Consider the following 57,671-nt stretch of genomic DNA (forward strand, 5'->3'; position numbering starts at 1 on the left):
CAGAGAAAGAAGAATAATGAATAAACGATAAAGCGGGAAGCGAATAGCCCCGAAATAAACCAGTCCGCTCAAGGAAGGAGGTATGGAAATAACCAAAACTTCCCTACCCCAGAAGGATTTAACGGTCTCCAGAATAACAAGCATGATCCCCATTGTAAGAAGGAGTTCACCAATATGCCCCTGTAGGTGTACTCTGCGTAGTAAAAACCGCTCTACGAGAATTCCGAGCAAGGCTGTGACAATGGGCGCTATGATCAGAGCCATCCAAAAGTTGCCGGTTACCAATAGAACTGTATAGCAAAAATAGGCAGACAGCATAAAAAGGGAGGCGTGAGCCAAATTCAGGATGCCCATCATCCCGAAAACCAAGGTCAAACCGGAGGCCACCAAAAATAGCAACATTCCGTATGCAAGTCCATGAAGGCCCTGCGTAATATACATTACCACTACAGGACTCATCATGCACCTTACTTTGGGCCTGCTTTAATAAAAGTATAGAATGTCCAATGATAAAATCAGGTTAAAACCTGATGGACATGCCCTTCCCTGCTCTGACAATTTCTGCTTCCAACTAATGTTGAAAACAGGGACGACTTCTATTTTGCAATATTAGATGGGATCATATAATTTGAGCAAATTAAATTGTTCACCGATAGCGTCGTTTCCGTCACCACCCGGCGAACGGTTTCAAGTCGTTGCAATCGCAATATACGGACAACAAGATAATTCAGAGCAAGCATTTTTTCACACTCGAACAGCAGCCACTTACTCGGGAAGCCTGCAGTGTTGTGGACCGCGGACCGATACCACTGCACATGGGGAGTGTCGGAAAACTTTTTCCGCTGTCGAACCAAAAAGTACACCAGCCAGATCGGTACGCCCCTTGGTGCCCATGACCACCATGTCCGCTTTTTCTTTACGCAAAATCCTTATTATTTCCTCAAAAGGGACACCAACCCTTAGCTCAATTTTTGCCGCAACACCTTCCGTTCGGGATAGATACGTTTCTTTGAAGATCCGAATGCGTTCCCGGTTAGTTTTTTGGATGTAGTCTTCCTTGCTGACCGGAAATCCCTGGCTAGCAACAAGATCGAGGGATTGAAGGCCTGAAATGTTTATGATGTTCAAGATGATGAGCTCTGCCTGCAGCGATCTGGCCAATGCAAGCGCGTGCATGAACGTTGTTTCAGCGTATGCGGAAAGATCCAGAGCTGCGACAATTTTTTTTAGATTCACTTCACAATCTTCCATTATTTCCATCCTTTCACTCCAGATCCAAGAAATCAGCAGTGATCAAAGCGAAAATCAAAGCCGAACGGCGCAACTGATCGACTTCCACATATTCGTCGGTTGTATGGGCCTGATTCATATTCCCCGGGCCTAACAGAATGGCCGGTGTTCCTGCCTGCCGCATGTAATACCTGGCATCTGTGAATCCGCTAATTCCAAATATTTCTGGCCGGTTGCCAATGACCCGTTCGATGTTGCTCAGTGATATCGTCACAATTTTTTCGTTAGCGGCTATCTCGCTGGGTTCAGCATACATGAGGCGTTCTTTATATAATTTGATCTCTTCGTTCTTACCAAAATCAGCCAGAATATCTTCCAGCCGCTGTTCGATGACCTCCGTTTGCTCATTAGGAAGGCATCGCCGGTCCACTTCGATAAAACAGCTGTCTGCAACGGTATTGATTTTGCTTCCGCCGCTGATTACTCCGATACTCAATGTGGGCTCACCCAATATTGGATGTCTGGTCTCTCCTATCATATCCTTCAACCGCGGCAGCAATTTTCCCATTTTCTCAATGGCATTGACGCCAAGGTGCGGCACGGCAGCATGTGCCGCCACACCTTTGATCGTGATCCGGTACCACAAGGTACCTTTCTCCGCGGTGGCGATCTTCATTCCGGTAGGCTCAACGACGACCGCTGCGTCTGCCTTGGCCAAACCTTTCGAGGCGAGAAACCCAGTCCCATGACTGCCACCTGATTCTTCATCCGAGACCAGGTGCAGCACCAACTCGGAATGACCAAGATTTAAACCCGCCTGCTTAATAAGCCAGGCACCGTAAATAAAAGCCGCCGTTCCACCCTTTGTATCAGCGGCCCCCCTGCCGTAAAGACGCCCTGATCGAATTTCTGGGGCGTAAGGAGGACTGGTCCACACTCCGGGATCTCCAGCCGGGACAACATCCATGTGGCCGTTGTAAATTAGTCGTTTGCCGCCTCCTTTCGCTCGGAGGGTGGCCACCAGGTTGGGCCGCCCCTGCGGGCTGAGGACCCGGGACACTTCAAATTCTTCAGCCGAAAGCCATTTTTCCAAATACTCGGAAATTTCAGCCTCCATGCCTGGCGGGTTTTCGCTCTGAAAAGCGATCAGTCGTTTAGCCATTTCCAAAGGTTCTTCCGGGGGCAGAAGATCTTCAAATCGACGATAGAGATCATTGAATCGTTTTGTCTCCAATGGGGTCCTTCCTTTCGACAGTGCAGGTTTCTTCAGCTCTTTGCCTCCATCTGTTCGAGCAGCATCTGCACCACGATTCGGGTGGCCGTTCCCACCACATCGGGGCAGTGCGTGTCGTGACCTCCTGCATCCTCGAAAGTGTCCCAGTCATTTTGGTTCAAAAGATTAAAACTTCTCCCCATCTTCTTTTTCTGAATGTCACCACAGATCAAGGATCCGGTCTGTTCAATAAATCTGGACGCGAATTCTTGGCCGAGTCGGTAGGCCAAGAACCTTTTCTTTTCGGGATCGGCAATGTCGCCCAAAGAACGCCCGTAAAGTTGACTGATGATCATTCCCGCACCGACCGCAGCTCCGCATTGCCCGATAGAAGTGAGCCCCATGCCGCCGCCCTGCGCGTTGGCGGCCCGGAATATATCCTCGCTAAGCATTTGCGGGAAAATTTGGTACACCGCACCGATCACGCATTGAGCACAGCCGTGATAGGTGCGCTCGAACTCGTATCCGAGGTCATAGGCCTTTTTTAAAATGGATTCGTCCATATTCGCTCCCTTGAAGGCATGTTATCGGCTACGCCGACAAACAGCCGTCTCCAACGATTAGTAAAGATCAGGGTGGAGGCGGAATTCAAACGATGGCAACTATAGTGTTTCAGGCATTTAAATTCCGACTTCGATAAACATTTCGGGTCAACAGGTTTTCAGAATGCTTGTGATGCGATCAGGCGACGCATGCCGTTTCTTCCCGATCGGAACTAAAACAGCCGGTAGTGGTGCTTGTAAGTGTCTGGGCGACGGTCTTTCAAAATAGTGGCTTCGGACTTTTCTCTTGACTTGGAAAGCAACTCAAGATCCACATCTGCGATGACAATGCACTCTCGGTTTCCGGAGGGCGCTTCCGCCACAACACCATTGTCAATACCTGTTTGGTCATCTATGGGGCACAGAACTGCAGATTTTCCGTAAGCTGTTAAAGGTTTGTCCACCGGAACCGGTATGGCCCCGACCTGATGGGACTCGATAACATATAGCTGGTTTTCAACCGCTCGCGCCGCACAGCATCGACGAACTCTGTAATACCCGCGTTCTGTGTAGGTCGCAGATGGGCAAAGAAGTAGTTGTGCCCCCTCCAGCATTAGATGCCGTCCTACCTCCGGAAACTCGGAGTCATAACAAGTCATAAATCCAATTTTTGCCCATCCAACATCATATATCCCAAGACCATCGAAGGTAGCGGTGCCCCAATCGGTTTCGCCAGGGAAAAGGTGGTTCTTTTTCTGCCTCTCGATCCGACCGTCCGGAAAAAAAACATGAGCGGCGTTGAATCCGGGCGCATGGTCGTTTTCAGTGATCCAGTGGCTGCCTCCTGCGATAACCAGGCCCGATTTACCGGCTTCCTCGGTAAAAACTTGTTCGTAAATGGGAGTGAAAGGAGCTATAATTTCACGTATGGCATGTTCCATATCGGCATAGGAGAGGCTCTCACCCGCCATTGATAATAGGCCGAAGGTGGTAAACTCGGGGAAAACAACCAGGTGCGGTTTATTTTTAATCGCCAGTCTGCATTGCTCCCTTAAATGTGCTGCCATTTGATCGTAGGATTGGGTTTCGCGAAGGCCAAATTGGCAAATCGCAATTCGTATAAAGGCCATGCCAATAAACCTTTCCCTTCCGAACCAGTTTGGTTCAGGAAAAGCGGGAAAGCGGCATCAAACAAATATATGGCCGCATTCCCGCCAACCTCTCCTGTTTACACCTTGCCAGTCATTTTGAGGAACTTATGCATTAGTTCACCAACCCTGCCGCAATATTTTGGATCCTTCTTGGAGTATTCATCTATGACCTCTACAGAGTACTTTCTCATGAGCGCTACGGTTTCGGGTTCCATTTGAACAATTTTGCCATTAAACTTGGTCTTGAATTCCTCCATATCTTGGTAGTCGCGGTAAGCGAACCAAGCATTCGAATCCGCATTAGCTGCGAGACAGCAGTCCGTCAAGACACGTTTGTGATCGGCCGGGAGTGCATCCCAGACTTTTTTATTGACGAACACCTCGCCCAAGGTCTGCTGGGCCAGAAAAGGCGTAATGATGTAATTGGTGACCTCCTGGAGCTTCATCTCCCAACCGGCTGCCACTCCGCCCCAATGCGCACCTTCGCAGACGCCGGTTTGCAGGGACTGATACAGCTCTTCTCCGGGAAAAAAGACCGGTGTGGCGCCCATTTTCTGGAAGACCGCCGCAGGTATTCCGGTACTGCGGACTTTGAATCCTTTAAAATCCTCCGGTTTAATCAGCGACCTTTTCGAATACAAGGCCAGCGGTCCACAGCTTATCGGGCCGACGACGTGGACGCCATGCTCTGCATATGCTTCCCTGATGATATCAAGGGCCCCCATTTCGGTCATGAAAAACCACATTTCTTCGAAACTGTCCCAGGTGAAAAGTTGACCATTAAGATGTCCGGCAACTGGAATTTTGCCGATCCAATAGGCCGGCCAGATCAGTGCGATTTCAAAAATACCGCGACCGACGGCTTGAAGGACTTCCCCGGTGGGCACCATCGACCCTGACGGCATGGGGGTTATCTTTATTTCTCCGTTGCTTGCCTCTTTGACCCGTTTGGCATAGCCTTCATAAACCGGCTTGTAATAACCAACGCCTGTGGGCCAGTGCGTCTGCATGCGCCAGGACACTTTGTCTCCGGCTCTAGCCTGTCCTGGAACCATCGCGGCAGCGCCAATGGCGGCTGCCGAAACGCCGGTCTTGATCATTTCTCTGCGGGTTAAACCATTTTTCATTTTTCGCCTCCTTGTGTCCTTTTCCTAATGGAAATGTTTTTTCCGAGCGGCATTCGATCCCGCGATGTGCCTAAAGCCGCCGTTCTGGGGCATCCCGTCCAATACAAGGCCGGGGAGAAAACATTGCATCAAGAACTTTGGGGAGCGGCCATTTTTTGGAAAAGTTTCTTTCCTCTGGCGGCCTGTTCCTGATTGAGCTGCTCAAAAAGACCATCTTCAGGAGGGCGTACCTGGAAACCGATTTCGTTTTCCAGCCGGCCTCCGTCGACCAGATGGGGATAGGGCCATCTGTTCGCCTCCTCGTTGAAGCTTATCCGAGCATCTGGAACGTAGTTTTTGATGATTTGGGCAAAATCTGCGGGCGTTGCGGTTGTCCCTCCGGAATTGTAGACCCTATGCTCTAGCTTTTCTTTGGTCGCTAACCGCAAGAGCTGCTCGGCCACATCGTCGACATAGATGAAATTGGCCAATTGATCCGAACGCAGTCCGATTTTGACCGGTTCACCTTTAACTGCCGCTGCCACCATCTGGCTGGTCCATGCCGTCACGCCTCTGGCTTCCCGGCCGCTACCGTAAACTGCAGAAATACGAACACTGGGAATCTCCAAACCGTATTTGGCTTCGAATTTAGCTGCCATAAACTCGTTCAGATATTTGGTGGATCCATATATGGATCCGCTTCGCATAAGCAACTCATCCTCTGTCACCGGCCTTTCTCCGTACATGTCAGCTGTGGCGTATGCGGCGATGGAGCTGCAAAATATCAACCTTTTCACTCCATTCAAACGGGCCGCCTCATAAAGATTGTTCGTGCCGAGAACGTTTACCTGGATGGCCCAATGCGGGTTTGCCTCTCCCTCGGCCGTAAGGGCATAAGCCACGTGTACAATGACAGGTGCTCGTGCTTGATGAACGGCTCTGGCTGCATCTGAAAAATCGCGCAAATCGCCTGCAATGGACTCGATTTGACCGTCCAACTCGCTATCGAGCCTTGGCCGCCTCGATAGCACTACGGGCTGATGGCCGGCCTGCAGCAATTTCTGAACCAATCGCGCGCCTATGAAACCAGCCCCCCCGGTAACGAGTACTCTCATGCGAATGCTCCTTTCATTTCACCCTCTATCTTTCCTGATTGTGAATCTAATTGGTTACTAGAATCTTCGGCAGGAAAAGTATGATATCCGGAAAAAGAATCATAATAATCGTACACACAAGCATGATTGCGATAAATGGCAATACACTTTTATAGATCAACTTCATTTCGGCTTCAGGCGCCAGAGATTTGATGTAGAAAAGATTATATCCAAATGGCGGCGTAAGGTAACCCATGCATAAATTGATTTGGAAAATGACGCCGAACCAAATGGGGTCGAATTTTAGCTCAAGGATGATCGGATAAAAAATGGGAAGGCAGAGTAAAATGATTCCCATCGGGTCGAGGAACATGCCCAGAATGAAGACAAAAAGGTTCATCATAATGAAAAGCATCCATGGATTCATTTCCGTGCCGGAAAGAAGATCCTGGACGAAATATACACCACCACCTCCACTGTAAACGGCTACAAATCCGCTTGCGCCGAACATGATCCAAAGAACCATTCCTGTGATTGTCGCGGTCGAATAACTGACTTCCTTTATAAACTTCCAGTTGAATTCCCCTCGTATAATAACAGCAAGCACCACAGCGATTGCCCCCACTGAGGCTGCTTCGGTTGGGGTTGCGATTCCCAGAAATATGGTACCAAGGATGGCTATCATAATCAAAATTGGAAGTATGACCGCGGCCAGCGACCTGATCTTGCGTCGGAAACTTACCGCCTCATCAAGGGCGGGACAGGCTTCTGGCTTTATCCATGCGAGTACCAAAATATACAAGATAAAGCCCAGTAGAATAAACAAGCCGGCAGTCAAACCTCCAGCAAACAACTTGCCGATGCTCTGCCCTGTCATCATTCCGATCACGATGAGTGTGATACTTGGCGGAATCAAAATGCCCAACGTGCCGGCAGAGCCTATCGTTCCGAATATGATGCTGTCTTGGTAACCTTTTTGGCGCATCGGAGGTATGCCCACAAGTCCCGTAGTCACGGTTGAAGCCGAGCAGTTGCCGGTCATGGCGGAAAGAGCGGCAGCAAATCCACAAGAACCAACCGCCAGGCCACCTCGCAGGGACCCCGACCAGAGATAGAACGTCTCGTACATATCTTCCGCTATTTTGGATTTTGATAAGGCGACCCCGATGAAAATAAACAAAGGCACCGCCGCCAGAAGCAGCATCCACATGTAATTAAAAACGCCAGCTACGATCGGCATTAAGCCTCCGGGCCCCCACATGATAAGCGCCGATATCACTGCGATGCCACCCATGGCAAATCCTAAAGAAACCCCCAACATGATGGCCAAAACCAAGCCGCCGAACATTCCAATCGTCAGTAAGACTTCATGGCTCATTCCTGTTCCCCCCTCCTAAACTCGGCAACTGTTTGAATTGCAGATCCGATAGCCTGAAGAAAAATGAGGATGGCGCCAAAAAGAAGCATAAATTTGATCGGATAAACCGGATGGGCCAACACCATTTCATCAACCTCGCGCACGCTCCAGGAATCGAGAAAAAAAAGCCATCCTTCCCTGATTAGGACCCCGGCCCAGAGAATCAGAAAGCTGTAGTTGACCAGATCGAAAACTTTTCGCACCCTGAAGGAAAACTGGCTGGTAATCAAATCCACACGCACATGACCGCCGCGCAGAAGAGTGAAAGCACCAACCATTATAAAATAGGTTCCGAAAATACGCTGAGAATATCCATGCGCCCATACGGTGGGTGCGTTGAACCAATACCGTGCCACGACTTCCCACGACAACATGATCGCGCCTATCCAAACAAGGTAGGAAACAATTTTGCCCGACCATTCGCTGATGCTTTCGATCACATTGAGCAAATTTCTCATCTGATGATTCCATTCAAGGTAAAATGTTTTATTATTATTTTTGTTCTCCGTCCGCCATCAGTTTCATTCAACTTCTGGGAGGATCGCCCGGTGGAACAAGTTCCCTTAGCCGAGCCTTGATTACCTTTCCGCCTGGATTACGGGGCAATTCCTTTACAAAAGAAACAGAAGCAGGCACTTTGTAGTCGGCTATAAGATTCCGGCATGTTCGGATAATTTCTTCCTGTGTGGGATTTCTGCCGGGGGCTGGCACGACGAACGCATGCACTACCTCTCCGAAAATGCTGTGACTTCGTGGAACCACCGCCGTTTCCAAAACGTCAGGATTAGCTAAAATCGCGCTTTCCACTTCTATTGAGTATACGTTTTCGCCTCCCCGGTTAATCATGTCCTTTTTTCGGTCAGCTATGTAAACAAATCCCTCATCATCAATTCTTGCGAAGTCACCGGTGCGCAACCATCCATCGGCCAAATTGGCGGCGGTCGCCTCGGGTTTGTTCCAATAACTGCGAACAACATTGGGACCTTTGATCCAGAGTTCTCCAATTGAACCGCAGGGAAGATCGTTTCCCGAAAAATCAACCACACGAAGCTGAATCCCGCTGACTGGCAACCCTACTGAAGCCCCTTTACGGTCAGTGTCACATGCAGGCATGCAGGTAGCCAGTGAACTGGTTTCTGTAAGGCCATAGGCATTGAACAGATCAACCCCCAGCTTCTTTCGCAGCGCGTTGATTGTTTCCGTATCCATGGGAGCCCCGCCGTAACTCAGATCGCGAAGAGCTGAAAGGTCAGCTTTTTCCACACTTGGATGAACAAGCATGAGTTTATAAACGGTCGGAACCGTGATCATGGTGGTAACTTTGTGACGGGCGAGTAGTTCAATCATTCCGCCGGTATCGTAGGCCCTCATGATTACGGTTGTCCCGCCGGTATAAAAGAAGGCGACCAATTGCGTATTTAAACCAGTGACATGGAATAGAGGAACTACAATCAAAGTGGTATCCCGTTCCCTGTACCCCATGTGTGCCCCAGCATTGCGTGCATTGGTAAAAACGTTGCGATGGCTCATGACCGCGCCTTTGGGAAGACCAGTGGTGCCAGAAGTGTACATGATGCAGGCCGGTTCGTCGGAGCCGAATCGGATCGACTCGGCAGAACTTGCGAGCGGTGCTTCGACAATCTCGGCAAAGAAAAGTGCCCCTTCTTTGGGAGCTTCACCGGCGTAAATGAGATCGGGCGTGATTTTAAGCTCATTTTTAAACTGACGAAAGGTTTCCCAGAACTGATAACCTAGGATTATTGCCCGGGGGGCCGCATCGTTGACAATGTAGACGAACTCTTTAGGAGAAAGACGATTGTTCAAAGGAACCACAATTGCCCCTAACCGGAGAATTGCAAAATAGGCGACGCAAAATTCGATACAGTTGGGTAACAATAGGGCGACTCGGTCGCCACGGTCGATTCCCATTTCGGAGAGCCTGGTGGATAGGTTCGTTACCTGGGACAGGACATGCCCAAAACTCATCTCCTGGTCACCTTCTATGAGCGCTGTCTTATCTGGCAGACGGGCCGCCGTATATTCGAGAATTTCGTGTACCAGCATCGAATATGCCTCCCGATTGTTTGATCCAGATGGGTTTTTTACCTATCTGAAAAACTCGAACTATCAGAATTTTTGTATTTTTTTAAAAACTTCTCTGCATTGGAGAAGGGGCAGAGATTACACAAGGCTCAACCCCATCGTGGGTTCGGCGGACCGAAGTTTGGAATCATTCAAGTGTTCATCGATACCTGCAAGATAACGCGCTAGGTTTTTTTTGTCCTCGAAATCGTAATCCATACCAAGGGAGATGGTTTCCATAATCGGACTGCCGCCACCGTGAACACCGGCGATTTTATACCAGGCCGACATACTGGATGCCCCCAGATCTTCTACAAATTTCCATACCTTAAGGGATTCTTCCGGTGTGAGTTTAGCATTGCGGACAATGAATTTCTTCAATTCATCAACATTTTCACCCCTTTTGAAATCATCGTGGAAAGGCATCGTAACCGAAATGCCTCCGGCAATTTCTGTCAGGATGTTGTATTCATGGTAAATCAGTTCTCCTGTCAGGCGCCTTCCGACATTGGCATAAACTTCGTTAGGGAAAAAAACTCCACTTGCTGTAAGGGTTCCATACAAGGCTGCGGCAATGCCGGCGGAATAGGCCAAAGCCGCTGCACTGGCGAATTCCGTCAATTTTTCCTTTACATGCGAGGCTTTCGCGATGTTGTTGGCCTCGGCCGCCAGCATAGTGGCCCCACAGAGAATGTCGGATACGGCCGGCTTGCATCCACAGTAGCTGTGTCTATGGGAATTCGCAAAGAGCAGGGCCATCCGTCGGCCGAATTCCCACTCTCCGCACATGAAGACTCTCTCCTTCGGTACGAAGACATCATCGAAAATGATGACCGAATCTGAAACACCCAGTCGGCAGAAGGGAGAAGCATCCTGATCGTTGTTGTCCCGAAGCCAAACCGGGCGTGTGATGATCCTAACCCCCTCGGTGTCAGGCGGAATGACGAAAGCTACGGCATAGTCGCGGTCTTCCTCGGTCAAGGCACGTGTTGGGACCACCGCCATCTCTTCAGCATAAGCAACGGTCGTGATCGACATTTTATAGCCACGAACCACGATGCCATCATTTCGTCGTTCCACAACATGCACGTAGTGATCGGGATTATCCTGCTGAGAGGGCCGCTTCAGCCGATCTCCCTTACTATCTGTCTGGGCACAGCAGCCTGCGACATCGTTTTTCTGGTAGTGACGCAGAAATTCTAAAAATCGGGTATGGTAATCGGTTCCTTTGGCTGCATCAATTTCCTTGGTGCAAACCGCCAGGGCGGTGATGCCGTCCTGACCCATGCACCTTTGGATACAGCCCCCGGCCCTTCTCGCGGCCAGGTGAATCAATTTCTGCTTCTGCATCAGCTCATAGGGATTCGACGGGAGCAGGCTGAACCGGTTTACCTCCTCATTGATCAGAGGGGAATGGGCTGTCGCCAGTCCCTTCCACTCCGGGTTCTGCGCCAGGTCGAAGACAAGATCATAAACCCGAACGCCGGGGCGAATCCTCGGATCTTCACGCCCAACTTTTTCGCCGCCTATATAAATATTGGGGCGCATTGCCGATAGTTTTTCATGGTACTGCTCTTTGGTTCTCAGCATAATTCCAAAACTCCTTGTAATGGTTGAATATTTCCGCAGGCGACTTTTATCACTTGATTGGTAAGATTCCTCGATTTGTCTCCGAGCAGGAAAAGAATCGAATTGGTGACATCTGAAAGTTCCCCATAGCTTTCAGGATTGACCTCAGTGTGGTTTGAATTCCACCAATCAAATGGGCGTGGTGCCTTAATGTACCCTGGAATGATACAATTCACGTTCACGCGACTTGAATAAAGTTTTCTGGAAAGACTCCCAGCAAGAGCCACTGTTCCGGCCAAAGCGGAGTAGAAACCTATCTCATTCAGGCTCACATCCCATGCCCAAGGTGCAATATAAATCAAACGGCTCCAAGGCCGTTGAGGCATTAATTTAATCAAATGTTGAGCGATGTCGTGCGCTGATTGGAGGTTCTCTTCAAGGATCCGGAATTTGTTATCGACCTCAGAATCCTTTTCTACCAAGACGGGTTCATGAGGAACTCCTGCCCCTAAATCGTGGATATAGATGTCGAACGGTCCAGACTCTTTCTCTATTCTGGAAAAGAGCGTCTGGCCTAATGGTCCGTATTCACTAGATTTAAAGCACTTTACGTTTCCACCCCAATTTAAATCATGGTGTGGGTCCATGTAACCTTTGTCATTTACAACTGCGAATACCGATGCTCCCGCTGCCGTCACTGCCTGAATCGAGGCTGCACCGATCGCTTTTTCGCCTCCGACTACCAGCGCCCTTTTACCAGAAAGTGGATTCATTTCACTTATGAAGGCGCTCCGCCTATCGAGCTTTTTTGGTAAGAGACCGAAAAGAATCATATCCAGAATGAATTTTTCAGCCTCTTGACTACTGGCGCTTCCACGCAAATCCCATCTTTTCAGCACCCAGCCATCGACTGTAGTTTTGATCAGGTTGGCTGCCAATTTCGGGTTGCACCCTCGCAGGAATCCTTTTTGAACGCATTCGCTAATCACCCTTTCGAACATGGCGATGTGTTCGTGTTCCTTTTTGAGAAAATTTTGCAAAAAAGGTGGACTAAGAATGTGGCCTTCCTGATAAAGGAGAAGAATACCGTCTGACCACCGATCCATAACGTTGAATTCGGCCCGGACCATGCGGCGTAACTTCTCAAGAGGGTCGTCGATGTTTTCCGTAGCTCTTTGGAGTTCCTCGAACACCAAGTCACACAAGTAATTATGGATAAGATAGAAGATGTCTTCTTTTGAACCGACATAGTCGTATATATTGCCGTAACTGAATCCAGCTTCCTCGGAAAGGTCCCTCAGGGTCGTTTTGTGAAAACCGTTGCGGGAAAACAGTTTGATTGCGGAAAGCACAATCTGAACCCGTCTTTTTTCGACCAGTTCTTTGTTTTTGACGGTGGTGGGAATTTCGTCCATCAGGCCTCCGACCGATCAGTCAGAATCTGATTGAGCTATCATGAAAACTACGCTATCTTAGCCAAAATGTGAATGTCAATCATTTTTTAGTTTAAATTTTAAAAATGACGCCATTTAGAAATACATATTATATAGGCAGGTCATGGGAAGGGAGTCAGCAGGGGACTCGACTTCAGCATCAGCGACGGGCAGGATTCAAGCTTGGACACAACTTCTAAACAAGTGTGTTCAGCTTCGGCTGGTTTCAATATACTCAAAAAATCACAAGAACCTAAATTGAAAGGGTAAAACAATGGCAAATCCGATTTTGCTGATTCCAGGCCTTCTATGCTCAGCTAGATTGTATGCCCCCCAGGTTCCGGAATTATGGAGGTGCGGCGCCGTTATGGTTGCAGAGCACACCCGCGATGACACCATGTCGGGTATTGCCAGCCGTATCCTTCGTAATGCACCTCCGCAGTTCATCTTGGTCGGATTGTCGATGGGCGGCTACATTGCATTTGAAATCATGCGAGAAGCCCCGGAACGTGTTATAAAATTAATTTTGATGGATACATCGGCCCGCAGCGACACGTCCGAACAAAGTGAACGCCGCAGCACGCTTATTTCCCGCGCCCAAAACGGTCAATTGGAACAGATCGCAGATCAACTCTTCCCAGTTCTGGTTCACCCTTTACGTAAAAACGACCCTAAGCTTAAAAACTTGGTGCGACTTATGGCTGCGGAGGTCGGGCCCAATGCATTCGTCCGTCAGCAAAACGCTATAATTTCACGCCCGGACTCGCGTTCCGGACTCGGCGCAATCAAGTGCCCAACCCTGATTGTCGTCGGTGACCATGATGAACTTACACCACCGGAGCTATCTGAAGAAATTGCTGATGGCCTTTCCGGCGCACACTTAATTAAGATTCCCGAGTGTGGTCATTTATCCACCCTCGAAAAGCCCGATAAAGTATCGCAAGCTATAGTCAATTGGATCCAGAGTTGAGGATGGATTAAAAACGAATAGAGCGAAGTATTTTGGGAAACTCACTCAGGATGTTGGTTCGGGCAAGCCGATAGGATGACTAAAAACCACGCTCCTAATGGCAAGATTCCCCAACTTACCGGAAATAAAGACGATAAACCCCATTAACACCGGACCAAATCCCTCCGATCTCAAGATCGCTTTCCCGCACTTCAGAGATCAGGAAAGGCGATGGAGCTTCAGGCTTTGAGTGAGTTGGTGTAGATAGGAATGGAAAACCAATGATATCATTTGCATATAGCGATGGTCACCATGCATCTTGCCAAGGGGCTTGAATTCAGGGCTGTGGCGGTCATAGTTTACGACGATGAGGTAATCCCTTCCCAGCAGCGCATTGAAAGAGTCACCAATGATTCGGACCTGGAGGAGGTCTATAACATCGAACGCCACCTTCTTTATTTTAACTCAACTTTCGGGAATGGATTGAGGGAACGAAAACATGGTCTATGATGTTGATTTCATAAAGAAATAACTTGAAGAGCCCTATCTTTTGATTTATGGTGGATTTGCGACAATTCACAATAAATTCAAAGAGAAAGGGCTCAAATGGACCATACCAGCATCGTCTCCCAATCGCAAGACCCTGTTCATGTACAAAGCAAAATAGATGACTTCTTTGGCCATTTTAAAATCGCAACGCTCATGCATCAATGTGGGATGCGTAAACATCACGGTCATAGTGTTCGCTCTTTGACAAAAGCCATATTCACACTGCCCTTTGTTGGCAAGAACTTCTTCCGCGGCATCGTACTCAACAGCGAATTGCCTTTCGGCAAAGACGCCGCCTATGAATTACTCAAGGGCCGGACCTACAATTGGCGTCGGCTGCTGCTTTGTCTGGGCCTGCGACTGTTTGGTGTTTTCAACCGGCTGACCAGCGATGAACGCGAATCGGTGCTCATTATTGACGACAGCACGTATGACCGTTCCCGCTCCAAATGGGTGGAACTGCTCGCGAGAATCTGGGATCATAGCACCGGCCGTTTCTTGAAAGGCTTTCGGATGCTCACCATGTGCTGGTCGGATGGAACCAGCTGTCTTCCGATGGATTTTGCCCTGTTGTCTTCTACGGACGCCGAAAAGCGTTTGTGCGACAGTCAAAAGATCCTGGATAAACGTTGCTGTGCATATCAGCGCCGCAGGGAAGCTACCGAAAAGGCAACCGCGCATCTTGAGATCATGATAAAGCGAATTCTTTCAGCGGATGTTTCCGCCAAATACCTGCTGATGGACAGCTGGTTTACCATGCCGGCAACCGTTGCCAACTTGGCCCAGCACATCAAGATCATCGGAATGGTGAAAAAGTCGTCCCGTATTCACTACGCCTTCAACGGCCAGTCCTTGGATCTGATGGCCATCCACCGAAGGCTTGCAAAGCGCCGTGGTCGCGCCAAGATCCAGGCCAGCACTGTTGTCATGCTCAACAATGAGGTCTCAGCCAAGCTGGTGTTCGTACGCGACAGACGAAAAAAGGACTGGCTGGCGCTGCTTTCAACCGACACTGATTTGGCCGATGAGGATGTCGTGCGCATCTACGGCAAACGCTGGGACATCGAAGTATTTTTCAAAATGTCCAAACAGCACTTGAAACTGGCAAAGGAAATCCAGTGCCGGGACTTTGATGCCTTGATCGCTCATACCACCATCGTCTTTATGCGCTACATGTTCCTGGCATACCAATGCCGCATGGAGACTGATCATCGCACCTTTGGCGAATTGTTTTACGCCTGCTGCGATGAGGTGGCGGATATCTCCTTTTTGGAGGCGCTTTGCCGCATTCTGACGCTGGCTACCGATCGGCTCAAGCAGTTAGGTACTTTCTGCGAAAAAACGGCGGCTTCCTTCTTCGATGCAATCATGAACACCGCGCTGCAGTGTGTTGGCTTTTCAAAGAACAAATTGACGATCGGTTAAACCCGATCCCGAAAGTTGAAATTTTAACCTGTACCAGGGCCCGGGATTACCTTATTGTTACCGGCTTAGAACCGGCTTCTGAGTTCCTTGATGATTTAAATAGGTAGGAAGCTCAACTTTCGGGAATGGATTGAGAGGATGAAAATATAATCTATGCTGTTGATATCATGAAGAATTAACTTGAAGAGCCCCATCTTTTAATTTATAGTGGATTTGCGAATATACACAATAAATTCAAAGAGAAAGGGCTCAAATGAATCATATCAGCATAGCCTCCCAATCGCAAGACCCTGTTCATGTTCAAAACAAAATCGATGACTTCTTTGGTCGTTTTAAAGTCGCCACCCTCATGAATCAATGTGGGGTGGAGACAGATCATCGCACCTTCGGTGACTTGTTTTATGCGTGCTGCGATGAGGTGGCGGACATCACCTTCTTGGAAGCGCTATGCCGTATTCTGACGTTGGCGACCGATCGGCTGAAACAGTTAGGTACCTTCTGCGAAAAGACAGCGGCTGCCTTCTTCGATGCAACCATGAACGCCGCGTTGCAGTGTGTTGGCTTGTCAAAGAACAAATTGGCGATCGCTTAAACCCGATCCCGAAAGTTGAATAGGAAGTTAATGAATAGAATAGACATTAAACTTGAAGCTGAAGCGGCTGAATTCATAGTCCTGACCCACCTGTTCCACAATAGGACCGCCGCATTTAGCAAGGTGTTCTTAGTAGTTCCTAACCCTGCAATAGACAATTGATAACACAGGTGCTGCTAATCCTGTGATACGAGAATAGTCACATATGGACAATTTGCCTTGAGATCGCCCGCGTGGTAGACACACAACGTTTCCGGGGCGGAAATGCCGATAAGCCCCGCGTGGTTAAACCACATTTTCCAAAAACAGGAGATCTCCCATGTCGGACATCCCGTTTTGCTCTGCAAAGCAGCTGGCTTCCATGATTCGTACAAAGAAGATCGGAGCCCTCGAACTGCTGGATCTCTATCTGCAGCGGGTAGAATGCTATTCCGAGATCAACGCCATCATCTTTATGGATGTGGACGCCGCCCGGAAGCGCGCCCGCCAGGCGGACCGGGCCCTTGCACGGGGAAACCTCTGGGGCCCTCTTCACGGGGTGCCCATGACCATTAAGGAATCCTTCGATGTAGTCGGCATGCCGACCACATGGGGCGTCCCGAGATATAAGGAAAATTATCCTTCGAGCAATGCTCTGGTGGTTGACCGCTTTCTCCAAGCCGGTGCCGTGATCTTCGGCAAGACCAACGTTCCCATGTACCTCGCGGACTGGCAGACCTTCAATGACATTTACGGGACCACGAACAACCCTTGGGACCGGAACCGTGTACCCGGCGGCTCCTCGGGGGGATCGGCGGCCGCGCTGGCGGCGGGGTTGACCGGCCTCGAAGCCGGGAGCGATATCGGGGCCTCCATTCGCAATCCCGCCCATTACTGCGGCGTGTACGGGCATAAACCCACTTATGGGATCATATCTCCTCTCGGCCAAGCCTTGCCGGGGACGTTTGGCCTGACGGACATCGCGGTGGTCGGGCCCCTCGCACGGAGCGCCGAGGACCTGGCTTTGGCCATGGATGTCATGGCGGGTCCGGACGATATTGACGGTTCCGGGTGGAAACTGAGCCTGCCGAAGCCGAAGAGGAAGGAGCTCAGGGAATTCAAGGTGGCGGTTGTCTACGATGACCCCGAAGCGGAGGTGGATGAGGAAGTACAGCAAGTACTTCGCGACCTGACCACCTTCTTGAAAAAGATGAAGTTGAAGGTGCGGGTAGACGCGCGACCCAAAATCGATTCTCGCGAAGCCCACCGGAACTACATTCGGCTCCTTCGGGGGGCCACATGCGGACGTCTGACCCCCGAAGATTTCGAGAAGAATTTGGCGGACTATAAATCTTTGAGAGCGGACGACGAAAGCTACCGGGCCCAGATGATCCGGGCGCAGGCCATGTCCCACAAGGAGTGGCTCGCATACGATAATTTGCGGCACCGTATGCGACTTGCCTGGGCAGCGTTTTTTAGCGACTTCGATCTCTTCCTCTGTCCGGCTGCCACCACGACGGCTTTCGAGCATAATCAGAAGGGTGAGCGGTGGGAGCGCATGATCTCCGTTAACGGAAAACCCCAACCATCCACCACCCAGATGTTCTGGGCCGGATATTCCTGTAACTTCTTCCTACCGGCGACTGTTGCACCCATCGGGCTGTCAAGGAAAGGGCTACCGGTAGGTGTCCAGGTCGTGGGCCCGCAATACGGTGATCGCGCCTGTATCCAATTTGCACGGCTCCTGGAACGTGAGTACCATCATTTCATTCCACCAACTGGCTACTAGGGTCAAAAATGAAGAAAAGGATCTTTCTAAAGGCTCCTCGACGACCTGGCGCTGATTTCAGAATTGCCGGGGCTAACTGGAAGCTGCTATTTTTATTGGATATTAAAGGGTCCACCAAACCTGCTATATGAGAATAAACACATTGAATGCGCATGTCGGATGACCACAACATTTGGTAGTGTCCAGAGTTTTTCGCACTTTTTCTTTTAGCTGCCCATCAACCTGATGGTTCGGGGAAGATCCCCGCCTCAGGGGGCATGCCCCCTGAGGCGGGGGGCGACTAAGCTATCGAACACTTTATTTCTTTGAGTCGGTCCATATTCATATATCTTCGTGTGCCCCACTTGGTACCGGCTACATGCCTCAACCTGGCGGCCACCAGCATCAACGCTGACTTACCATCTGGAAAGGCACCCACTACGCGGGTTCTTCGCCTGATCTCGCGCATGAGCCTCTCGAGTGGGTTGTTGGTGCGAATCGATCGCCAATGCTGACTCGGAAAGGCATAATATGACAATGTCTCTGCAGCTCCCTTTTCAACCAGTTGAGCCGCTTCAGATAATTTCATACTTCTTAGCTTTTTCGTTACCGCAATGACTTTCTCTTCGGCTGCCGCTCGATCCTCTTGCGCATGGATTGCTTTGAGCATGGCCGCCACATTCTTAACTTTCGACTTGGGCACCACCGTAAAGACATTGCGGTAAAAATGAACCGTGCAGCGTTGCCATTTTGCTTTAGGATAAAAATCAGCCAATGAATCGACAAGCCCCAGGCATTTATCACTGACAAAAAGCTCCACACCTGTCAGGCCGCGCTCTTTTAAATAACGCATGAAGGCAATCCAGCTCTCTTGATCCTCTTTGGCGCCTTCTTTGATGCCCAGCACCTGACGGTATCCGTATTGATCCACACCGATGGCCACCAATACACTGACATTTTTGACTTCGCCGGCCCAGCAGCGCTTGAGCCAGATACCGTCTAAGAATACATATACGAATTTGCCCTCAATCGGTGCCTTGAGCCATTTATCGATGCGGCCATACACCTTCTTGTTCAAATTGCTCACCGTCGACGGGCTGACCCGAGTGCCCCATAAGGCTTCGGTGATGTCTTCGACACGTCGGACCGATATGCCCGCAAGATACATCTCGATCAGTGCTTCTTCGACCGAACTCTCGCGCCGACGGTATCGTTCGATAATGGCCGTCTCAAAGGTCAAGGTGCGTAGCTTTGGAACCCTGAGTTTGACCGTGCCGGCCTTGGTCTCCAAATTGCGGGTATAATGCCCTGCGCGTGTGTCTTTGCGGGCTTCGGTGCGCTCATAGCGCCCAGCTTGACATAGCCTGTCCGCTTCGGCGTCCAATAGGGAATTTAGGGTGCGTTCCACCGTTCCTCTAACGACCTTGTCCAGGTGCTTGTTCAACTGGTCCTGTTCGATACGGATAATTTGGCCGGCTTTTGCCTCTTTGTTTGAACGCGCGGGTTTGCTATTGTGCATTTGTAGCCCTCCTGATGGTATACGTTTGAGTTGTGGTGACCCAAACCATACCAGATTGAGGGCTACTCTTTCAAAATGTGCGAAAAATATTATACGTTATCCAACATTTAGACGTTGCCGGTGCTTGATTGAAATTTCTAATAATGGGAAGTAATCTGCCGGTTTGGCACTGCATGATATATTGGAATCACGAATTTATTCTCAACCGATCGATCTGAAATTGATTTCTTCCCTGCCGTGGATGTAGGTAGCGCTGCATGCACTGGCGGCCCTGCTAATCAGTTGCTTTCTACCAATAATGGCCTCAAAGCCAGATCGATTATAAATTCAATGATTTTGTTCACATTATATTTCTTATCGAAAGACACTCGCAATGCCATGATCTCAATTAAGCCAGTAAGTGCATAGGCCAGAAGATCGGAATCGATCCTGTGAATGGTTCCTTTTTCAACCTCATTTTCAATATCCTTTATTACTGGACTTGCCAAGCCTTCGTATATTTTTCGGATTTTTCTTTCCGGCCAATTTTCATCACTTGAAAGTTCTGCCCTTAACTGGTTTATTATTTCACTGCATTTGGTGTATTCTTTGTAAAAAACTCTGCCTCTGATTTTCATTCGATCAAGAAAATCAGCCTCTTCTTTAATTGCCTCTGTTGCCTCATTGACTATTTTATTGAATACTTCATCTAAAACAGCCATAAAAAGGTCTCGTTTATTCGCAAAGTACAGGTAAAAAGTACCGGTAGAAATCCCCAAGGGCGCGGTAATGTCTTCTATTTTCGTATGATGATAACCTCTGCGACTGAAGACTCTAATTGCGCTTTTGATAATTTCCTGGCGTTTTTTTTTCTTTTGCTTGGTAGTGATAGCTGACCCTTTATCGTTTGACTCGCTGTTCGCAATTGAAACAGAGTTTTCTGGCAGAGCTAATTGTCCCTTTATAAAGGCGATAGGAAGACGGGAACCCTTCTTGATTTTTGTAATTTGCCGTAAGCGGTTCAGATGGCTTTCATCGTAGTACCCCATTGTTCGGCCAGTTTTATGAGGAGGGTGAAGTAGCCCGCATCGAATGTAAAAGTGAATAGTAGTTCGCGAAACACCTGATCGGTCAACCAAATCCTTTATTCTCATAGTTCGGAGCCCCAAATTCTATAGATTGTTAGTCTATAGATCATATAAGCTAAAGTTGAGGTTAATAAACTATTTTTTTCTGAATGTGATTCGCATGCCAGAAAACATTCAGTTATTGTGGATGGTTAGCATGGTTCACCCATAATTATCAAGCCGATAGATTATTTGTTGACACTCCATTTTCAATGACTTAGTGCCAATAGTAATGGTTATTAGTTTAATGCAGCAGAGCCTGTTTATTGCTGAATTGAAAATGCCAGGGCTATGAAAAGCATTCTCATTTTTTGCCATTGTCTAAGCCGTTTGCGCATGTTCCGCCGTGCATGTCCCCGCAGGGTGTCCTGACCACTGCGTCAGCAATGTGCTCAATGGGATCGGTATAATAGGAAATAAAACAATTCACCTGATCCGGGGCCGTTCCGAATCTCGGCCGCCCCCGGATCAGCCGCCAGTGTGGCCACGGAGATAACCCAAAAGCCGGTATGCGGCGATCTGAATGGTAACGGTCGAAAGGACGCTGCCTTGCTGCTCGCGCACCACCCGGGCGGAAGTGGAACAACTTATTATGCGGCCGCGGCACTGTCCCACAAAGGATCTCACCAAAATACCAATACAGTTTTTCTGGGGGGATCGTATTAACCCCCAGGCGCTTTGCATTCAGAATCGTTGATTCTTATTAAATATATTGCAAAGGAAATAAAAAATGGAACACGATAATCTGCCGGCCAGTTCGATTTCTCGAAGAGACTTTTTACGCCTAACAGGTTTAGGCGTCACGGCCCTGGGCCTTGGCGCCAGTGACGCTCTGGCCGGCCAGGCTTTCGCTTCAGGCAATGTGACGAGCCCTGCCAGCGATGGATTAGGGGGCACGGGCCCCTACAACATTGTGTTCATTCTCACCGACCAGGAGCGCTTTTTCCGGCCCGGTGAACTGCCCGCGGACTTTCGCCTGCCCGCGCATGAACGGCTGATGAAGCAGGGGACGACCTTTTTGAACCACCGGATCAATTCCTGCGTGTGCACGCCGTCACGCTCAGTGCTCTATACCGGTCGCCACATCCAGCACACCAAAATGTTCGACAATACGAATTTCCCTTGGATTGACAGCATGTCGACCGATCTGCGTACGATTGGAGACATGCTTCGGGAGGCGGGCTACTACACGGCCTACAAGGGTAAGTGGCATCTTACCAAGGAGTTTGAGACCGTCAACGAACTCGGGTCGCCGACCAAGATTTTCACCAAAGAGATGGAGGCCTACGGCTTTTCCGACTACATCGGCGTAGGCGACATTATCGCGCACGAGCAGGGCGGCTACCGACACGATGGCATCATTTCCGCCATGAGCGTCAGCTGGCTGCGCAGCCGCGCCATGGATCTTTCCGCTCGGGGCAAACCATGGTTTCTGGCCGTGAACCTTGTCAATCCGCATGACGTCATGTTCATCGATACCGACCGGCCGGGCGAGCCCGTTCAGGCTCGGAACATACTCGGTCACGTCATGCCGGAGCCGGCCCACCCATTGTACGCCAAACAATGGGCCTTCGATCTGCCCGCGACATACAATCAAGCAATCGACGCTCCCGGGCGGCCAATGGCGCATGCGGACTACCTCAAATCGCACGACGCGCTGGTCGGCAACATAGCGAACGAGGATTGGCGCTGGCGCAAACGGCACAACTACTATCTGAACTGCATGCGCGATGTCGATAGCCACATTGTTTCGTTGCTCGATGAACTCGACGCGCTCGGACTCGCCTCCAAAACGATCGTCATCCTGACCGCCGACCACGGCGATCTTGATGGCGCGCATCGCCTGCACTCCAAGGGTGCGACATCCTACCGTGAGCAAAATAACGTGCCTCTGATCATTCGGCACCCTGCATATCCGGGAGGTAAAAGCTGCAAGGCGGTGACGTCGCACCTCGACATCGCACCTACCCTGGTGGGCCTGACGAGCTCGGATGCCAACAAGAAAGCCGCCATAACGAAAGGCCTCCCCGGAAAAGATTTTTCATCTCTGCTTGCCGCGCCGGAGAAGGCTGGCCAGGCGGCCATCCGCGACGGGCTGCTTTTCTGCTATAATATGTTCGCTTATGTCGACGGTGAATTTCTCCAAAGGGCTGTTGGTATTCTTCTGCAGCCCGATGGGAAAGAAAAGCTCAAAAAAGCAGTTAGTTCCGGCGCCATGCGGCCCGACCTTTCAAAGCGCGGCGCGATCCGTAGTGTTTTCGACGGCCGCTACCAGTTCAATCGGTATTTCTCTCCCAAACAACACAACCGCCCGCAGACACTTGATGAGCTGTTTAAATTGAACGACGTCGAGCTGTTCGATCTCGAAAACGATCCGCTGGAACTTGACAATCTGGCGCTTGACCGGAAGAAATATCAGAACCTGCTCGAATCGATGAATTCCAAACTGAATGCATTGATTGACAAGGAGGTCGGCGAGGACATCGGTCAGATGCTGCCAGGAGGAATTGACGGCGGGTGGGTGGTCACGCCCGCTGTTTACGATATGTAAACCTTATAGACCAAAAGGAAGAAAATAACGTAGAAAAAATAGGAGGTCGGCGCCCAGGGGACCTTGCGGCTGCAGCTGCGGTTTTTGTTTTCCAAGTAATGCGCCGAAACCAACACACCTCGCTGCGATAAGAGGTGCAACTCGGCCCAGTCGACGCGGAGAATACGAGATAATGATGTGAAACGATTCGCATTCACTGTCATTGTTTCGGTTATGTTCTCAGTCGGTCACCAAGCCCGGGCCGCGGGTGTCTGGCTATACCAGGCGGGAACTGCCGGTTTTGGGTACGGTCCCGGACGGCCGTGTCGAAATGGCTGCAGATGCCTCCACGGCCGGCGCTAATCCGGCGGGAATGACCCGGATCGAACGTTCCCAGATGTTTCTGAATTGCATTGAAAAGAATTAAGCGAAGGTCAGTGATCCCTGTAAACAGGCAATCAAACAAGTGCGCACAAAAATAGATTGCATAGCAACTCCTTGAATGATTAGTTTTTTATCTGTTAATCAGGCTGGTGGTCAGGAATACGGCAAATTGGCTTGCCATACCAACACTTCATTTGAGTAAAATTATGAAAAAAATAGCTTGGGCAATCCTCGCCGCGGCTGTATTGACGTGGTCGTGCGCTCATTCCAACCGGGCCACATGGACCAGCATACCAGTGGTTCAATATGTTTCACGACCAGCGTACACTATTCAGGTCGAACCTTTGAAGCGCGACATGCTATTTTTCGTTTCGTTTCGACTCGACATTCAGAATCGCGGCAGCGGTCCTCTGGAGGTGGATTGGAATGATACGCGCTATATCCATAACGGCAAAAATTTGGGCGTTCTGGTATTCAGGGGCATTGATCCCGGCACCATCCGGGGTTCGATTCAACCCGATACTGTACCGGCCGGCGCCAATTTCTCCAAAGAGATTTTTCCGCTCAAAACCATAGCATTTCTTCCGCGCACCCAAGTACCAGAACCCGGCCGGCTCGGTTTTGAGCCGGGGATTCTACCCGGCGGTGAGAACAGCATACGGTTGGCGCTGCGTCAAAATGGGCAAAAGCGGCAGGAAATCCTGACCGTGAGACTTGTCTCAAAACCTGACACGCCGTAAGGGCATTCAGAAACATGTGGCGTCCAATAGCCAGTAGGGATAATCCGTGTCCTTAAAGCATCCCCCCCGCGCCTTTTACGTCATGGCAAAACCTTCGGGTTCTGCCTGCAATCTAGCCTGCTCGTATTGTTTTTTTCGGAAAAAGAGCAGGCTCTACCCCGGAAGCAGCTTTCGGATGTCGGACGGGATCTATGAGTCTTACATCAGACCGCAATCGCAAACCAGCAAATATAGGAGATTTTAAGGCCCATTAAAAAATGTGATTCCGATTGAATATCACAGGCCCTGACGAATCTGTGATATGAGGACTACAAACTCAAATTTAAGGCCAGCCTTTGATTAAAGATCCTGCTGAATTAGTGGGGCCAGATTAACCTAATCAGTATTTCCCTATAAGATGCCGGAAATCACCGCGTGAACAATGGGCAAATAGAAAGCCTGTGAAAAGTTCAATCCAGATCCAGGGCGGCTGTGCCAGCGAATTATTTTTTGTTGACAGTGAACTAACTACGTGTATATTCACCTATCATGGAACTCAAAGACAAAGACCTTAACCTTAAATGCTGGGAAGTCGCCGGTACATGTGTGGCAGGCAATTTACGTAGAGTATCGCGGGCGATTGCCAAGGTTTATGATGAGGCGTTGAGGCCCTCTGGGCTGCGGGGGACCCAGTTCAATTTAATGACGGCCATCATTTTAATGGGTCCGGTGACCATTTCAAAGCTGGCCGAGGCGCTGGTGATGGACAGAACCACTCTTACCCGCAACCTTGGGCCTCTCCAGAAACAGGGGCTGGTTGATATCTCCACGGGTGATGATCAGCGCATCCGTATAGTGGCGGTGAGCCGTGAAGGCAAGCATGTATACCAGAGCGCACTGTCTTTATGGGATAAAGTGCAAAACGAAATTGCAGGCAAACTGGGGAAAGATCGAATTAGGTCACTGCTGGCGGATCTGAAAGCTGCAGCTAAGGTTGTTGGGTAAAAATTTTCATTTGAAATGTGTATATACACTTTTATCCGGGTTCATCAGGAAAAATTTCCATTGAATCATCAACTCGATTTTTCAACTCTGAAGGGGCCGTCGATGGGTGAGCAGGCATCAGCATTACAGAAAAATCTTTACGTAGATTCGGTTCCCGCCCGAGAGCGGCCGGATAGGACCTTGACCGAAGATCTTCTTGAAGGGCCGATTCTACCAATGTTGATCCGCCTGGCAAGTCCAAATGTGTTGGCTTTTTTCATCCAATCCATGGTTAGCATCGCCGAAGTCTGGTACGTTGGGCATTTAGGCACCCTCTCTCTAGCGAGTTTGGCCCTTGTGTTTCCCTTGTTGATGCTGATGCAGATGTTATCTGGTGGCGCGCTCGGTGGAGCAGTGGCATCCTCGGTTGCTCGATCCATCGGGTCTGGGCACATCGATCGGGCGCAAACACTCGTCTGGCATGCCCTGGTGCTGGCATTGGCGGGTGCCGGTCTTTGCAGCGCACTCTATTTTTTATTTGGGCAAAGCTTCCTAAAACTGCTGGGAGGCCGCGGCGAAATTTTGATTGGGGCCCAAGCGTACGCGGTCGTCCTATTTTCAGGTTGCGTTCTGATTTGGACCACCAACATCCTTGCCAGTATATACCGCGGCATGGGAGACATGAAATCCCCCTCCGCAGCCCTGGTGCTGGGCGTCTTTATTCAGATCCCGTTATCCGGCGCACTGATCCTCGGGTGGGGGCCTTTCCCACGCCTGGGCGTTCCTGGCGCGGCGGTATCAGCTGTCTGTTCGGCCGCAATCATGACCACGATCTTGCTTTGGCCTCTGATCTTCCGAAATCTCGTGGTTAATATTCGTTTGTCAGGCCTTCACCTGAAAAAGGATCTATTCAGGGATATCCTGCGAGTCGGCCTTCCGGCATCCGTCTCTCCTTTGCTTTCGGTATTGACCATTGTGTGCATCACCAGTCTGGTCAGCCGTTTTGGTCCGGCCGCCCTGGCCGGCTACGGAATCGGTGCCCGCCTGGAATTCTTATTAATTCCGTTGATTTTCGGAATCGGGGCTGCACTGACCGCCATGGTTGGTGTGAACATGGGCGCAGGGAAACTAAATCGGGCGTTGCGCATTGGATGGACCGGAGCGGCCGCGGCCGGATTGTTGGCAGGCGGCATCGGTCTGGTCGTTGCAGTGCGGCCGGAATGGTGGGTGGGGTTGTATACCGCAGACCCGGAGGTGGTCGCATCCGGCTCACTGTATCTCAGAGTCGTAGGCGGCATGTATGTGTTCCAAGGGGTCGGGCTCTCTCTTTACTTCGCCTCTCAGGGCGCCGGAACAGTGTTCTGGCCGGTTGCGGCCGGTGTCCTGCGTGTGATTGTCGCCGTGGGTGGCGCAATGGTGGCTGTTTTGCTGCTGGACATGGGTTTGAAGACACTCTTGTTTCTGACTGCCGCGGGAATGCTCATTTTCGGCTCTGTTACCGCGCTGTCGATCCTTTGCGGCGCATGGGGAAAGCTCCGTTCGTAATTGTGCGCAACAAGCTCTCTTTATCGGAGGAAAATAGAATGAATCGCAATGTCATATCCAGCAATGAAGTGAAGAATATATGCCTGGAAGCAGGTGCGGATGCCGTTGGGCTTGTTGAAATCGAACGCAAAGCAATCGATGCAGAACGAGCCGGAATTCAGCGGGTGTATTCAAAGACGAAAAGTATCATTTCATTTATGCGCGCTGCCAATCGAGAAAACGTTCGAAGTCAAGCGCGGTACGTTGCCAATGACGAGCTTCACCGAACGGGTGATGAGGTTACGGAGATTTCGCGGCGTGTCATTCGACAGTTGAACCGACTGGGGGTACGCGGCGCATATGTCAATGAATCCTGGCCTATGGATATGAACAGGTGGCCGGGAAAATTGTGGGATGTAGGCCATAAGACCATGGCTGTTGAGGCGGGTCTGGGTCACATGGGTTTGAACCGCTTGGTTCTTCATCCCATTTATGGCGCCTGTGTTTCCCTGAATACCCTTTTGATCGACACCGAAGCAGATGAGTATGATCAAGCGCTTGAAAAGAGCCCTTGCATCGACTGCAAGCTCTGTGCAGCCATTTGTCCGACCGGGGCCATAAGCATCAACAAACCATTTGATGCAATGGCTTGTATGACGCACTGCTACAGGGAGAACATGGTTGGCTTTCAAGACTGGATCGATGCAATGATTTCTTCGAACAGCCTTGATGAATACCTAAAGCGATTCAGGCAAGACGAGACCGGGAGCATGTGGCAGTCCCTGGCATTCAAAATTCAATGGAAATGTGGATACTGCATGGCTGTCTGTCCCGCAGGCAACGAGGTTGTGGATTACTTCATGAAAGACCGCAAAGGTTACCTGCAAGAGGTATTTAATCCCCTGAAGGAACGCAAGGAGCCTGTCTATGTGCTGCAGGGCAGTCAAGCCGAAAAAACGGCTGCAAAGCATAGCGCAAAAGAAGTGCGGATCGTTAAATCCGTTATAAAGAGACCCCTTCCATGAAGAAAAATCCGGTATCTCGGTTTTCCTTTGGAGGCAATAGGGGTGTGTGGGTAGTGGTTATAAGACCCTGATTGAATGCCAATAGCCAGCATCCCATGCGATTTTGAATAAAGCCCATCCCTTGATTTAGGCTATATCACAGGCTGACCAATACCTGTGCTATGAGAACAATATTGCCAAAAATCCTCCTTCGACCCATCTCCTGTCGTAGCAAGTCAAAAAGTTAGACCGCCTTGATAAGGCCGCCGTCCACCAGGATGGACTGTCCGGTAGTGTATGTGTTCGCCTGGGAACAAAGAAATACTGCTACCTTCCCATACTCTTCCGGTCTTCCGTAGCGCCCCAGGGGAATGGTCTTAAAGGTGTTTTGCTGTAATTCTTCCTTGGAAACCCCTGTTCTGTCAGCCCGGATTTTATCGAGCTGCTCGATACGCGGTGTATCGATGCGTCCTGGGCCAATCACATTGACCAGAATGCCATCCTTTCCCAGTTCCTGGGAAAGGGTTTTGGCCAGACCGGCCACGCCGCTTCTAAAGGTATTTGACAAAATCAGGTTGTCCAGAACCGCCTTGATGGAAGAGGAGGTCGAGCACAGGATGCGGCCGCCTCCGGCAGCCCGCATATGGGGCAATACCTCACGGACGGCACGGATGTAGGAAAGCAGGGTCAGCTCATAGGCCCGCTGCCAGTCATCATCGTCAAAAGTATCGAACGTACCGGCTGGAGGGCCGCCGGTATTGTTCACCAGGACATAGACCCCGCCGAATTTCTCGACAGCGGCCGCTACCATCTGCTTGATGTCCCGGGCTTTGGTAATGTCTCCGACACAATATTCCGGTTTGTTGCCGGTTTCGGCCTCTATATCGGCTCGGGACTTTCTCAGTTTTTCCTCTGATGAACTGAAAAGCATTACCCTGGCCTGCTCACGGGCAAATTCACATGCAATCGCCTTCCCGAGACCTGAACTTGCGGCCATGACGATCACGCCTTTGTGCTTTAATCCTAAATCCACGGGTTGTTCTCCATTTCATTGATGGTTTTCTTTTTTGTCTACCACCGGGCACTCCAGAGGCGCAAATCCGTCTATCCGGCAGGCAACCCTGTCTCCGTGCCTGATGCGCACCGCCCGGGGAGTACCGGTGGAGATGATGTCGCCTGGATACATTTTCATGACCTGCGAGTGGAAGGATACCAGGAAATCCGGGCGAAAGGTCATGTTGGCCACCACATTTTCCCCATGGACGTCACCGTTATGGATCGTAGCGACCTTAAGCGCCATGACGTCCTCGATCTCGTCCGGTGTGACCAGTTGGGGGCCGAAGCAGAAAAAAGTTTCGAAACTCTTGGACAAGGTCAGGTACCGTGGATTTCTGGCGAGGATATCCTCAGCGGTCATATCGAGGATGGTGGTAAATCCTGCGACAACTTCCAGCCAGTTCTCAAGCGGGACATCCCGGCACTCCTTTCCGAAAATGATCCCCAATTCCGCTTCCGCGGTGGTCCGTTTGGACTGCAGAGGGATCCTTATCTCGTCTCCGGCGCCGATGATGGTGGTGTCCGGCTTAAAGAAACTGGCCGGTTCCGTGCTCGGTGCCTTTTCGTTCAGATCGGCGGCATGATCCACGTAATTCAGGCCGATACCGAAGATTTTTCTGGGATTCCGGTAAAGCGGCGCGAACCTGGCCTGGGCAAGGGGAATCGCCGCCTCGTAGAGGGAGTCAATCCGGGTCATGCCGCCGTCCCTGTACCATGTGTTGAGCAACCGGATTTGATCATGCCGTAGAATGGAGAGAAGATCAGTCTGCCAGTTCATTCCCAGGGCCTCGTTGATGGCGGCAATGACGAAAGCGTGACTGTTCTGGACAATGGCGGCCGTCTCCAACCCCTTGATGTTTATGGTTGCCAATCTCATGATGGCTCCTTCGGTTTAAAGATGCCGGACGGCTTTCACAAGTTTCATGAATGCCCTTCCCGTCTGGTCAACTGTTGTCTCAAAGCTCTTATAGGAACAGGCAAAGCTAATAGTCAGGCATCCTTCCTGGCTACGGCTGAAGTCTGAGATAGGGACAACACCCATCCAGAACAAACCAGCACAGAGAGAAGCCTTCCTTTTCGCAGGGCCAAAATATCAAGATTTCAGTGAATATCGAACTTCCTTTTTGCCGATTACCCGCTGTAAGTCAATCGGTACGCTTAACCTGAAACAATATGGGTATGGATTTCTCGCAAGGTGGCTTGATGCCCTGCCAATCGGTTGCAATTTGCAGCCTCATTCCGTCCAAAGTGTGTATGGAAGGTGTGTCAGTGGCAGGGCATGGCGTTTTGGTTGAAAATCTAACAAAAACAAAAGCCTACTGCCGAAACAGTAGGCTTTATTTCAAATGGTGGCGATGCAGGGACTTGAACCCCGGACACTGCGGATATGAGCCGCATGCTCTAACCAGCTGAGCTACATCGCCATATGGATTTGCCGCATATCGGTACCGGCATTGCCGAATGACAAGCGGCTCATATAGCAGCTCGAATCCGGCGAGTCAACTCCAAATGGCCGGTTATTGCGCTTGCACCGAGCTGAGCAATTCGATGGCAAATTCATCCAGTTGCTCGGCAGGCGGCAGCTCCGAAAACACGACCATGAAGGGCAGATTCTGGCCCGGCCGTAGCACCGTGGCGGCGGTTTGCGCCTGGGAAACGGCGGTAAGACGCTGTTTGATCTGTTCTACGGGCAATGTGGCCAATTCCTGATCGTCGAGTTGGATGCCGGCGTAGCTGTACTCGGTTTTCACCAGGACTTTACCCTTGGTGAACAACTTGCCTTGCAAGCGGATTTTTTCACGATTGGCACTGTAACCGCTGCGCACCTTGCCCGTAATGACGAACAGCCTGCCGGAAACTCCGTTTTCGATGAATTTGCTGTTGATCTCCAGGGTGGAAAGGTTGAGTGTGCCGGCCGGATCCTGCGGCTTGGGCTTGATGTACTCGCTGAGATAGGGAATTTCGATACCCAGTTGGGTCACCGCGTAATAGGCGCCATAACCAATGCCGCCCAGCAAGATCAAAATGAGCAACACAACCAGTGACTTGCTTGTTTTCTTTTTCGGTTTCTTCGGTTTGGCCGGTTTGGCCGGCTTTTCGACCCTTTCCGCTTCTTCGTCAACCAGCGGCACCGCGAGCGCCTCTTCTATTGAGATTTCCTCTGTGCGTTTTTCCGGTTGGATGGTCTTCTTTTCGACGGAGACCGGCTCCTCGGGCTCTTCTTCGACCTCGAATTCCAATTCGATATCACCGGTGTTGATGGTTTCGGATTTCTTCTTGGGCTCTTCCATCAGGCCGCTCAAATCCGAAAGGTCGAGTTCGCTGTCATCCACTTGGACGGCCTGGTCTTTATCAACGGCGCCTTCACCTTCGAGTTCCAGGTCCAGATCCAGGTCGAGGTCGTCTTTGGTCGTATCATCCTCTTCGATGGATAGATCAAGGCCCAGATCATCGGACACCGCCGCCACTTGCGGTTTGTCATCCAAGTCGAGATCGAGTTCCAGCTCCTCATCGTCCGCTTCCTGGTCGGCCGTATTCCCCGCAGTGGTGCTTTCCGCGGCGTCGATGGCCGATTCGATCTCGGTCAGATCGATTTCGCCGCTATCGTCGCCCAGATCCAGATCCAGATCACTTTCAAAGGCCTCGGCCGGCTTGGGTTTCCGGTCCGATATCTGGTCGCCTTCGAGCATCTGTTCAATATCGGAGAGATCGATTTCATCATCCTCCTCGACCGCCTCATCTGCTTCACTCACCGCAGCCGCTGCAGTCTCCGGCGTGTCGGTAAACTCCTTGTCGAGTTCAAATTCGAGATCTTCCAGTTCTTCTTCGACCGGCGCTTCCGCAGCAGCTTGGGGCCCGGTGGCATCGTCCAGATCCAACTCCAGCTCAAGATCTTCGGAAGCGTCCGCTTTCGCAGGCTTGCCTTCGTCGCCGCCCAGAAGCGAATCCAGGTCTGACAAGTCGAGATCGTCACCAGACGGTTCGCCCGTTTTTTCCGGCTCCAACGCCAGTTCCAATTCCGGTTCCTTGCTTTCTGCGCCCTGCCCGGTTTCCGATTCGAGTGCATCGCCAAAATCAATATCCAGATCGAGATCCTGATCTTCGCCTGCCTCCGCCGCAGCGGATACAGGGGTTTCCAAGGCAGGTTCCAACTCATCCAAGGACGGCTCGGAATCTTCTTCGGCCAGGGTCAATTCGGGCTCTTCGCCGGCCATTTCCTTTTCGGGAGGGAGGTCGCCGAGATCGAAATCGAGGTTCTCCAGGTCCAGATCATCGCCTGCGCTTCCGGTGGCTTCCACCGTTTCCGTGGCCTGGACTTCTGGCGCCGCATCCTCGATATCCCCTTCCAAATCGAGATCCAGCTGCAGGTCCGATTCCGGGATGGATTCGCCCGCTTCGGAAGGTGCCTTTGCCGCCTCGAAATCGTCATCGAGTGACAGGGCTTCATCGATTTCGGCAACCGCGGCCGAGGTGTCATCCGCTGAGGATGCCAGATCATCATCAAGGCTGAAATCCATGTCCAGGTCTATCTCTTCGCTGGCCTCTGATTCGGCAATTGCCGGCGCAGCTTTCGGTTCATCATCCAGGGCCAGGGCGGCGTCAAAATCCAACTCGAGATCTGCATCGTCCAACTCGGGCAGGTCATCAACGGCCGGTGCCTCCTCCACATCCAGCTGCACATCTTCCTGCGGACCGGTATCCTGGAGCGCGTCGCCCTCCAATAGAGAATCGAGCTCGGCCAGATCGATGCCTTCCAGCTCCTGGGCCTCTTCCGGCGCTTCGGGTGCTGCAGATGGCGCCTCGTCGGACATCATCGTCGGCGCTACGGTGGCCTCCTGAAACGGTTCGACCTCTTCAGGCGCCGGAGGATAGGCTAAAAACACATGCCGGCACTGCGAGCAACGCACCTTGGATCCCGTGGGCTTCAACAGGGCCTCGTCTAGGCGAAAAGTGGTGTTGCATTCCTGGCAGGTAATAAACATGTCACACCTTCATGAGTTAGGCATTAAAATTTAAATGGTAGATCCCCGGCAGATTCCGGTAGGCTTCCCCATAGTCCAGACCATAGCCCACCAAAAAACCTTCCTTGACCTTGTGGCAAACATAATCGGCTTTGATATCGACCTGTCGGCGTTCGCATTTATCAATCAGGACGCAGGCTTTGACCGAGCGGGGCTGCCTGCTTTTCAAATGGTCGCGCAGAAAGGCCAGGGTCAATCCCGTATCGAGGATATCTTCAACAATGAGGAGATCTTTGCCTTTGAGATCCGTCTCGGCATCTTTAAGCAGGTCGATGTGGCCGTTGGAGTGATCCTTGTCTCCATAGCTGGCCAGTCTGATGAAATCCACGGTCATGCGGTCGATATTCAAATGCCGGATCAGGTCCGCCATGAAAACGAAGGCACCTTTCAGCACCCCGATAACGACCAGATCGGCATTTCTGTAGTCGGAAGAGATTTGTTTCGCTAGTGCGGCCACCTTTTCGGCGATGCTCTTTTGGTCTAAAACAAGTGTCAATTCCGGCATGGTCTCTGCTTTTTGTAAAAAGAGGCTTGGGATCGATACCGTTGCGCTTGAACGCCGGCCATCGAGCGGCAAGTCGCTCCTTATCCACTCCTGTTTCTCAAACCCTTATCGTCATTCTCTTGCGATGGCTTTAGCAGGCTGTTGAAAAAAGAGCCGTGGCAACGCCCGCCGCGCCGATTTGCGGGTGTCGAAAATCGTGCCCGTCACCTGTTTGCAAACCGATTTACTACCCCGGATAAGGATGCCAAAAAGCTACATGATGACAGCACTCTTGTCAATAAATTTAATTCCTTACAGGCCTGTCTGTGCCAATTGCGCCATCAGCTTCTTCTGCTCGGAGGTGAGTCGGGAAGGCATATGCATCAGCACTACCACGTAAAGGTCGCCGCGCCCATGCCCCTTCATGTGGGGAAGTCCGTGACCGGCCAATCGCATCTTGGTCTTGTGCCGGGTTCCAGGCGGGATTTTAAGCGTCAATTCTTTTCCTTCGATGGTGGGAACGGAAATGGAGGTTCCCAACACCGCCTCGGTCAATTTGATTTCCCGATGAACCACCAGGTCGTATTCCTCCACCGAAAAGGTGGGATCGTCCACGACCACGGATTTGATATAGAGATCACCCGGGGCGCCGCCATAAGGGCTGGTTTCACCTTTACCCCCCAGCCGCAGTTTTTTACCGCTGATCATGCCCTTGGGGATTTTGACGTTGATACTCTGCGTGCGGCCCTGATGTTGGAAGGAGACGGTCTTTTCCGCACCGGCAGCGACTTCCTGAACGGTGAGCGGTAGTTCATACACCAGATCGGATCCCTTGGGTGCGGGTTGCCTGGCCCCTCTGCCGCCGAAAGGCGACCCGCTGCCGCCGAAGGTGAAACGGAACCCCCCGTCGCCGGTCGAGAATCCCCTGCCGCCGAAGCCGAACTCCTTGAAGATATCGCCGAAATCGAAATTGCGGAAAATATCTTCCTGGCTGTACCGCTGCTTGAAATCGGCCGATCCGAACGTGTCGTACTGCTTGCGTTTTTCGTCGTCGCTCAGCACGGCATAAGCCTCGCTGATTTTTTTAAACTTCTCCTCGGCGGCCGGGTCTCCCTTGGCGTGGTCGGGATGGTATTTCATCGCCAACTTGCGATAGGCCTTTTTGATGTCCGCGCTGCTCGCATTTTTGTCGACGCCGAGAGTCTTGTAGTAATCGTTTTCCGCCATTTGCCTCTTACTCCATTTCTTGTCGCGATGATGCCTGGATATATCTAAATATTGGAAAGCATGTAAAATTCACACGAAAAGATAAGAAGTTTCACCGCCTGCGTCAAGGCATCCATTACCACCACAAGCAATAAGCCCGTCCCCCGACAGCCCCCCTGAATTCAACAAACTCAATAAACTCGGCAAGCTGTTCGGCCAAACGGCGACGCTACCGCTTTTTCAAGCGGTCCAACCGGAGACGCTGGCGCTCGTCGAACAGGCGCCGGGCGCCGAGGCCGATGGCCACGAGGGTGCCTAAACCGGTTCCGCCGGATATCAAAAACATAATCAAAATCTGATACTTAACCGCTTCCATGGGCGGATTGCCGCCCAATATCTGGCCGGTCATCATGCCCGGCAGGCTGACGAGACCGGCGGCCATCATGGAATTGATGATCGGAATCAAGCCGCTGCGGACGCTCTCCCGGCGGGGCACTTCGATCGCCCGGCGCCAGCTCTGTCCCAGCATCAGGCGCCCTTCGATCAGAGTCCGCTGGTCCCAGGCGGATGAAGTCAGACGATCCATTCCCAGGGCGATGCCGTTCATGGTGTTGCCCAACAACATGCCGAGCAGCGGAATGGCGTATTGGGGCTCGTACCAGGGTTGGGGCCGAATGAGAACTCCCAAGGCCAGGATGGTGACCGCGAACGATGAAATAAACATGGAGAGCGTGCCCAGGCCGAAACCCCAGAGGCCGGCAAAGCGTCTTTTCTGGCGCCCGAGCACCTCGCGGCCGGCGGCCAGCAGCATCACGCAGGCCACCAGCGCGATCCAGCCCAGATGCACGTGGGTAAATAGCGTTTTAAGGACGAACCCGACCAGCATCAATTGGATGGTCATGCGTATGGCGGCCACGGCCAGCTGGCCCTCCAGTTGCAGACGCATGATCCGGGAGAGGATGGCCAAAAGCACCACCAGCCCGGCAGCCAGGCTCAAATCGAGCGGAGAAAGCGCGATGATGGTCATGGTATCTCCCGTGGACGAATCACGCCGGGATCCGTCCGGCGTCGAAGATTGCCAACCTGCCGTTGCCCAGGGTATAGATGGGGTCGCACCAGCGGCGCAACTGCTCCAGGTCATGGCTCACCCAGACGATCACCGGTCGGTGCTGCCGCCGGTATTCGTCGATCAACGTTTCCGCCCGTTCGGTGTTGGTTTTGTCCAGATTGGCGGTCGGCTCGTCGAGGAGGAGCACGCGGGGCTGGTTCACCAGAACCCGCAGCAAGGCCAGGCGCTGGCGCTCGCCGCTGGACAGATGGGACACCTGCCAGGTCATGACGCCACTGTCGAATCCCAGCTGTTCCAAACCATATGGCGGCCAGTGTTCGAAATGTTCGCCCACCGTATCGTACCACCAGGCCGCCTCGGCCGGCAGCAGGGCGACCTTGAATCGCCATTGGGGCGCCGGGATCTGATCGGCCGCGACATCATCGAGCCACATCCGCCCCCCATGGGGGTCCAGATCGGCCATGGCCCTGAGCAGCAGCGACTTACCGGTACCCGATGGCCCTGTAATGCCTGCGGCTTGACCGGATGAAAGAGTCAAATCCAGATGATTCAACGATCGGCAACCCAGCGCTTCCAGCCGCAACCCGTCGCTCATCGGTCAACTCTTTTCGCCGGCACGCAGGGCCACCATCAGCACAGATATGGCGGCCGGCGTGATGCCCGATATGCGGGAGGCCTGGCCCAATGATATGGGGCGGATCGTGGAGAGCTTCTCTTTGAGTTCGTTGGACAACCCGTGGACTCGATCATAATCGAAATCGTCGGGCAGCCGGATCTGTTCGAGGTGCTTGAAACGTTCGATCTCGCTCAGCTGCCGCCGGATATAGCCCTCATATTTGATTTCGATTTCAACCTGGCGGGCCACCCGCTCGTCAAGGGGTTTCGGCGGCGGTGCCAGCTGCCGCACGATATCGTAATTCACTTCGGCACGCTTGAGCAGTTGATCGAGATGGATGCCGCTGGTGATGGCGTTGGAGCCTCTGGCGTCGAGATACTGATTCACTTGGGGCAAAGGCTTGACCACCGTCGTGCGCAACCGCCCCATCTCCGCGTCGATCTCCCTTTTTCGTTCCACGGCCGCCTGGGCCGCATCATCGGCGATCAGGCCCAGTTCGTGCCCGATGGCCATCAACCGCAGGTCGGCATTGTCCTCACGCAGCATCAGTCGGTATTCGGCACGTGACGTGAACATACGGTAAGGTTCCCGGGTGCCGCGTGTGACCAGGTCGTCAATCATCACACCCACATAGGCCTTGGACCGGTCCAGGAGAAAGGGGGGCCTGCCCTGGATGCGACAGGCGGCATTGATGCCGGCCCATAATCCCTGCGCCGCAGCTTCTTCGTACCCGCTGGTGCCATTGATCTGGCCGGCAAGATAAAGCCCGGCCACCGGCTTGGTCTCCAGGGTCGGCTTGAGCTGAATGGGATCGACGTAATCATACTCGATGGCATAGGCGGGCCGCATGATCTCGGCCGCTTCCAACCCCTCCACCGATCGCACGACGCGCAATTGGATGTCGAGGGGCAGGCTGTTGCCCAGGCCGCTGGCGTAAATCTCCTGGGTGTCGAGTCCTTCGGGTTCGAGAATGACCTGGTGGCTCTCCTTGTCGCTGAAACGCACCACCTTGTCCTCGAACGAGGGGCAGTAACGGGCCGGCGTGCCCTTGATCACCCCGCCGTAAAGGGCCGACAAGTGCAGGTGGTCGCGCACGATTTGATGGACCCGGGGGTTGGTGCGCCCGATATAGCTGGGCACTTGGGGTAGATGGATGCCCTGGCTGAATAAAGAAAAGGGTCGCGGCTCCCCCTCCAGTTCCTGGGCGTCGAATCTGGAAAAGTCGATGCTGTCGCGGTGCAGCCGCGGCGGCGTGCCGGTCTTCATGCGGCCGAGGCGCAGGCCGACGGCGGCCAGACTTTGCGCCAGACCATAGGCCGCAAACTCGCCCGCGCGCCCGGCCTTGACCGCGGTAAAGCCGATATGCACCAGGCCGCTGAGAAAGGTGCCGGTGGCCAGAACCACGGCATCGGCCTGAAAGCCGTAGCCGGTGTGATCCTCGACGCCCACCACGCGCCCGTTTTCCATGACCAGCCGCTCGACCAGGGCTTGCTTGAGGTTCAGGCGGGGTTGGCGCTCCAGGACGGCTTTCATGGCCACATGGTACCGCTGCTTGTCGTTCTGGGTGCGGGACGACTGCACGGCCGGACCTTTTTTGGTATTCAACAGCTTGTACTGAATGGCCGATTGGTCTGTAATCTTGGCCATCTCGCCGCCCAGGGCATCGATCTCCCTGACCAGCTGGCCCTTGGCCATGCCACCGATACTGGGGCTGCAAGGCATGGCCGCAATCTTGTCCAGGTCGATGGCCAGGAGCAGCACGCTGCATCCCATGCGGGCCGCGGCCAGGGCTGCCTCGCAGCCGGCATGACCTGCGCCGACCACGATCAGATCATAATCCTTTGGATAGGTCGCCATGTTGGATAGTACACCTGCGTTTCACATCAATGGCAGGCTTATATAACGATTTCGGCGGAAAGTCGAGGCGGCCGATGGCGTACGCGCCATTCCCGTTAACCCACTGAATCCGCAATCTATTCTTTGGCGCCGACCCCCTTTGGCAAGACCAGGTTCAACACCACCCCGACGATGCCGGCCAGGCCGATCCCCTTGAGACTGAACTCTCCGACATCGAAGGCCATGCCGCCCATGCCGAAGACCAGGATCAGAGCGATGATCGACAGGTTGCGGGGTTCGGTCAGGTCGTCGCCGGCCTTGACCAGGGAGTTGAGCCCGACCACGGTGATGGCGCCGAACAGGAGGAGCATGATACCCCCCATGACCGGCACGGGAATCGTTTGCAGAATGGCGCCGATTTTACCAATGAAGGCCAGCACGATGGCAAAGAGTGCGGCCCAGGTCATGATGGCCGGGTTGTACATGCGGGTCAGGGTCACCGCGCCGGTGACTTCAGAATAGGTGGTGTTGGGGGGGCCCCCGAGAAAAGAGGCCAGGGAGGTGGCCAGGCCGTCTCCCATCATGGTCCGGTGGATTCCCGGCTCCTTGAGGTAGTCTTTTCCGGTGACATGGCCGATGGCCAGGATATCGCCGAAGTGCTCGATGGCTGGCGCTATGGCCACGGGCACGATGAACAGCACGGCTTGCAGATTCCATTCGGGCAGCACAAAGGCCGGCACGGCAAACCAGGCCGCCTCGAAAATGGGCGCAAAGTCCACCATCCCCATGGGAATGGAGACACCATAACCCACCCCGATCCCGATGAGAATCGGTATCAAGCGGAACATGCCCCTGGCGAGCAGGCTGACCAGAATGGTGGTTAGCAAGGTCACCATGGAGACGATCAGTGCCTTTGCCTGGGGAACGAGAATGACGGCCCCGTCTCCGGTCTTGCCGAGTGCCATGAAAACCGCCACCGGCGCCAGGATCAATCCAATCACCATGATGACCGGACCGACGACCACCGGTGGCAGGAGGCGCTGCAAAAAGCCGCTGCCGAACAATTTGATACCGATGCTGAGCAGCACGTAAAGCAGACCGGCGGCCGCCAGTCCGCACAGGGTTCCCGGAATACCCCAGGTTTTTACCCCGTAGATGATGGGGGCAATGAACGCAAAGGAGGAGGCCAGAAAAATAGGCACCATGCGCTTGGTCAGCGACTGGAACAACAAGGTGCCGCCGCCGGCCGTAAATAGGGCCACGTTGGGGTCCAACCCGGTGAGCAGGGGTACCAGCACCAGCGCACCGAACGCCACGAAAAGCATCTGGGCGCCGACCAGGCTGTCTCGCATTCTGAAGTCATACGCAGTGGAAGTATTTGGGTTTCGCGACATGCCATCTCCTGATCCGGCCGCACCGGAAGTTTATGTGTGACCCTACTTGGTGCCGAAAATCTTGTCGCCGGCATCGCCCAGTCCGGGCAGAATGTATCCGATGTCGTTGAGGTGCTCGTCGATGGCAGCCACGAAAATCTCCACATCCGGATGGCGCTTTTCCAAATTTCGCAGGCCCTCGGGCGCCGCCACAAGGAAAATCCCCCTGATCATCCGGCAGCCCGCGGCCTTGATCTGGTCGATGGTGGCGATCAGCGTTCCGCCCGTGGCCAACATGGGGTCCAGAATCAGGGCGATGCGCTCCTCCATGTTGCTGGTCATCTTCACATAGTACTTCACCGGCTCCAGGGTCTTCTCGTTGCGGTAAAGGCCGATGACGCTCACCCTGGCGGAAGGGATCATGTTCAACACGCCGTTCATCATCCCGAGCCCGGCCCTTAAGATGGGAACGACCGTAATCTTCTTTCCCTTGATCCTCTCGACTTGAATCGGGCCGGCCCATCCCTGGATCGTCGTGGGCTCGGTGGGCAGATCCTTGGTGGCTTCGTAGGTCAGCAGCGTGGCGACTTCAGACGCCAGGTCACGAAAATCCTTGGTCGTCACATCGTTGACCCGCATCAATCCCAACTTGTGTCGAATCAGTGGGTGTTGCACCAGTTTGACAGGCAAGGCGATCTCCTTTGCTAAGTGCACATCCACAAATGGCCAATTGGCCCGATATCGGCGTTGCACGGAAAATTTAATCCTAGGAATATCGACCATATGCCTGTGGTTAAATTTTCCGCGCGCCTTGATCTCGACCCAATTTGCCTATTTGTGGACGCACACTTGTTGAAATAGGCGAAAGTCATCGGCATAAGATTGACTGCATCCCAGCCTTATGCAAAATGTTGTATCGTGTCAAGTTTTGATAGCACAATATGTTGTGCAAACACCCATGCTTGCCAAAGAACCCCGCGCGCTTGCAGGAACCCATCAGCAGTTCTAACTAAACGCGATTCACCCTGAAGGGACGCTCTCCAAAAGTTTTTTGAGAAAAAATTTGCATGGCAACGGAGAGGGCAGGCGTGGATGGAGCAGGAGGCCAGGGCCACATGCGCCAGCGGTCGATAGTGCCGGTTGAATGCAAACGGCGGACAAGCGGCCCAGACTGTTTGAGCGCAGCGAGTTTCTGGGCCGCCCGCCGTGCATGTTACCGGCACTTGACCGCTTGGCGTGTGGCATCGGCCACCTATTCTATCCTCGCCGGGTTTAATGAATAGCATTCCGGTAGAATCGATGGGAACCCATAAATGGGGTTGATCCCAAATGGATCTTTGTATACGCTAGGACTCGTTTTTCAGCTGCTTCCGCCGATCGCATCGCCACCATTTTCCCCTGACCGGACCGCAAACGGAACCCTGCTTACGTCACGCAATTGACAGGAAGGAATGTTATGAGTGCCCCCAACGCAGTCGTTCAAACCCTTGCACCCTCCGAAGTACGCTCCTTTGACACCCTCAGAACAAGCGTCATGCACCACATCTGTTTCACGTTGGGCAACGACCCGTCAAAACCCAGTCAATATGCCGCGTTCATGGGATTGGCCTACAGCGTGCGCGATCGTTTGATCGAACGCTGGATCGAAACCCAGCGAGCGCTTTACGACACGCTGGCCAAGCGGGTCTATTTTCTCTCGCTCGAATTTTTGCCCGGTCGTTTCTTGAAAAACTACCTGATCAGCCTGCGTATGGAAGAAGAAGCCCGTCAGACCATGGCCGACATGGGATTCGACCTGGACGAGCTGGAGGAAGAGGAGTGGGACGCGGGTTTGGGCAACGGCGGATTGGGTCGTCTGGCCTCGTGCTACATGGACTCACTGGCCTGCCTCGACCTGCCGGGCTATGGATATGGGATTCGATATGATTACGGCATTTTTCACCAGATCATCGACAACGGCTACCAGCGCGAACAGTCGGACAACTGGCGGCGTCAGGGCACCCCTTGGGAAATTCAGCGGCGTCATTATCTGTTGCCGGTACGGTTCTACGGCCGCACCGAAACCTACCGCGACGCGGCGGGTCGCCAGCGTTATCGCTGGGTGGACGGTGAAGTGGTCATGGCCATGGCCTGCGACATCATGGTGCCGGGTTACGGCGACGACCATGTGACCAACATGCGGCTGTGGGCGGCCCAATCGAGCCGTGAATTTAACCTGGAAAACTTCAATCAGGGCGATTACATCGGCGCGGTGCAGTCCAAGGTGGTGAGCGAAAACATCTCAAAGGTACTTTACCCGAGCGACGAAAAAGAGTGGGGCAAGGAGCTGCGGCTCAAACAGCAGTACTTCTTTGTGGCCGCCACGCTGAACGATATTCTGCGCCGCTACCGCAAACTGAACCGTTCCTTCGCCGATCTGCCCAATTTTGTCGCCATTCAGCTCAACGACACCCATCCCAGCATCGCGGTTCCTGAACTCATGCGGCTGCTCATGGACGAAGAGGGATTGGGATGGGACGAGTCGTGGCGGATCTGCGAGCAGACCTTCGCCTATACCAACCACACCGTGCTGCCCGAGGCGCTTGAAACCTGGCCGGTGGATCTCATGGCCCGGCTGCTGCCGCGCCACATGCAGATCATTTTCGAGATCAACCACCGGTTCCTGGAAACGGTGCGCGGGCGCCGTTCGGGCGATGAAGGATTGGCCGCCCGGGTCTCTCTGATCGGTGAAGGCGCCGTGCAGCATGTGCGCATGGCCCATCTGGCCATCGTCGGAAGTCATACCGTCAATGGCGTAGCCGAGCTGCACAGCCAGATCCTGAAGAAAGAATTGTTCCGCGATTTTCATGCGCTCTATCCCCGGCGTTTCCGCAATGTCACCAACGGCGTCACACCCCGACGCTGGCTGGCCCAGTGCAATCCCGAACTCTCCTCCCTGATCACCTCGGTCATCGGTCCGGATTGGATCTGCGATCTGGAACGGCTGGAGGAGCTCGTTCCGTATGCCGAAGACGCCGACTTCCGCCAACGGTGGATGGCCACCAAACAGGCCAATAAAAAGCGATTGGCACGTTACATCCTGCGCAAAATCAAACTGGGCGTCGATCCCGACACCCTGTTCGATGTCCAGGTCAAGCGCATCCACGAATACAAACGCCAGCTGCTCAATGTGCTCCACGTCATCACTCTTTTTAACCGCATCAAAGCCGCCCCTCAGGCGGACGTGGTGCCGCGCACCGTCATCTTCGCCGGAAAGGCGGCACCGGCCTACTACCTGGCCAAACTGATCATCAAACTGATCAATTCCGTGGCCAACGTGGTCAACAGCGATCCGGATGTCCACGGCCGGTTGAGGGTGCTCTTTCTGCCCAACTATTGCGTCTCCCAGGCGGAAAAGATCGTTCCGGCCGTGGACCTTTCCGAGCAGATCTCCACGGCCGGCATGGAAGCCTCGGGCACGAGCAACATGAAGATGGCGCTGAACGGTGCACTGACCATCGGTACCCTGGATGGGGCCAACATCGAAATCATGGAGGCCGTGGGCCGCGAAAATATCTTCATCTTCGGTCTGACGGCCGAACAGGTCATGGAGAGGCGTAAGAACGGCAACGATCCGAATGCCTGTGTCCGCGGTGACGATGAATTGCGATCCGCATTGGACACCATCGCGTCGGGGGTATGCTCCGCCCACGATCCATCATTGTTTGCCCCTATCCTTGGCGCTATCTACGAACGCGGCGACTACTACATGCTGCTTGCCGACTACCGCGCCTATGTCGAGGCCCAGGAAACGGCCGCCCGGCTGTTTGCCGACAGGGAAGCATGGGCCCGCAGGTCGATTCTCAATACGGCCCGCATGGGACGGTTTTCAAGCGATCGTGCGGTGATGGAGTATGCCAACCACATCTGGCACGTCCGACGCCTCGTGTAGGGTCGAGGGAAATTCAAATGAAAGAAGGTGAGGCGTCGGGATCTGCATAGGAGTGCCCATATATCGAGTTGAAAATGAGCAGTTTTACCAATTGCACAAATTGTCACACTTTTGATATATATGCCGCTATCACTGGCGAACGTTCCGTTACAGTGCCATTAATCCTAATGGTTTCCGCCTCGACCCTGTGCCATGTATCTTCGGTGCCAGGGTCGGGTCATCACCAACCCAAAGGAGGAAAACACCATGAGAGGAACTATGAAGACAAAATCGTTGGTATTCGTCACCCTGCTGGTTGCCGCGTTGATGTTTGCATCGATTCAAGGATGCGCGACCTCACCCGCCCAACCGATAGGTGATTTGGAACAAAAAATCGACCAGGCCGTGGCAGATTCCAGCAAGGCGCTGAGCGAAGCCCAGGCGGCCAAGAGCATGGTCGGCACCGACGCCCAACGGGCCGAGGCAGCGGCCGCCAGAGCTGAAAGGGCTGCCGATCGGGCCGAAGCTGCCGCAGCCCTGGCCGAGGAGATGGCCCAGAAGGCGGAAGCGATTTTCATGCAAAAAATGAAAAAGTGAAACACTGCCTCGACCGGATAACCTGGCGCCGGGGTGTTCTGGTCATCCTCTGCTGTTTTTGGGCGGTCCACTGGGGTTATGCCCCGGTGTTCGGCAACTCTACCCAAATGCAGCAGCGGAGTACCTACACCCTGGCACCGGGCAACGCGCTTATCGGCCACCCGTGGGAGCATGCGATCCAAAAAGGTGAAACCCTGCTGGATGTCGCCCGACTCTATGACCTGGGCTTCAACGAGATCGAACTGCTTCACCCCGACTGGGACCCATGGTTGCCGACCGTCGGCGCCCAGGTCATGATTCCCTCCTTCTGGGTCCTGCCCCACGCAGGCCCTGCGGAGATCGTGATCAACGTGGCTGAACTGCGTCTCTACCGCTTCTCCAAGGATCGCCGGCGGGTGACGACCTTTCCCATCGGCATCGGCGAAAAGGATGCGGTCACCCCCATCGGGAACTTCACCATCAGCGACAAAAAAGAGAATCCTTCCTGGTCCGTGCCCCCCTCTTTACGGCACAAATATGACGTTCGTTGGTTTCCTCCCGGCCCGGACAATCCCCTGGGCGACTTCTGGATGGGACTCAACGGCACCCGCTATGGCATCCACGGCACCGATGTGCCCTGGTCGATCGGCCGGTTGGTGACGCATGGATGTATCCGTCTCTATCCCGAAGATATTACCGTACTGTTCGACCAGGTGGCGGTCGGCACCCAGGTCAACCTCATCTACCAACCCGTCAAGATCGGACCGCTGAACGATCGCATCTTCGTCGAAGTTCACCCGGACATCTACGGGCGCATCGGCGACCTGGTGAGCTTCGGGTTCGCCCTGCTGCACGAACGCGGCCTGGTTTACCGCGTCGATGCCAAAAAGATGTATCGGGCACTGAAACAGCAAAACGGTCTCCCGGCCGACGTCACACGGGATCCCCCCTTGCAGGCGGCCGAAGAAGGCGGTTGATCCCCATGGCATCTTACCAGCTCCAAATCCTCAAAGCCATGCAGCAGCCGGAATTTTATCCCCACCCCGTCAGCCGCCTCCACCAATGCGAAACGCACATTTCGACGGTGTTTCTGACAGGATCCTTTGTCTACAAAATCAAAAAGCCGGTCAATCTCGGATTCCTGGACTTCACGACCCTCGAACTTCGGCGTCATTATTGTGAACGGGAAGTCATGCTGAACCGGAGACTGTCCCGGGACGTTTATCTCGAAGTCGTTCCCATCACTTCGCAACCGTCCGGTTACCAGTTCCATGGACCGGGACATCCGGTCGAATATGCAGTCAAGATGCGGCAGCTTGCCGAGGACGACGTCATGATCGAGAGGCTCAAGCGATCCGCCGTCGCGGACGACGATATCGACGACCTCGCGCGACGCCTGGTTTCCTTCTATCGAGAGACCGCGACGGTCGGGAAAAACGGCATAATCGACGAGCGTCCGGACGCGGTGCCGCCCTGGCAGGAGAACTTCGACGTGCTTCGACCGTTTGCCGGCCGGTACCTGGACCGAACCGCCTTCGAAACCATCGAAACGGCGACACACCGTTTTTTCAAATCGCGCCGACCGCTGTTCGAACGTCGGATCGAGAGCGGCAAGATCAAAGATTGCCACGGCGACCTGCGGAGCGATCATATCTACTTCACGCAGGAGGGCATCCAGATCATCGACTGCATCGAGTTCAACGACCGCTTCCGCTTCCAGGACATCATCAGCGACCTGGCCTTCCTGGCCATGGACCTGGAAGATCAGGGCTTTCCCGAAACAGCCGACACTATTATCCGTCGGTACGTGGAACATACAGACGATCTGGATGCCCTGCCCGTATTAGATTTTTATCGATGTTATCGTGCCATGGTGCGATGCAAAGTGAGCTGCCTGCGCATCGAACAACTGGTGCCGGGCTCGCCGGCGCGGGAAGGTTCTCAAACGGCTGCCAAAAAGTATTTGGGCATGGCCCATGGCTATGCCGCCGCCTTCCAACGACCGGCCCTGTGGGTGGTGTTCGGTCTGCCGGCAAGCGGCAAAAGCACCTTTGCCGCCGAACTTGGAGAAATTTTCGATATCGAGATTCTCCGATCGGATGTGATCCGCAAGCAATTATTCCATGCAAACGGCCGGTTGGAGGGCCCCACTGCATTCGGAAAAGGCCTCTACACGCCTGATGCCACGACGGCCACCTATGACCGCATGCTTTCGATGGCCCATGAGCGGCTCGACTGCCAGGAAAGCGTGATTCTGGATGCCACCTTCGCCAAGGCAGCCTGGCGCACCGCCGCCTGCGATATCGGCCGGCGGTCGCAAGCAAACACTATCTTCATCGAGTGCAGGGCTTCCGACGCAACCCTTGCCGCCAGGCTCCGCGAGCGGGAGACGAAACCGTCAGTATCCGATGCCCGCGTTTCCCACATGGGCGAATTCAAAAGCAGCTTCCAGCCTTACACGCCAACCGAGGGGGTTTTTCATCAGATCGTGGATACTGAAAAACCCCTTCGGCACGCTTTACGACAAACCATTCTCCTGCATGTACTCGGCAGCCGCTTCCAAAGCGTTTCTTCGGCCGGCTAAACCCTGGCTTTTCTGAGGGCCAGCCGGCCGACGAGGATGGTGGCGATCACTGCGGGCACGAAGATCTTGAGAAACAGGGCCGGCATGTCGGCTACTCCCCCCTGGGCACTGAAATAGAGAGCCACGGACAGCTCCACAAGTATAAGCAGGTCGATCCCGATAATCACGATGGTTTTCCTGACGTTCATGGCGTATTCCTTTGGTGTATTGCGTCAGCACTTTACTTCTTGCGCAGGTCCTGCTTGCTGACATTCATCACTTTGATCGCCTGCCTGATCCCGCCTTCCACCGTATAGGCAATCCGTAGTATGTCGCCGGGCTCGGGAGGGATCCCGATCTTGGCCCGGGCGACATGAAATTCGGAAACCCGGCCGGTGGGCGGCCCGTAAGGATGTTCCTTGGAGATCTCGGGGCTATACTCTTCCAGAAGGATCTGCATACCGGCGGTGTTGAACTCAATGCACTTGCCCTGGGCCACCTCGGCCGCCGACACCGCGCTTGCCGAAAGCATCAGCAGAGCAATAGACATGATGATGGAAATGCACCTTGTTTTCATTTATGCGACCTCCCTTATACCGTTCCCTGGCTTTGCTGATGCTGCAGGCGGCGTTTCGACCGGATCTCTTCCGCGGCACCTTGCCAGAAGATTTTGATGATATAGAGGCAAATGAGCGCTATGGTCGATAAGATCAAGACCGCCGCCGACACGTTGAACTTGAACTGTTTCAGGATCACCGACAGCATGCAGCACACGACCGCGATTCCGAAGGCCACCCGTATACCGTAACCTTGCGCGTACTTCGTCGCCACCGTGCCGATCTGCGCGCCAATGGCCGCGCCGGTGAGCATGACAAACACGGCCACGATCTCGATGCGCCCTTTCAATGAATAGGTGAACGCACCGTAAAGACCGGAGATCATCACTTCGAACAGGTCCGTGCCCACAGCGATGTGGGTGGGGCAGCCGATCAGGTAGACCAGTGCGGGCATGCGCAGCAATCCACCGCCAATGCCCAGGAATCCTGCCAGAATACCGGTTAGAAAGCTCACCCCAACCGGCAGCCAGATCGAACAGGTGAAGCCCGCCACTTTGAAATGGACCATGGGAGGTATCTTGATCTGGTGCAGTGCCGTGTACCATGTGATACCCTTGGCGCCGTGTTCGCCGACCTGCCCGGCTTTTCTCTGTTGGGTGGCCTTGGCGTAATCGTAGAATACCATGGTGGCGATCAGGGCCAGAAATCCCACATAGACCCAGCGAACGATGGCATCCACTCGGCCGAGACGCTCCAGGTACATGACGAGCTGGGCACCGGCCTCTATCCCGGCCATGGTTCCGATCAGCATCACCAGGCCCAGCTTGTAGTCCACATTTCCGAATTTGGAATGCCGCAGGGTGGAGATCATCGATTTGCCGGCGATGTGGGCCATGTCGGTGCCGATGGCAAACGCCATGGGAAAACCGAGAATATTCAGACCGGGTGTGACCATCCAAGCCCCGCCCATTCCGAAGAACCCCCCGATGGTGCCGACCGAGAAGCCAATGAGCACCAGGCCCGGCCAGAAGATCTGCATGCCGGCAATGGGCATATAAAGATAAAGCCACGATGAGTTGAGAACGTCCATGAAAGTCTCCTCCATTATTCAGTGAATACTCGTTCAGTGCTCGATAATTTTGCGACTGCTGAGGTCCAGACCGGTCTTGTTGATCAGCCAGTCCATCAAGAATCCAAGAAACGCCCCGAAAAGGGCGGTCAGGACCACGCTCCAGACGGCGAACAACCACAGGTTCGTGTTGTAAGTGTCTGCAATGTATCGCACAATTGGATTATGAAGCACCCGCGTATCCGCTACTACGACAATTTCCGACGCTTTTTCTCCGCCTGCCCAGGCGGAGGTGATGAGAGCGAAAAGCTGTAAGCCGACCGCCCCGGTGATCATGCGCAACCTTTTCATTTCCTCCTCCTTTGTGCCGTTTGGTCGATCGATAGGATCGATTGGGAAAAATCTTCACGGTCCATGTTCCCCGTCACGTTGTCGGAGAGCAAAGGTGGTGCCATCTCAATGCGCATTGACACGGCCCACAAACTAATATAGATTATCACCTTCAATTTCAGGTTGTTAGAAAAAAGCTTATGCTTCTGACCACAGGAGCCGCCCAAGATGCTGCACATTTTCAAACGCAGGCCATCCGAAGAGGGGCGCAATTTGCGCGATGCCCCCGGCGCAAGCACGCTTCAAGCAAAAATGCGCCTCGGGCTGATCCCGCCCATTATCCTCGTACTCGTTCTGACCGGCTACCTTTCCTTTAGACTTCATGCCGTATTCATAAACGAAATGCTCGAAAGTGCCGCCCGTCTGCAGGTGCAGGCCCTATCACGGGATGTGGAATCCTATCTCGCAGCCGGCGCCCGGGATTTGCGCCTAATTGCCAGAAACGCACCGGATCCGGAAGCATTGCGCAATCACCTCGCAACACTGGGCACGTCGTCGGGCATACGTTATCTCGAACTCTCCTTTATCTCGCAAAAGACCGATCAACACCGTTTCTTCTTCACGCATGAAAAGGAGATTCATCAGGCCGCGCCGCAGCATGCCGACCAGATCGACCCTGGCCCGCTCAGCTTTTACGACCAACTGAGCCACCTAGCGCCGGGCCAGGTATGGGCGTCGAAAGTATTGAGGCTTGAGTATCCCCTTTTTTCCACCGAACACCCCAATCAAAAGGTCGTTGCCTGGGTGATATTTTTTGGAACGCCTGTTGCAGGAGTCAAATCTGGTCAAAGCGGATATCTGTTGCTGGCCGCCGAGGTCCGCGGGCTGCGCGACATCCTCACCAGGCATCGTGCCGAAACCTTTGCCATTCGTTCCAAAGTTCAGGGGACCGGAAAAGGCGGAAGCTATTTCGTCGATGCGGAAGGGTGGATTTTGTTTGAAGCTGAAGCGGTCGAATCCCCAATAACCGAGCTGGGTACCGATATGGCGCGGGCCGACTTTTCAGGCACCCTCGGAAACGAAAACCTGTCGGTGGCTTTTTTGCCCGATCAGGCATTCGAGAGTTATTGGAGAATGATCGCCGATATCCGCTACGGTCGCAGCGGCGTCATCTGGCAAAAAGGCCCCGGCGCCCCAAAAAGCATCTTGGGTGACCGGTATACCGCCTATGCGCCGGTATGGTTCCACGGGGACAAAACCGGCCGGCCGACCATCTATGGCGGCGTCACCATCAGCGAGCGCTCTCGTTTGACCGAAATCGCCATGTTCAAACAGATCGACATCATATTCATCATCATTCTCGTGACAGTGCTGCTGTTCATCGTTCTCATCGAATTATTAGGCCGAACCATCACCCTGCCGATCCGACGACTCGTGTCGGCACTTGACCACATCCGCCGGAACGGAAGCGGGGAACCCTTGTCGATCAAATGCCGGGGACAGGAGATCCAGCGCCTTCAAGCCGGTATCAACCAAGTACTGGAAGCGATTCAGCAAAGAAGCGCCGATGAGCAGATGGTGACGATGGAACGCCAGGCCGCCGCACTTAAGGATCTGACACCACTCACCGAAACGGATATTCCCTCGTTGTCTTTGGATCGAACAAAAGACATTTTGTCGGAGATGGTCGGCGTGGGCCCAAAAATTGAGCGATTGAAGCAGGAAATCCTCAAAGCGGCCCGGGCCGGCGCCGATGTGCTCATTCTCGGAGAGACCGGCACCGGCAAGCAACTCACTGCGGAAGCCATTCACCGCCACAGCCAACGGTGCAACCAGCCTTTCGTGGCCATCAATTGCGGGGAACTGGACGAAAATCTCCTGCTGGACACTTTGTTCGGCCACGTGAAAGGGGCCTTTACCGAGGCCAGGACCGGCCGTAAAGGCGCATTCCTGGAGGCCGAAGGGGGCATCCTTTTTCTGGACGAAATCCAGACGGCCTCTCCACGGGTACAACAGGCGCTCTTGCGGGCCACGGCCCAGCGCAAGATAAAACCGCTGGGCAGCGACAAAGAGATCGACATCGATGTCCGACTGATCGCCGCCACCAATGCGGACCTCAGCCGACTGGTGGAACAGGGCGTCTTTCGCCAGGATCTTTACTTCCGCCTCAAGGTCATCACCATTGCAACACCCTCGTTGCGTGAACAGCCGGAAAGCATTGTGATCCTGGCATGGCACTATTTCCTTAAAGCCAGGGAAATGGCACGGAAGGAACAACTGCTCCTGACCAAAGGTGCGATGGAAAAAATGAAACGGTACCGCTGGCCGGGCAATGTCCGCGAACTGATCAATTGCATCACGCGGGCCGTGGTCATGGCCGAGGGACGGTTGATCCGGGCCGACGATATGGCTCTTGAAGGCGATGACAATTTGGTGCAACGGCTGCAGTCCGATGAGCCGGGCCGCGATTCGGTCGCCAATACCCAGGTCAATGAATCAGATGCGGCCGCAATCGCCCTCCACCATAGGCTGAACACCCGGCAGGCCAACATCTATCCCCTGATTGTCAGCCAGGGAGGCATCACCCGCAGCGAATACCACGCGTTCTGGGAAGGCGCCATCTCGTCCAGGACGGCCCTCTATGACCTGCAGGATCTGGTCGACAAAGGATTGCTGCGAAAACTCGGTCAGGGGCCGGCCACGCGTTATGTCCCCTGCGCGAATGTCTCACCCCAACAAGAACCTTGATGTGGCGGTGCGCCATGAAAATCGGGATGTTGAACCTGTTCAAGAAAAGAAAATCTGCGAAGGCCACTCACGAAGCGCTCATGACGGCTTTCAACTACAAGTATGCCAACTTCAAGGCGATTCTGGAATCCAACTCCGAACTTCTCAAAATCCTGACGGATATCGAACATAAACTGCGGGGGCAGGCCTTCCTTGGCGCGACCTGCCTGGAGAGCCAGACCCCCCAGATTGCCTTCCATGCCGATCGTATGATCCGGAGCTTCGAGAATCTCAGCGGCCGCCCCTGCCCGCACCTGAACCAGGCATACGCGACCATCATGCGGGCCTTGCAGCCGGCGCGCAGCGTGCCGCTGCCAAGGCCGATTTCCGGCTTTACCATTGAATACCGCGACATCACACGGGACTTGCTGACCACGGTGGGCGGGAAAAACGCCGTTCTCGGCGAGGTCGGGAACAAGCTCCGGCTTCCGGTTCCCATGGGGTTTGCCGTAACTACCTCCGCATACGACCGCATTATCCATGTCAACCAATTGGATCAGGCCATCCAGCAGTTGAAACAGACCGTGGATATCATAGAGACCAAGACGATCATGCAGGCCAGCGAGCAGCTGCAGCGGCGGATCATGGCAGCCGAGGTGCCCGAAGACCTGGCCGAGGCGATTCTTGGCGCCTATGACCGGATGGCGGCGCAGCGCCGGCAACCGAACGCGCCGCTATTGGTCTCGATGCGCAGCAGCGCGGTCATGGAAGACAGCTGGCTCTCCTTTGCCGGACAGTATCTGACAGTCCTGAATGTCCCGCGCGAGGAGATCCTGGAAGCCTATAAACGTGTGATAGCCAGTCTGTTCACACCTCGGGCCATCATTTATCAGCTGCACATGGGCGTCCCATTGGCAGAGGCCGCCATGGGCGTGGCCTGCTTGGAAATGGTGGCCAGCAAGGCCAGCGGTGTCATGTACACACGCGATCCCCTTCATCTGGCAGAGAACCGGATCGTCATCAATGCCGTCTGGGGCCTGGGCGCCTATGCCGTCGATGGCATGGTGCCGCCGGACACCTATCTGCTTTCCAGGGGAGCCCCTCCTGAAATTCTCGATAAAAAAATCTCGGAAAAGCCGGTCCGCCTGATCTCCAGGAAGGAAGGCGATGTGATCGAGGAGAAGGTTTCAGAGGAGCTCATGCACCACGCCTGCCTGAGCGATACCCAGGCGGTCCAACTGGCCGAATACGGCCGGCAGCTGGAAACCTATTTTGAATGCGCTCAGGATGTGGAATGGGCGATGGATGAAAACGGACGGCTCGTTATCCTTCAATCCCGCCCGCTGCGGCTGGAGCCCATCTCCGACCACCCTTCGCTCTCCAATACGCCGGCGCTGTCGGGATACACCGTCTTACTGGAAGGCGGGGATGTCGCCTGCCCGGGGGCCGCCAGCGGACCGGCCGTGCACGTGCACGGCGAGAACGATCTGGCCAACTTTCCGGAGGACGGAATTCTCGTGTCCCACCAGGCCTCGGCCGAGTTCGTTCTGGTCATGGGCAAGGCGAAAGCGATCGTGGCCGAGTCGGGCAGCGTCACGGGGCATCTGGCCGCCCTGGTCAAAGAGTACATGGTGCCCACCCTGCTCAACGCGCCTCTCGCAACACAAGCCATCGCGCCGGGAACCGAGATCACGGTCGACGCCAATCACGCCCGAATCTATCAAGGACGGATACCGGAACTGCTCAGCGCCCAGCCCGTCAAACAGCCCCCCCTCACGGAAGAGCATAAGGCCCTGCGAAGCAAAACCGACCTGATCACCCCGTTGAATCTTTTCGATCCGAAATCGCCCAGCTTCGCGCCGCAGCATTGCCGAACCATTCACGACATCATGCGCTATGTGCACGAGAAAGCGTACGGCGAAATTTTCAAGCTCGGGGATATGGTCGCCGATCACGAGCGCCTGTCGGTTCGTTTGATCGCCCCTCTGCCCCTGGACCTTTACCTGATCGATCTGGGCGGCGGTTTGAGCGTCTCCCCGACCACCACCTCGACCGTCAAACCTGAACAGATCACATCCGCGCCGTTCAAGGCGTTGTTGAAAGGGCTGCTCTACGAGGGACTTCGGTCAGAGGAACCCCGCCCCGTGGACCTTCGCGGCTTTTTTGCGGTAATGTCCCGCCAGATCGCGTCACCCCAATCCGCCGGTATCGAACGCTTTGGAGATAAAAGCTTCGGCATTATTTCCGATTCCTATTTGAACTTCAGCTCCCGGGTCGGATACCATTATAGCGTGCTGGACGCCTACTGCGGCGAAACGGCGACAGAAAACTATATCAATTTTGAGTTCAAGGGCGGTGCGGCTGACAGCCTTCGCCGAGGCCGAAGGGCGCGCATGATTCAACAAGTGCTTGTCACATTAGGGTTTCAGGTCCGAACCGTGGAAGACCGGGTGACCGCGCGCTTCGCCAAGCGTCCGAAACCGGAAACGGAAGACCGGCTGGATCAACTGGGGCGTCTGCTGATCTTCACCCGCCAAATGGATATGCTGATGTCCGATGAAGCGGTGGTCAAGCGAATGGCTACATGCTTTTTGGATGGCAACTATCAATTGTGCCGAACGATCCTGAAAGAACGTTGATTTCCCGGCAATGGCTGATGCTGCGGGTCCGTCCCTTCATTCTGCTGGGAGTCGAAGATCTTAGCAAACAGGTCCTTAGGCGAATTTCAATCATCCACCCAGGAGATGCACTCCACGGGGCATGAATCGATGGCTTCTTCGACGCAGTCATCCTTTGCCTTGGGCTTGATCACCTTGGCCTTCTGGGTATCATCGTCGAATTCGAAGACTTCCGGGCACAGTTCGGAACAAGTTTCGCATCCCTCGCACGCGTCTTCATCGATCTCAATGTGTTTGGCCATAGTCTCCTCCTTTAAAAATTCTGCTGGTTACTGAAAAAAACTCGGATGGACCGAGTTCTTAAAAATCTCAGGCAGCGTGACCTTCCGTATCGAAGATTACATTTTGTATCCGATGGCCCTCAAGAAGGATTTGCGTTTGGCAATCTCTTCATCACCCTCTATCCCTTTGGTTCGATATCCGTCGATGACCCCCAGAATACCGCGCCCCATCTCCGTTTCCGCCACAATCACTTCCACCGGATTGGCGGTTGCGCAAAACACGCGGCACACCTCGGGCACCCGCTTGACCGCATTGAGCACGTTGACGGGAAACATGTCGCGCATAAAAATGATGAAGCTGTGCCCGGCTCCCAGATTCAATGCGTTCCTTTGGGCGAGGGCGATCAAACCGTCGTCCGTGCCGGCGAACCGGACCAGGCAGACGTCGGACGCCTCGCAGAAGGCAACGCCGAATTTAGCGCCTGGCACCGTATTGACCATGGCTTCGTAAAGATCTTCGACCGTTTTGATAAAATGCGAATGGCCTAAAATGAAATTGAGTTGTTCTGGATTTTCAATGGGAATGGTTTTGATTTCCACGGCACCGCTCCTGATCTGGTTGTTGGATCACCTGTGGATGGCATGGCCCCAGAGGGGAAGGATAAGATCGACTGCATCCCAATATGGCACAAATCCGCTCAAGCTGCAATTTGTGATAACGCATCGGGATCATTCCGATCCAACAACGGCCGCTCCAACGCACGGTTGTAAAGATCGACCATCTGGCGCGCCGTCTCCTCGGGAGCGAACCGCACCAGGCTCTGGGCCATGATGCGTCGTACCTGGGACGCTCGGACCGCGCAGGGCTGCTGGAAAAAGGCCATGGCCTGATCCAATGCCCAGAAAAATCCGGCCGCATCGAAATGCTTGAACAAGAAACCCGATCCACAGTTGTCCTGAGGTCTCAAATCCTCCACGCAATCGTGGATCGCACCTGCATCGTGACCCACCGGCAAGGCGCCGTACCGCTGCCCGATTCTGCACGGCAGGGCACACGGGTCCAAATAGAGCGGCATGAGGACAAATTCCGCGCCGGCATAGGCCAGCCGGTAGAGCCGGGCGTCGAAATCACAAACCGCGGCACGCTCCTCAAGGTGCCGTCGACGAATCAATGCGCGCATCTGTTCCTGAAGATCGCCGTCCGCAACAAATACGATCTGAAGTCGTTGCTCCCGATACCGTTCCAGCACCTCTGGAAGCATGTCGGCCATGAGCCGACTGCCCGGTCGCGCGGCATCCAGGCGAGTGGGCCAAAAACACAACGGGGCCGCCGAATCCATGGGCAGATGCACCAATTCCTGGATGTAAAGTTTGTTATGCAGTTTGGCGGCAAAGTGGGTATCCGGTCCATAAGGCCGCATCAGGGTGCGGTCCGTGGCCGGGTTGAAGGAGGCATCCGGTGCCGGGGCCACGGCGTGGAGGCATCCGGCTGTTCGTTTGTTTTGTAGTTCGACCTTCAACCAGCCACCGACATGGTTGTTCCTTTCATCGGTCACTGTATCCAGGTAGGTCTGGCTGAGGGTGTGGGCCAGGTGACTGGCGAACAGGCCGCTGGTCAGAATCTCTATGGGGTTGGTCTCTCTCGTCTCCTGGTAGTTGACGGGCATCCGGCTGAAAAAGCAATGGTGCCAGAAGGATGCGACGTCAATGCCGCGATCTTCGATGGTAGACATCAGTAGCTGCGGAGAATCCATGCGGTACATCGTAAACAGACAACGAATACCCAAGCTCCGGGCCATGGGCGGAATCAACCCGGTCATCCAGTCGTAGCAGTGGATCAGGTCCGGTCGCACTTCCGGAATGATACGGTTGATCACCTCCCGCTGAAAGTTCAGGGCGATGCGGATATTCTCCCAATCCGTAGAGAGAAACAGTCTGGGGTAATAGTAAAACGACCGATCCTCTGCCAGATGGAGACGGCTTTCGGGAAGTGCCTGCCGGTGTTTGTGGAAATCGATCCCCGCTACACGCTTGGCGTTCGCCTTGAACAGGTTGCGATAATTGGGCATGGCCAGGTGCACATCCACGCCCAACTCGATAAGCATATGGATGTGTGCCGCGCAAATGTCACCCAACCCGCCCGCCCGGGCCGAAATCGTCCCGGAAGCCGGAGCCATGCCTGTAGGCAGGAAGGTCACCTCGGGCGTCACGACGAGTATTCGGGGGGTAGCGGTGGATTTATCCATCTACACACCTCCTCTTGAAACCATGAAAGACATTGCTTCGAAACCTGGTATCCGGGGAGGGCACGATTAATAGATTTGATCTTAGTCTTCGCAGGTCGATTGAGATTGCAAAAAGCAGGTTGTCCCCAACGGGGTTCGTTCGAAAAACGACGGTTGAAGCCGGGTCGGAAGGACCCGGATGCAGGATTCGGGGAAAAGAGACGATAACGTCTCGATCAAACCCCTTTTCGATTCGGCCTTATCTGAAAACAAGACGATGGTATGCACCTTGGGCCACCTTTGCTGAGGGGGTGTGATGCGGTCGGCACGCCTCCGCGATTCCCTATGCCATCACTTCTGAAAACTGTTGGTATGCGACTTGTTTGAGCATCTCCCTTACGGTTTTCAGATCAAAGGGTTTGGACAGAAAACCATCCACGGTGGTGGAAGCGCCGATACGCGCTGCCAGCTCATCTGTGCAATGTCCCGTCATCAGGATGACCTTGATACCGAAACAGTGCCTTTTGGCGGCCTCAGCCAATTCATAGCCATCCATACCCGGCATTTCGAAATCGGTGAGCAGAATATCGTAATGGGCGGCTTTCAGCAGACATAAAGCCCCTATCCCGTCCTCCGCCGTTGCGGTCTGATATCCCAAATGGTCAAGCAATTCTGCGGTGAGAGACAAAACACAAGCATTGTCATCCACGATAAGAACCCGTTTGGGACCGGGTTCCACTCCCGAAATACGATCCCTGGCCGCTGACAATGCGCCGTGCCCCAGCGCTTCGCCGGGCACCGCTCCTAAACAGGTCTGCCGGGTTTGAAAGCTCCTCCCGAAACTATTGATTGCCATGTCGCCGCTCCTTTCCCCCTTTGTATCCGGCTGGATGGCGGGGGCGAACACCAAGCCGATGAAAGCGCACCCTATTCAACCCTCAGTTTTCTTATAAGTCAGGGACGGGCAAGGGACAATCGGCATAACTGCCCAATCTGAAATCTAACATATGGGTACTTTTACCTATTGCCCATCAATAAGTAAAAATACTCATCTTTTTTGATGTGAAATGGAAATTAGTGCGAATTCCACGCGTCGCGTCTTTGGATTAGAAGACTGACATGCCTTGAATGTGTCTAACTTGAACTTGGCATTGAGGGGGATGAATGCAGGAAACGGAACGGTCAAACGGTATCCAGCAACTTGTGGAAAGATGGCGCACCGACTTCAAACGTCCCGAAAATACGAAATTCTACAATGAAATCGACTATAAAAAGGCCGAAAGA

Annotated in this window: 50 protein-coding genes and 1 tRNA gene (2 of these 51 running past the window's edge); 17 read left to right on the forward strand and 34 right to left on the reverse strand. The window is 53.5% G+C overall.

Translation table 11 applies throughout. From position 1 onward, the window contains the following. The 12 genes from DFT_RS16445 to DFT_RS16500 form a co-directional block, all read right to left on the reverse strand. On the reverse strand, positions 1-462 hold the 5' portion of the coding sequence (locus DFT_RS16445; protein ID WP_369688315.1) for a branched-chain amino acid ABC transporter permease. 156 nt of this gene lie to the left of the window's left edge; only the first 462 of its 618 coding nucleotides appear in the window; its start codon is at positions 460-462; its stop codon lies beyond the left edge, outside the window. 303 nt (positions 463-765) lie between these two features. Beyond that, positions 766-1,260, reverse strand: a complete 495-nt coding sequence (locus DFT_RS16450) for a universal stress protein (protein WP_083453560.1) — start codon at positions 1,258-1,260, stop codon at positions 766-768. 4 nt (positions 1,261-1,264) lie between these two features. Further along, positions 1,265-2,464 carry a M20 family metallopeptidase gene (locus DFT_RS16455; RefSeq protein WP_054032234.1) on the reverse strand — a complete coding sequence of 400 codons (1,200 nt, stop codon included), beginning with the start codon at positions 2,462-2,464 and terminating at the stop codon, positions 1,265-1,267. Positions 2,465-2,496: 32 nt separating this feature from the next. Further along, positions 2,497-3,006, reverse strand: coding sequence for a C-GCAxxG-C-C family protein (locus DFT_RS16460; RefSeq protein WP_054032235.1), 510 nt, complete (start codon positions 3,004-3,006; stop codon positions 2,497-2,499). Between the two features lie 212 nt (positions 3,007-3,218). Further along, on the reverse strand, positions 3,219-4,115 hold the full coding sequence (locus tag DFT_RS16465; RefSeq protein ID WP_054032236.1) for a nitrilase-related carbon-nitrogen hydrolase: 897 nt from the start codon (positions 4,113-4,115) through the stop codon (positions 3,219-3,221). 98 nt (positions 4,116-4,213) lie between these two features. Beyond that, complete coding sequence (gene dctP, locus DFT_RS16470) at positions 4,214-5,263, reverse strand: TRAP transporter substrate-binding protein DctP (RefSeq protein WP_054032237.1); 1,050 nt, start codon at positions 5,261-5,263, stop codon at positions 4,214-4,216. A 128-nt stretch (positions 5,264-5,391) separates the two neighbouring features. Next, positions 5,392-6,357: an NAD-dependent epimerase/dehydratase family protein gene (locus tag DFT_RS16475; protein WP_054032238.1), complete on the reverse strand. Its 966-nt coding sequence runs from the start codon at positions 6,355-6,357 to the stop codon at positions 5,392-5,394. A 46-nt stretch (positions 6,358-6,403) separates the two neighbouring features. Beyond that, a complete protein-coding gene (locus DFT_RS16480) occupies positions 6,404-7,714 on the reverse strand; it encodes a TRAP transporter large permease (protein ID WP_054032239.1) in 1,311 nt (436 codons plus the stop codon). After that, positions 7,711-8,211, reverse strand: a complete 501-nt coding sequence (locus tag DFT_RS16485) for a TRAP transporter small permease subunit (protein ID WP_054032240.1) — start codon at positions 8,209-8,211, stop codon at positions 7,711-7,713. Before DFT_RS16485 ends, DFT_RS16480 begins: the two co-directional genes overlap by 4 nt. Positions 8,212-8,278: 67 nt before the next feature. Beyond that, positions 8,279-9,817 (reverse strand): class I adenylate-forming enzyme family protein, encoded by a 1,539-nt coding sequence (locus DFT_RS16490; RefSeq protein ID WP_054032241.1) that lies wholly within the window; start codon positions 9,815-9,817, stop codon positions 8,279-8,281. 117 nt (positions 9,818-9,934) lie between these two features. After that, positions 9,935-11,425, reverse strand: coding sequence for a 4-hydroxyphenylacetate 3-hydroxylase N-terminal domain-containing protein (locus DFT_RS16495; protein WP_054032242.1), 1,491 nt, complete (start codon positions 11,423-11,425; stop codon positions 9,935-9,937). Continuing rightward, positions 11,419-12,819: an SDR family oxidoreductase gene (locus DFT_RS16500; protein WP_054032243.1), complete on the reverse strand. Its 1,401-nt coding sequence runs from the start codon at positions 12,817-12,819 to the stop codon at positions 11,419-11,421. Before DFT_RS16500 ends, DFT_RS16495 begins: the two co-directional genes overlap by 7 nt. A gap of 385 nt (positions 12,820-13,204) precedes the next feature. Between DFT_RS16500 and DFT_RS16505 the strand changes: the two genes are divergently transcribed. The 5 genes from DFT_RS16505 (at position 13,205) to DFT_RS16525 (ending at position 18,120) form a co-directional block, all read left to right on the forward strand. After that, positions 13,205-13,807, forward strand: coding sequence for an alpha/beta fold hydrolase (locus DFT_RS16505; protein WP_200907069.1), 603 nt, complete (start codon positions 13,205-13,207; stop codon positions 13,805-13,807). Positions 13,808-14,089: 282 nt separating this feature from the next. Beyond that, entirely contained in the window at positions 14,090-14,296 is a 207-nt protein-coding gene (locus DFT_RS27360; protein ID WP_054032245.1) for a 3'-5' exonuclease, read from the forward strand. A gap of 96 nt (positions 14,297-14,392) precedes the next feature. Then, complete coding sequence (locus DFT_RS16515; protein ID WP_054032246.1) at positions 14,393-15,760, forward strand: IS4 family transposase; 1,368 nt, start codon at positions 14,393-14,395, stop codon at positions 15,758-15,760. Between the two features lie 253 nt (positions 15,761-16,013). After that, positions 16,014-16,352, forward strand: a complete 339-nt coding sequence (locus tag DFT_RS16520; protein WP_054032247.1) for a hypothetical protein — start codon at positions 16,014-16,016, stop codon at positions 16,350-16,352. A 319-nt stretch (positions 16,353-16,671) separates the two neighbouring features. Further along, positions 16,672-18,120 carry an amidase gene (locus DFT_RS16525; protein ID WP_054032226.1) on the forward strand — a complete coding sequence of 483 codons (1,449 nt, stop codon included), beginning with the start codon at positions 16,672-16,674 and terminating at the stop codon, positions 18,118-18,120. Between the two features lie 280 nt (positions 18,121-18,400). Here the strand turns inward: DFT_RS16525 and DFT_RS16530 are convergent, their stop codons facing one another. Both DFT_RS16530 and DFT_RS16535 read right to left on the reverse strand, forming a co-directional pair. Continuing rightward, positions 18,401-19,618, reverse strand: coding sequence for an IS256 family transposase (locus tag DFT_RS16530; protein ID WP_054032017.1), 1,218 nt, complete (start codon positions 19,616-19,618; stop codon positions 18,401-18,403). A 278-nt stretch (positions 19,619-19,896) separates the two neighbouring features. Then, positions 19,897-20,751 (reverse strand): TetR family transcriptional regulator, encoded by an 855-nt coding sequence (locus DFT_RS16535; RefSeq protein ID WP_076750602.1) that lies wholly within the window; start codon positions 20,749-20,751, stop codon positions 19,897-19,899. A 703-nt stretch (positions 20,752-21,454) separates the two neighbouring features. Between DFT_RS16535 and DFT_RS16540 the strand changes: the two genes are divergently transcribed. From DFT_RS16540 to DFT_RS16570, 5 genes are all read left to right on the forward strand, one after another. Beyond that, complete coding sequence (locus DFT_RS16540) at positions 21,455-23,275, forward strand: sulfatase-like hydrolase/transferase (protein ID WP_054032249.1); 1,821 nt, start codon at positions 21,455-21,457, stop codon at positions 23,273-23,275. A 557-nt stretch (positions 23,276-23,832) separates the two neighbouring features. Beyond that, positions 23,833-24,378, forward strand: coding sequence for a hypothetical protein (locus DFT_RS16555; RefSeq protein ID WP_152972030.1), 546 nt, complete (start codon positions 23,833-23,835; stop codon positions 24,376-24,378). 528 nt (positions 24,379-24,906) lie between these two features. Further along, entirely contained in the window at positions 24,907-25,362 is a 456-nt protein-coding gene (locus tag DFT_RS16560; protein ID WP_076750606.1) for a MarR family winged helix-turn-helix transcriptional regulator, read from the forward strand. 60 nt (positions 25,363-25,422) lie between these two features. Further along, positions 25,423-26,886, forward strand: a complete 1,464-nt coding sequence (locus DFT_RS16565; protein WP_200907071.1) for an MATE family efflux transporter — start codon at positions 25,423-25,425, stop codon at positions 26,884-26,886. Between the two features lie 38 nt (positions 26,887-26,924). Next, the gene (locus tag DFT_RS16570) at positions 26,925-27,890 is read left to right on the forward strand and encodes a 4Fe-4S binding protein (RefSeq protein ID WP_054032253.1); all 966 of its coding nucleotides are present in this window, start codon (positions 26,925-26,927) and stop codon (positions 27,888-27,890) included. Between the two features lie 223 nt (positions 27,891-28,113). Here DFT_RS16570 and DFT_RS16575 read toward each other — a convergent pair whose 3' ends face one another. From DFT_RS16575 to upp, 12 genes are all read right to left on the reverse strand, one after another. Then, complete coding sequence (locus DFT_RS16575; protein WP_054032254.1) at positions 28,114-28,902, reverse strand: SDR family oxidoreductase; 789 nt, start codon at positions 28,900-28,902, stop codon at positions 28,114-28,116. Between the two features lie 15 nt (positions 28,903-28,917). After that, a complete protein-coding gene (locus DFT_RS16580; RefSeq protein ID WP_054032255.1) occupies positions 28,918-29,802 on the reverse strand; it encodes a fumarylacetoacetate hydrolase family protein in 885 nt (294 codons plus the stop codon). Positions 29,803-30,018: 216 nt separating this feature from the next. Next, positions 30,019-30,150, reverse strand: a complete 132-nt coding sequence (locus tag DFT_RS27365; RefSeq protein ID WP_369688318.1) for a DUF6538 domain-containing protein — start codon at positions 30,148-30,150, stop codon at positions 30,019-30,021. 122 nt (positions 30,151-30,272) lie between these two features. Next, positions 30,273-30,349, reverse strand: a tRNA-Met gene (locus DFT_RS16585). Positions 30,350-30,442: 93 nt separating this feature from the next. Then, positions 30,443-32,908, reverse strand: a complete 2,466-nt coding sequence (locus DFT_RS16590; protein WP_054032256.1) for a zinc-ribbon domain-containing protein — start codon at positions 32,906-32,908, stop codon at positions 30,443-30,445. Between the two features lie 16 nt (positions 32,909-32,924). Next, positions 32,925-33,452 carry a hypoxanthine phosphoribosyltransferase gene (gene hpt, locus DFT_RS16595; protein ID WP_054032257.1) on the reverse strand — a complete coding sequence of 176 codons (528 nt, stop codon included), beginning with the start codon at positions 33,450-33,452 and terminating at the stop codon, positions 32,925-32,927. Between the two features lie 291 nt (positions 33,453-33,743). Next, positions 33,744-34,658, reverse strand: a complete 915-nt coding sequence (locus DFT_RS16600) for a DnaJ C-terminal domain-containing protein (protein ID WP_054032258.1) — start codon at positions 34,656-34,658, stop codon at positions 33,744-33,746. A 208-nt stretch (positions 34,659-34,866) separates the two neighbouring features. After that, complete coding sequence (locus DFT_RS16605; protein WP_054032259.1) at positions 34,867-35,664, reverse strand: ABC transporter permease; 798 nt, start codon at positions 35,662-35,664, stop codon at positions 34,867-34,869. Positions 35,665-35,683: 19 nt separating this feature from the next. Next, positions 35,684-36,301 (reverse strand): ABC transporter ATP-binding protein, encoded by a 618-nt coding sequence (locus DFT_RS16610; RefSeq protein WP_054032260.1) that lies wholly within the window; start codon positions 36,299-36,301, stop codon positions 35,684-35,686. Positions 36,302-36,304: 3 nt separating this feature from the next. After that, complete coding sequence (gene mnmG / locus DFT_RS16615) at positions 36,305-38,179, reverse strand: tRNA uridine-5-carboxymethylaminomethyl(34) synthesis enzyme MnmG (protein ID WP_054032261.1); 1,875 nt, start codon at positions 38,177-38,179, stop codon at positions 36,305-36,307. Between the two features lie 116 nt (positions 38,180-38,295). Next, the gene (locus DFT_RS16620; RefSeq protein ID WP_054032262.1) at positions 38,296-39,552 is read right to left on the reverse strand and encodes a uracil-xanthine permease family protein; all 1,257 of its coding nucleotides are present in this window, start codon (positions 39,550-39,552) and stop codon (positions 38,296-38,298) included. Positions 39,553-39,594: 42 nt separating this feature from the next. Then, complete coding sequence (gene upp, locus DFT_RS16625) at positions 39,595-40,221, reverse strand: uracil phosphoribosyltransferase (RefSeq protein WP_054032263.1); 627 nt, start codon at positions 40,219-40,221, stop codon at positions 39,595-39,597. 766 nt (positions 40,222-40,987) lie between these two features. Here upp and DFT_RS16630 point away from each other — a divergent pair. The 4 genes from DFT_RS16630 (at position 40,988) to DFT_RS16645 (ending at position 46,601) form a co-directional block, all read left to right on the forward strand. Then, on the forward strand, positions 40,988-43,462 hold the full coding sequence (locus DFT_RS16630) for a glycogen/starch/alpha-glucan phosphorylase (protein WP_054032264.1): 2,475 nt from the start codon (positions 40,988-40,990) through the stop codon (positions 43,460-43,462). Between the two features lie 258 nt (positions 43,463-43,720). Next, positions 43,721-44,038, forward strand: a complete 318-nt coding sequence (locus DFT_RS16635) for a hypothetical protein (RefSeq protein WP_054032265.1) — start codon at positions 43,721-43,723, stop codon at positions 44,036-44,038. Next, positions 44,035-44,994: a L,D-transpeptidase gene (locus DFT_RS16640; protein WP_054032266.1), complete on the forward strand. Its 960-nt coding sequence runs from the start codon at positions 44,035-44,037 to the stop codon at positions 44,992-44,994. The genes DFT_RS16635 and DFT_RS16640 overlap by 4 nt, the downstream gene beginning before the upstream one ends. 5 nt (positions 44,995-44,999) lie before the next feature. Further along, positions 45,000-46,601: a bifunctional aminoglycoside phosphotransferase/ATP-binding protein gene (locus tag DFT_RS16645; protein WP_054032267.1), complete on the forward strand. Its 1,602-nt coding sequence runs from the start codon at positions 45,000-45,002 to the stop codon at positions 46,599-46,601. Here DFT_RS16645 and DFT_RS16650 read toward each other — a convergent pair. The 4 genes from DFT_RS16650 to DFT_RS16665 are packed head-to-tail and all read right to left on the reverse strand — an operon-like array spanning position 46,598 to position 48,557. Beyond that, on the reverse strand, positions 46,598-46,789 hold the full coding sequence (locus DFT_RS16650) for a hypothetical protein (RefSeq protein WP_054032268.1): 192 nt from the start codon (positions 46,787-46,789) through the stop codon (positions 46,598-46,600). The two genes, DFT_RS16645 and DFT_RS16650, sit on opposite strands and share 4 nt — an antisense overlap. Positions 46,790-46,821: 32 nt before the next feature. Then, the gene (locus tag DFT_RS16655) at positions 46,822-47,157 is read right to left on the reverse strand and encodes a hypothetical protein (RefSeq protein WP_054032269.1); all 336 of its coding nucleotides are present in this window, start codon (positions 47,155-47,157) and stop codon (positions 46,822-46,824) included. A gap of 14 nt (positions 47,158-47,171) precedes the next feature. Further along, positions 47,172-48,227 (reverse strand): sulfite exporter TauE/SafE family protein, encoded by a 1,056-nt coding sequence (locus tag DFT_RS16660; RefSeq protein WP_054032270.1) that lies wholly within the window; start codon positions 48,225-48,227, stop codon positions 47,172-47,174. 33 nt (positions 48,228-48,260) lie between these two features. Further along, positions 48,261-48,557: a DVU0150 family protein gene (locus DFT_RS16665; protein WP_054032271.1), complete on the reverse strand. Its 297-nt coding sequence runs from the start codon at positions 48,555-48,557 to the stop codon at positions 48,261-48,263. Positions 48,558-48,764: 207 nt separating this feature from the next. On the opposite strand from DFT_RS16665, the gene DFT_RS16675 reads away from it, so the two are divergent. Both DFT_RS16675 and DFT_RS16680 read left to right on the forward strand, forming a co-directional pair. After that, positions 48,765-51,284 (forward strand): sigma 54-interacting transcriptional regulator, encoded by a 2,520-nt coding sequence (locus tag DFT_RS16675; protein WP_054032273.1) that lies wholly within the window; start codon positions 48,765-48,767, stop codon positions 51,282-51,284. Between the two features lie 14 nt (positions 51,285-51,298). Beyond that, a complete protein-coding gene (locus tag DFT_RS16680) occupies positions 51,299-53,902 on the forward strand; it encodes a PEP/pyruvate-binding domain-containing protein (protein WP_161807185.1) in 2,604 nt (867 codons plus the stop codon). 86 nt (positions 53,903-53,988) lie between these two features. On the opposite strand, the gene DFT_RS16685 is transcribed toward DFT_RS16680, so the two are convergent. From DFT_RS16685 to DFT_RS16700, 4 genes are all read right to left on the reverse strand, one after another. Further along, entirely contained in the window at positions 53,989-54,183 is a 195-nt protein-coding gene (locus DFT_RS16685; protein WP_054032275.1) for a ferredoxin, read from the reverse strand. A 96-nt stretch (positions 54,184-54,279) separates the two neighbouring features. Then, the gene (locus DFT_RS16690; RefSeq protein WP_054032276.1) at positions 54,280-54,762 is read right to left on the reverse strand and encodes an adenosine-specific kinase; all 483 of its coding nucleotides are present in this window, start codon (positions 54,760-54,762) and stop codon (positions 54,280-54,282) included. Between the two features lie 98 nt (positions 54,763-54,860). Continuing rightward, a complete protein-coding gene (locus DFT_RS16695; RefSeq protein ID WP_054032277.1) occupies positions 54,861-56,408 on the reverse strand; it encodes a glycogen synthase in 1,548 nt (515 codons plus the stop codon). A gap of 322 nt (positions 56,409-56,730) precedes the next feature. Continuing rightward, on the reverse strand, positions 56,731-57,243 hold the full coding sequence (locus tag DFT_RS16700) for a response regulator (protein ID WP_054032278.1): 513 nt from the start codon (positions 57,241-57,243) through the stop codon (positions 56,731-56,733). Positions 57,244-57,551: 308 nt separating this feature from the next. On the opposite strand from DFT_RS16700, the gene DFT_RS16705 reads away from it, so the two are divergent. Continuing rightward, positions 57,552-57,671, forward strand: the 5' portion of a protein-coding gene (locus DFT_RS16705; protein WP_054032279.1) for a hypothetical protein. The gene runs 90 nt beyond the window's last position; 120 of the gene's 210 nt are visible here — the first part of the coding sequence; the start codon lies at positions 57,552-57,554; its stop codon lies off the right edge, out of view.

It is taken from the genome of Desulfatitalea tepidiphila (assembly GCF_001293685.1).
Lineage (GTDB): Bacteria > Desulfobacterota > Desulfobacteria > Desulfobacterales > Desulfosarcinaceae > Desulfatitalea > Desulfatitalea tepidiphila.

Bases quoted from the DNA above. Each gene is read 5' to 3' on its own strand.
- DFT_RS16450 (WP_083453560.1), bottom strand. From the start codon at position 1,260: ATGGAAATAATGGAAGATTGTGAAGTGAATCTAAAAAAAATTGTCGCA.
- DFT_RS16460 (WP_054032235.1), bottom strand. From the start codon at position 3,006: ATGGACGAATCCATTTTAAAAAAGGCCTATGACCTCGGATACGAGTTC.
- DFT_RS16465 (WP_054032236.1), bottom strand. From the start codon at position 4,115: ATGGCCTTTATACGAATTGCGATTTGCCAATTTGGCCTTCGCGAAACC.
- dctP (WP_054032237.1), bottom strand. From the start codon at position 5,263: ATGAAAAATGGTTTAACCCGCAGAGAAATGATCAAGACCGGCGTTTCG.
- DFT_RS16475 (WP_054032238.1), bottom strand. From the start codon at position 6,357: ATGAGAGTACTCGTTACCGGGGGGGCTGGTTTCATAGGCGCGCGATTG.
- DFT_RS16480 (WP_054032239.1), bottom strand. From the start codon at position 7,714: ATGAGCCATGAAGTCTTACTGACGATTGGAATGTTCGGCGGCTTGGTT.
- DFT_RS16485 (WP_054032240.1), bottom strand. From the start codon at position 8,211: ATGAGAAATTTGCTCAATGTGATCGAAAGCATCAGCGAATGGTCGGGC.
- DFT_RS16490 (WP_054032241.1), bottom strand. From the start codon at position 9,817: ATGCTGGTACACGAAATTCTCGAATATACGGCGGCCCGTCTGCCAGAT.
- DFT_RS16495 (WP_054032242.1), bottom strand. From the start codon at position 11,425: ATGCTGAGAACCAAAGAGCAGTACCATGAAAAACTATCGGCAATGCGC.
- DFT_RS16500 (WP_054032243.1), bottom strand. From the start codon at position 12,819: ATGGACGAAATTCCCACCACCGTCAAAAACAAAGAACTGGTCGAAAAA.
- DFT_RS16505 (WP_200907069.1), top strand. From the start codon at position 13,205: ATGGTTGCAGAGCACACCCGCGATGACACCATGTCGGGTATTGCCAGC.
- DFT_RS27360 (WP_054032245.1), top strand. From the start codon at position 14,090: ATGGTCACCATGCATCTTGCCAAGGGGCTTGAATTCAGGGCTGTGGCG.
- DFT_RS16515 (WP_054032246.1), top strand. From the start codon at position 14,393: ATGGACCATACCAGCATCGTCTCCCAATCGCAAGACCCTGTTCATGTA.
- DFT_RS16520 (WP_054032247.1), top strand. From the start codon at position 16,014: ATGAATCATATCAGCATAGCCTCCCAATCGCAAGACCCTGTTCATGTT.
- DFT_RS16525 (WP_054032226.1), top strand. From the start codon at position 16,672: ATGTCGGACATCCCGTTTTGCTCTGCAAAGCAGCTGGCTTCCATGATT.
- DFT_RS16530 (WP_054032017.1), bottom strand. From the start codon at position 19,618: ATGCACAATAGCAAACCCGCGCGTTCAAACAAAGAGGCAAAAGCCGGC.
- DFT_RS16535 (WP_076750602.1), bottom strand. From the start codon at position 20,751: ATGAGAATAAAGGATTTGGTTGACCGATCAGGTGTTTCGCGAACTACT.
- DFT_RS16540 (WP_054032249.1), top strand. From the start codon at position 21,455: ATGGAACACGATAATCTGCCGGCCAGTTCGATTTCTCGAAGAGACTTT.
- DFT_RS16560 (WP_076750606.1), top strand. From the start codon at position 24,907: ATGGAACTCAAAGACAAAGACCTTAACCTTAAATGCTGGGAAGTCGCC.
- DFT_RS16570 (WP_054032253.1), top strand. From the start codon at position 26,925: ATGAATCGCAATGTCATATCCAGCAATGAAGTGAAGAATATATGCCTG.
- DFT_RS16580 (WP_054032255.1), bottom strand. From the start codon at position 29,802: ATGAGATTGGCAACCATAAACATCAAGGGGTTGGAGACGGCCGCCATT.
- DFT_RS16590 (WP_054032256.1), bottom strand. From the start codon at position 32,908: ATGTTTATTACCTGCCAGGAATGCAACACCACTTTTCGCCTAGACGAG.
- hpt (WP_054032257.1), bottom strand. From the start codon at position 33,452: ATGCCGGAATTGACACTTGTTTTAGACCAAAAGAGCATCGCCGAAAAG.
- DFT_RS16600 (WP_054032258.1), bottom strand. From the start codon at position 34,658: ATGGCGGAAAACGATTACTACAAGACTCTCGGCGTCGACAAAAATGCG.
- DFT_RS16605 (WP_054032259.1), bottom strand. From the start codon at position 35,664: ATGACCATCATCGCGCTTTCTCCGCTCGATTTGAGCCTGGCTGCCGGG.
- DFT_RS16610 (WP_054032260.1), bottom strand. From the start codon at position 36,301: ATGAGCGACGGGTTGCGGCTGGAAGCGCTGGGTTGCCGATCGTTGAAT.
- mnmG (WP_054032261.1), bottom strand. From the start codon at position 38,179: ATGGCGACCTATCCAAAGGATTATGATCTGATCGTGGTCGGCGCAGGT.
- DFT_RS16620 (WP_054032262.1), bottom strand. From the start codon at position 39,552: ATGTCGCGAAACCCAAATACTTCCACTGCGTATGACTTCAGAATGCGA.
- DFT_RS16630 (WP_054032264.1), top strand. From the start codon at position 40,988: ATGAGTGCCCCCAACGCAGTCGTTCAAACCCTTGCACCCTCCGAAGTA.
- DFT_RS16635 (WP_054032265.1), top strand. From the start codon at position 43,721: ATGAAGACAAAATCGTTGGTATTCGTCACCCTGCTGGTTGCCGCGTTG.
- DFT_RS16645 (WP_054032267.1), top strand. From the start codon at position 45,000: ATGGCATCTTACCAGCTCCAAATCCTCAAAGCCATGCAGCAGCCGGAA.
- DFT_RS16650 (WP_054032268.1), bottom strand. From the start codon at position 46,789: ATGAACGTCAGGAAAACCATCGTGATTATCGGGATCGACCTGCTTATA.
- DFT_RS16655 (WP_054032269.1), bottom strand. From the start codon at position 47,157: ATGAAAACAAGGTGCATTTCCATCATCATGTCTATTGCTCTGCTGATG.
- DFT_RS16660 (WP_054032270.1), bottom strand. From the start codon at position 48,227: ATGGACGTTCTCAACTCATCGTGGCTTTATCTTTATATGCCCATTGCC.
- DFT_RS16665 (WP_054032271.1), bottom strand. From the start codon at position 48,557: ATGAAAAGGTTGCGCATGATCACCGGGGCGGTCGGCTTACAGCTTTTC.
- DFT_RS16675 (WP_054032273.1), top strand. From the start codon at position 48,765: ATGCTGCACATTTTCAAACGCAGGCCATCCGAAGAGGGGCGCAATTTG.
- DFT_RS16680 (WP_161807185.1), top strand. From the start codon at position 51,299: ATGAAAATCGGGATGTTGAACCTGTTCAAGAAAAGAAAATCTGCGAAG.
- DFT_RS16685 (WP_054032275.1), bottom strand. From the start codon at position 54,183: ATGGCCAAACACATTGAGATCGATGAAGACGCGTGCGAGGGATGCGAA.
- DFT_RS16695 (WP_054032277.1), bottom strand. From the start codon at position 56,408: ATGGATAAATCCACCGCTACCCCCCGAATACTCGTCGTGACGCCCGAG.
- DFT_RS16700 (WP_054032278.1), bottom strand. From the start codon at position 57,243: ATGGCAATCAATAGTTTCGGGAGGAGCTTTCAAACCCGGCAGACCTGT.